This is a genomic window from Mobilicoccus massiliensis, assembly GCF_000826525.2.
Taxonomy (GTDB): Bacteria; Actinomycetota; Actinomycetes; order Actinomycetales; family Dermatophilaceae; genus Mobilicoccus; species Mobilicoccus massiliensis.
This window is the reverse complement of record NZ_LN651324.1, coordinates 1-57671: the sequence shown is the minus strand read 5'-3', so window position 1 is coordinate 57671 and position 57671 is coordinate 1. Positions and strand designations below refer to the sequence as shown.

Genomic DNA, 57671 nt, shown 5'->3' with positions numbered 1-57671 from the left:
GTTTTCGGCTCCGGTCAGGCCGCTGCCCACCCCGTGATTCTGATCGTTACCGGGATGTCGGTGCTCATACAGGCGGCCGTGATAGTAGTTGCCGTGGAGTCGGTCAAGAGACTCGGTGGCGGGGGCCATCTGTAACGTCATTGGGGAGCACACATGACGGTCCACCTGATCTACCGCTCGTACGGGGGCGAGAATCTCAAGTCCCGTCCGGCGTGGTTCAGCAAACTGCTGTGCGCGGCGTCGTTCGCGCGCGCGGCCGAGAACGCCGACCTGCGCGTCACGTGGCTGAACGACGGGCCGGTTCCTGAGGACCGGATGCGCCTGTTCGAGCAGTTCGGCGAGGTCATGACGATCGCCGGAGGCCCGGTGGGGATGCGTCGCAGCTACGTCACCGGCCTGCGGCTCGCCATCGAGAGCGACTGGCCGGACGACGACATCGTGTACTTCTGCGAGGACGACTACCTCCACACTCCCGACGCGGTCGAGGCCCTCGTCGCCGCCGAGAAGCAACCGGCGATCTCCTACGTCGCGCTGTACGGTGCCACCCCCGGCCTCGCCAATGAACGCGAGTACCCCGACGGTTACCAGTACCCGCAAGGCTGGCCGGAGCGTCCGCGCATCGAGGCCGACGGATTCACGTGGACGCCGGTCATCAGCACCGCGAGCACGTTCGGGGCCCGGCTCGGCGCCCTGCGCGCCGACTACCCGATCTTCCGGCAGGCGATGGTGCCGTTCCGCAACCGCTACCTCGACCACGAGACGTGCGTGCTCTATCAGGGGCAGCACCCGTACCACGGCAAGGAGTTCTTCTTCGGCCCTCGCGGCGACTTCGTGCCCAGCGCACGTGGAGTCGCTCGTGCCGTGTTCCTCGTGCCGTTCCGGGTCGCGTTGTCGATGCGCGCCGGCCGCAACGCCGACGACCCGCACCTGCTCTACGCCGCGACCCCCAACCTCGGCTGCCACGTCGAGCTGGGCGTGATGAACCCCGGCCAGGATTGGGACGCCCTCGCGGACGACGCCCGCACCTGGGCGGTCGAACGCGGGTTCATGCCGGTCGCGGCGGCCTGAGTCTCCGCTGTCGCAGACGTCGTCTCCGCTGCCACCGGCCCACGTCGAGCCCACCGACGCGGGTCCGGTCGTGCCCTCGCAGACCCGGCGATAGCGTGGGGCGATGGAGACCTACGAGCTGAACGACGGAACCACGCTGCCCAAGATCGGCTTCGGCACCTACCCCCTGCGCGGTGAGAACGGGATCGCCGCGATGACCAGCGCACTCGAGGTCGGGTACCGCCTGCTGGACTCGGCCGTGAACTACCGCAACGAGTACGAGGTCGGCGAGGCCCTGCGCCGCAGCGGACTCCCCCGTGACGAGGTGCAGATCGCGACCAAGGTGCCCGGTCGTGACCACGGCCGGGGCAAGGCGATCGCCTCGATCGAGGCCTCGCTCGAGGTCATGGGCCTCGACCGTCTCGACCTCGTTCTCATCCACTGGCCCAACCCGAGCCAGGGCAAGTACGTGCGCACGTGGGAGGGACTCGTCGAGGCGCGCGAGCAGGGGCTCGTCCGCTCGATCGGCGTGAGCAACTTCACCGAGCCCCTCCTGCAGGAGATCATCGACGCCACCGGCGTCATCCCCGCGGTCAACCAGATCGAGTTGCACCCCCGGTTCCCGCAGGTCGACATGCGCGCCGTGCACGCGCGGCTCGGCATCCAGACCTCGTCGTGGAGTCCGCTCGGCAAGCGCGACGCCGCCTACGACGAGGCCCCGGTCGCCGACGCCGCCAAGGCGCACGGAGTCACGCCGGCGCAGGTCATCCTCCGTTGGCAGCTCCAGATCGGGTCGCTGCCGCTGCCCAAGTCGGCCAACCCGGAGCGCCAGCGCACCAACCTCGACGTCTTCGGCTTCGAGCTCACCGACGCCGAGGTCGAGGCGATCACCGGCCTCGGCAAGCCCGACGGCCGCCTCTTCGGCGGCGACCCGAACACGCACGAGGAGATGTGACTCGACCACGCGATGCCGCACCGGCGTGAAGCCGACGTGCTGCCCGTGTGACACCGACATGCAGTCAGCGCTCGGACAGGCTCTTTCACCGCGCAAGATGGGGTGAAAGAGCCTGTCCGAGCGGGTGTTCGGGTGAAAGTGCCTGTTCGAGCGGGGTGCTCGGGGTGGCGTGCCGGGGCATACGGGGCGTCCTGGGACACTGACACGGGTGGCCGGTGTCGGGAGGGCGTTCGTGGAGTCAGGTGCGGTGGGGGTGCCGGGTCGTCGGCCGCACGCGCGGGGAGGCGCGTGGTTCTGGGCCGCTGCAGGCCTGGTCATCCTCGCTGCGGTACTCCACGTGACGCGTCTCGGTTGGGGGCTCGATCGCACCGACGAGGGCCAATACCTGCTGCTTCTCGCCCATCCGGAGGACAGCCGGTCGACGGTCTTCCTCTTCGGATACCTGCTCCATCCGCTGTTCGTGGCGCTCGGTGGGAGCATCGTCGGACTCCGGTTGGTGGGGGCCGCGATCTCCGTGCTTCTCGCGGGCGTGCTGGGGTTCACCGCCGCACGCACCGCAACGCGCCGTCACGGCGCCGAGCCGACACGCGCATCGGTGCTGCTCGTCACGATCGTCACCGCGGGATTCGGGCTCGGGCCGCTGCTCTACTTCCCTCTCACCCCGAGCTACAACACACTCGCGTTCTGGGGCGGATGCCTCTGGGCGACGGGGCTGCTGCTTGCCGCTGACTCCACCCGCCGCCTCGACGCGCCTCCAGACGCCCCCGCTCGGACGGGCAGTCCCACCATCACACTCCGTCAGACGTGGCTCGGCCCGGTGCTTCTCGGAGTCGGGGGCGTCGTGGCCTTCGCGGGCAAGGCGACGACCGGAGCAGCGATCGCAGCGCTGACGGTCCTCGCCGCCGTCGCGCTCATCGCGACGTCGACACACCGGGCGCGGTTCATCGCCCACGTCGTCGGCGGCATCTCGGTCGGAGGCGGCGCCGCGCTCGTCGCCCTCATGGCTCTCGTCGGTCACGGCCCACGGTGGTTCGTCGACTTCTACACCGCGGGTGCTCGCAGCGTGTCTCTGTTGCAGGGGCACGAGGACCTCGTCCGCCTCGACCCGTTCGTCATCGGCGGTCTCGTCGACCCTCCGATCATGACGGCAGTGTCCGCGATCTGTCTCATGCTGGCGGCAGCCGTCGACGGGCGGCGTTGGCTCGGCATCCTCGCGGGCGCGTCGGCGTTCCTCGCGATCGCGGCGGCAGCCCTCACCGTGATGGACGCGTCGGGTGAATCCACCTCCCCCGTCGCGATGTTGGCGTGGTGGTGGATCCCCGCACTCGCCGTCGTTGTCGGGCCCCTCACGCGCTCGAACACGCGTCTTCACCCGTCCGGACGACACGTCGACGAGGTCATCGTCGTCCTCGCGCTGGCGGTGCTTCCGCTGGCCTACGTCGTCGGCACGAACGGCAACTACTGGATCGCGCAGTCGCGAGCGGCGGTGTTCTGGGTGGCCGCGGGTGTCGTCGTCCTCTCCGCGCGTCCGGCGATCCAGCGCGCGTTCGCCACCGGGGTCGCACTGTTGCTGCTGGTCGTCACGATCACGAGCCTCGGTTACTCCTACCGCTATGCATCACCGATGCGCGGGTGGTCGGACGCAGAGGCGACCGGGCCGGCGGTCGTCTCCCCCGAGGGCGCCGAGCTGCGGCTCACGGCCGAGGACGCCGACACCTCTCGCCGCCTCGCGGGCCTCGCGCGCGAGCACGACCTCGACGGCGTCCCGATCCTCGACGTCACCGGCGCCTCGCCGGGCTACATCCGTCAGCTCGGCGGCCGCCCCGTCGGCAGTTCGTGGCTGCTCGGCGGGTATCCCGGGAGCACGGCGGCCGCGCTCGAGGCCGTCCGAACGCACGAGGCCGAGGATCCCGGCGTACTCGACCGGGCCTGGGTGCTCGACGCGCCGCAGTCACGCCGACGGATCCCCGAGCTTCTGCTGGCACTCGGACGAACCGAGGACGACTACGAGGTCGTCGCGACGTTCCGCCACCATCTTGGATACGACGTCAAGCTCCTTCGGCCGAGGGTCGCCGGCAACCGGGCGTCTTAGCGACGCACCCGAATCGGCCGCGCGGCACGGTCGCGTCGCCCGGTCGTGCCACCGACGCCGCGCAGGCACGCAGTAAGGCGGGCGTCTCGGCCGCCGATGGGGAGGGGTCCTCAGGACGAGGATCTGCCACCTGCCCTCTCATGGAAGAGAGCCTGCCCCATGACGCTTCGCGTCCTGCCTGCCCTCGCCACCTGCTCGATCGTCGCCGGCATCGCCCTCGCCACGCCGGTGTCGGCCTCCGCGTCGACCCCCCTCACCCCGTCTCCGACCGATGCGAAGGTCGTCGTCACCACGACCACCACGTCCGACATCAACACCCCGGTCGTCGCGGCCGGCCGCACCGCCCCGATCGTCGATCGCGCCACCGCCGGTCCCACCCGTCTCGCGGGGGCCGATCGGTACGCCACTGCCGTCCAGATCAGCCGCCGCGCCTATACGCCTGCCACCGCACAGACCGTGTATGTCGTCGGAGGGACGAGGCTCGACGAGGCGCTCGCGGGCGCATCGCTCACCGACGGTCCCGTGCTGCTCGTGCCCTCGACCGGCACGGTTCCGGCAGCAGTCCTCGCCGAGATCCGCCGTCTCGACCCCGCCCGCGTCGTGGCACTCGGTGGTTCCCGTTCGGTGGCCTCCGGCGTGCTGACCGCGGCCGCTCAAGGCAGGCCGACGACCCGCCTCGGCAGCGACGACGTCTATGCCACCGCGGCCGCCATCGCCCGCCGCGCGTTCCCCGACGGCGCGCGCCGGGTGTACCTCGCGCAGGTCGGCGGTACGGCGGATGCCGTCGTCGGGAGTTCGCTCAGTGACGGACCGGTCGTCCCCGTCCCCGCTCGTGGCCCGGTGCCGACGGCGATCAAGGCTCTCGTCGGCTCCCTCGGCGCTGAGACGGTCACGGCCCTCGGTGGAACGGGCGCGATCGCGGACGCCACGCTCGCCGACGCCGCCGCCGGACGACCGACGCAACGACTCGCCGGCGCCGACCGGTACGGCACCGCCGACCGCGTGGCGCGGGCGGCGTTTCCCAACGGCAGCCGGGTCGCCTACCTCGCCGGCAGCAGCGTGTTCGCCGACGCGGTCGCGGGCGGCATGCTCGGCGACGGCCCGATCCTGCTCACTCCCCCGGCCTCCGCGACCACGCTCGCCAAGGGCGTCGCCAACACGCTGACCAGTCTCGGAGTTCGCAACCTCGGCACCCTCGGCGGTCCGGGAGCCGTGCCGGAGGCCGCCATCGGGGCCGTCGCCGCGAAGGTGCCGAACGCGACGACGGGCGCCCTGCCTCGTTACGTCGTCCCGGCTCCCACTCCCGCACCGGCTCCCACGGAGCCGACCCCGGCTCCTGCCCCCGCACCCGCACCCGCACCCGCACCGACGGCGTACACGCCCCCGCCGGCCACGGTGCGTCCGCCGGAGACCTGCGAGTCGGTCATCGCCTCGTTCACGCCGGTGCCCATGGATTCGCGATACACGATCTCCTGTGTGGCGAGCCTCGGCAGTGTCGACACTCTCGGTGTCACCGAGACGTGGATCGCACTCGATGACGGGGAGTTCGTCAAGGGCAACGTCAAGATCCGCTCCGACCTCTCCGGCCCCACCTTGCGGGCGGTCATCGCGCATGAACTCAGTCACGCCTGGTCGTACGCGTACCTGACCTCGAAGCAGCGCCAGAGCTTCGCCGTCTACACGGGGCAGAGCGACTGGGGTGGTGGCGACTACAACTCGATGCCCGCCGAGGTGTGGGCACGCACGCAGGCCACGTGTGTCGGATATCCCGACGGCTTCGGCCGTAAGCAGATCACTTGCGACGAACTGGAAAAGTACGGTTGGCGCCGGTCATGACCTCAGGTCGCCGATCTGCCTGTCGATGAACGGAATGACGCGCCTACCCGATCGGGTTGGGCGCGTCTTCCATTCCCCGGAAGGTCGATGGGAGATCGGGAAGGACTCGTTGCTTCGGGCGCTTCTCCGCGCGCCGGGATCTTCAGCATGGACACGCCACTCACGTCTGGTGACGGCAACGATTGAGGGAGGGCGATCAGATCGAGGATGGTGGTCTGCGGACGCAACCTGTCGTCGCGTCTCACCTGGCCATTGCCGGTTAGTTGCCTTGCCGCTTGTTTGTTTAGTCGGCTAAACTTAGACTCATGACGAAGCCCATGAAGTACCGCGATCTCGCCCGGAGACTCCGCAGCCACGGCTGTACTCCAAAGCCAGGCAAGGGCGACCACGAGAAGTGGTACTGCCCATGCGGCAAACACATGGCCGTCATCACACGAACCAGGGACGTCTCGCCAGGGGTCGTGGACGACACCCGCAAGAAGCTGACCTTCCTACCCGAAGGATGGATGAAGTGACCGCTGCAGACATGTACGAAGTGATTGCCCGCAAGTGGGAGCACGGATGGGAGTTGCACATCGACGGTCTCGGCGTCACCCAGGTCGGGACACTCGACCAGGCCGACCGTCAGGTGCGGGACTACATCTGCACGATGCTCGACCTCGACCGCTACGACGGGCGGGTGGAGCTCACTCCCGAGATCGGCCCGGTCAAGACTGCCCTGCTCGAGCTGCGTCGCCTCACTCGCCTGCGAGAGACGGTCGAGGCGCAGTCGGCTGCGGCCCGGATCGATGTCATCGAGGCGATGAAGGACTCCGGGTACAGCTACGCCGACATTGCCGGGGCGATCGGCGTGAGTAAGGGGCGCGTATCCCAACTCGTCGGGAAGTGAGGGCACCGGCCGCGACGCCGTCGCGGCGGTAACTACAGATGGTGCGGGGGATGACCCTGAGGGTGCGGGCGCCGTCGGCAATCCGCTGGCGCTGATGCCCTGGGATGCATGAGTTGGGCACCCGTCCAACCGTGGGCTCGTTCGTGAGGCAAGATGACCCCGTCGAGTGCGTCGGGCCGCCCGTGCGGTGATGCCCACGCACGGCATCACGCGAGGTGGGGGTGGGGTCATGAGGTCGGTCGTGCTGGCCGTGGTCGGGTCGTTCGCCGCAGTGGCTGCGGGAGCTGCGCCGCTGTCTGCCGCGGATGCGGCTCCTACCGCGGCGTCGGACCCTGCCGTCGCCCCGGCGCCCGGCGTGAACTCACCCGCGGTCGAGCGGGGCGACGCGTTCCTCGGGCTCAGCGTCCCCGACATCAAGGCACGAGTGCGCAAGGCCGACGCCACGAAGATGTCGGCGCGCGATCGGCAATGCCGCGATTACGTCAAGGCCCGGATGCCGAAATGGTGGGCACCGTCCGGACACACCGTGGTCTGCCGGCCGGGCACGACCAAGGGATACGACTTCTATTTCGACGGCATCGCCGTGCTCACCGTCAACAGCACACTCGATCCGCAGGCGTGGGCGCAGTCGGTGAGCTGGGCGGCCTCCAAGGTCTCTGCCACCGAGCGACTCCCGCTCACCGACGCCCCGAAGTTGTGCCGCAAGGCGATCGCGGCCTACCCGAGGCTCGCCAAGAAGGCCGGCAACTACCGCATTCGCTGCGTTCCGCAGATCACGTGGAAGGTGCCCGACATCTCCGTCAAGGACGCCTCCGTTCTCGGCTATATCCAGTACTCGAAGCGCGATATCGCGATCCTCGAGACGCGCGACGTGAAGTCGATGTCGTTCGTCACGGCGCACGAACTCGGCCACGCCGTCTCGTATCTACCCAAGGGTGCCGGCCTGCGCACCGAGGTCACCAAGGGCGCCAAGCGCAGGACGTTCACGTCGAGTCCGTACGTCGGCATGCCCGCCGAGGTCTGGGCCGAATCGTTCGCGCGCTACTGGACCGGGCAGAACCCCGCATCGGTGCAGAAGACCCGCTACACCCCGGCCCAAGTCGATCGCATGCTGAAGAAGTACGGGCTGCCGCGGCGCTGACGGTCCGAGGTCCGTCTCCGCGTTCCACCACGTCCCACCGAATCCGCTCGAACAGGCCAAGACAGCCCGCTCGAACAGGCACTTTCGTCTTCCGAAGCCGGACGGAAAGGCCTGTCCGAGCCCCTGGGCCGGGTGGAAAGGCCTGTTCGAGCACCGGGCCGGGCCAAACCGCCTGTCCGAGCCATTCCTCTGACGCGCGCGAAGACGCCAGACCGAGACAGCCCGCTCGAACAGGCACTTTCGTCTCCCGAAGCCGGACGGAACGGCCTGTCCGAGCGGCTGAGGCGGACGGAAAAGTTGAGTCCCTGATAGTGGTGTAGCGCGGTCGTCGATCGTCACCGGCGTGGACGTCGGACGCAGGCGCGGCCACCGCGTGATCCTTCGAGTTCACCTCTCACAGATCTCTCGAATGGAGTCATCACGATGACCGCTCCCCACATTGTCGACCCTGCACGTCTGCTGGGCGAAGCACTCGCCGAAGCCTCACCCGATCTGATGCGCTCGCTGTTGCAGACGATGATCAACGCCCTGCTCTCGGCTGATGCTGATGCGGTGGTCGGTGCCGAGTACGGCCGCCCCAGCCCGGGCCGGACCGCGCAGCGCAACGGGTACCGTCACCGCCCCCTGGACACCCGGGTCGGGACCATCGACATCGCAGTCCCCAAGCTGCGCAAGGGCACCTACTTCCCCGAGTGGCTGCTTGAGCGCCGCAAGCGCGCCGAAACCGCCCTGATCACGGTCGTGGCGGACTGCTACCTCGCCGGCGTGTCCACGCGGCGGATGGACAAGCTGGTCAAGACCCTCGGGATCGACTCACTGTCCAAGTCGCAGGTCTCGAGGATGGCGGCCGAGCTCGACGAGCACGTCGAGGAGTTCCGCCACCGGCCGGTGGACGCAGCTGGGCCGTTCACGTTCGTCGCCGCGGACGCGTTGACCATGAAGCTCCGCGAAGGCGGGCGGGTCGTCAACGCCGTCGTGCTGCTGGCCACCGGCGTGAACGGCGACGGGCACCGCGAGGTCCTCGGTATGCGCGTGGCCACTGCTGAGACCGGCTCGGTGTGGAACGAGTTCTTCGCCGACCTGGTTGCCCGCGGTCTGACCGGTGTCCGGCTGGTCACCAGCGACGCGCACCAGGGTCTGGTCGAGGCGATCGCGGCGAACCTTCCCGGAGCGTCCTGGCAGCGGTGCCGCACCCACTACGCCGCGAACCTCATGTCGGTGACACCCAAGAGCATGTGGCCCGCGGTCAAGGCGATGCTGCACAGCGTGTACGACCAGCCCGACCGTCCCGCGGTCCACGCCCAGTTCGACCGACTCCTGGACTACGTCGAGGGAAAGCTGCCCGAGGTCCACGACCACCTCGACGGCGCCCGCGCCGACATCCTGGCCTTCACCGGCTTCCCCAAGGACGTGTGGACCCAGATCTGGTCCAACAATCCCGCCGAACGCCTCAACCGCGAGATCCGGCGCCGCACCGACGCCGTGGGCATCTTCCCCACCCGCGACGCCATCGTCCGGCTCGTCGGAGCCGTCCTGGCCGAGCAGACCGACGAATGGGCCGAAGGCCGCCGCTACCTCGGACTCGAGGTCCTCGCCCGCTGCCGGGTCAACATCGTCCCCAACACCGAACCCGAGATCGGAGCTGATGACCTGCCCGCCCTGACCGCCTGACCCATCAAGAAGGAGAACGCAGCGCTACACCACTACCAGGGACTTGACCGACGGAAAGGCCTGTCCGAGCACCGCGCCGGACCAAACCGTCTGTCCGAGGCTCCCCTGACACGCGCGAAGACGCCAGACCGAGACAGCCCGCTCGAACAGGCACTTTCGTCTTCCGAAGCCGGACGGAAAGGCCTGTCCGAGCGGCTGAGGCGGGTGGAAAGGCCTGTTCGAGCACCGGGCCGGGCCAAACCGCCTGTCCGGGCCATTCCTCTGACACGCGCGAAGACGCCAGACCGAGACAGCCCGCTCGAACAGGCACTTTCGTCTTCCGAAGCCGGACGGAAAGGCCTGTCCGAGCGGCTGAGGCGGGTGGAAAGGCCTGTCCGAGCGGCTGAGGCGGGTGGAAAGGCCTGTCCGAGCGGCTGAGGCGGGTGGAAAGGCCTGTTCGAGCGTGGTGATGCTCGGAGCGTCATGCGGGCCCCACGTACCCTGATCGCACGGGCCCCCACGTGCGGGGACGTCCGCCGGTCTCTCACCTTGGAGCTCGCTCGATGAACTCAGGACTCTCACGTCGCGGAGGCCTGCGCGCCCGGTTGCGCGGTGTTCGCAACCGCACGGTGCGGCGTGCCAAGGGACTCTCGGGTGGGGATCCGACCGCGTACGTGCATCCCACGGCTCACGCGGCTCGCGACCTGCGTGCCGAGGAGTACGTCTTCGTCGGGCCGGGGTCCGTGGTCTCGGCGGGCACGTCGATCGGGCGGTACACGATGCTCGCGGCCGACGTGGCGGTCGTCGGTGACGATCACGTCATCGACGCGGTGGGTGTGCCGATGCAGTTCGCGGGACGTCCGCCCGTGCGGCGCACCTCGATCGGGCGTGACGTCTGGTTGGGCCGCGGAGTCACCCTCATGGCCGGCGTGACGATCGGCGAGGGAGCGGTCGTCGCCGCTGGCGCCGTCGTCACGAAAGACGTTCCGCCGTACGAGATCTGGGGTGGGGTTCCCGCGACGCGCATCCGTGATCGCTTCGACGGCGCCGATCGTGAACGACACTCCGCCGTCGTCAACGGGCCCGTTCTCGCGCCGTCCTTCGCCCCGAAGCGACACCGCGCCGACGACGACCTGAGCCCCACGACGACGCGCAGCCCCGGCCACGAGCGCGCCGCAACTCCCGGTGCCACCGAGACCTCCCGCACCGATCTCCGCCCCCACCTGTGCGTGCTCACGACCGCGCATCCCCTCGACGACGTGCGGGTGACGACGAAGATCGTCGGCGCGTACCTCGACGCGGGATGGCGGGTGTCGTGGGTGGGCCCGGATCACAGCTTCTTCGCCGGTGAGGGGTACCGCGTTCCAGGCGTGGAGTACCACCTCACTCCCCCCGCTCGTGGCCGGTTGGACCGAGTGCGTTCGGCGCAGCGCGTCGATCACGCCGCGCGCGCGGTGCAGGACGTCGACTGGTGGTACTCCCCCGACCCCGACGCCGCCGCGACGGCTGTGCGGGTGGCGCGCCGTCAGGGCGGGCGGGTCGTCTTCGACGTCCACGAGGAGTTCCACGGCGCGATGCTCGACCGTTGGACGCTCGGCCGCCCCGTTGCCGCGGCGCGCGAGCTCATGCGCCGCCGGGTCGCCGCAACGGCGAAGCACTGCGAGGTCGTCGTCGGCGTCAACGACGCCGTTCTCGCCCCGTACACGCAGGGTCATCCGCACGCGTTCCCGGTGCGCAACTGTGCGCCCCGTTCGTTCGCCGCCACGGCGCCCGCGGCGGAGTCCGCCCCCACGCACCCGATGCGGATCATGCACGGCAAGGGGCAGCCCGGTAACGGCACACCGGTCGTACTCGATGCGCTGACCAGGCTCGACGACGTCGAGGTCGTCGTCTTCCCGGGCCGCGGACCGGCTGCGACGTGCGAGCGCTGGATGCCCGATCTCGATGCCCGCATCGACGAGCTCGGCGTGCGTGACAAGGTCGTCCTCCACGACGCGGTGACTCACGACGCGATGCCGCGGGTCCTGGCGCAGTGCCGCGTCGGTCTCGTCGCCTACGGCCGCGACATGGGGGTGGCGAGTCTGCCCAACCGCCTCTTCGAGTACATGTCGGCAGGCATGGCGGTCGTCGTGCCGTCGTACGCCGTGGAGATGTCGCGGCTCGTCGCCGAGGAGGGCATCGGATTGGCATGCGACATGGAGGATCCGGCCGCTCTGGCCGCGACCATCGCCCGCCTGCGCGACGACCCCGCCGAGACCGCGGCCATGGGCCGCCGCGCGCTCGAGGCGTTCGTCCGGCGGCACTGCTGGGAGGCCGAGGTCGATCGCCTGCTCGCCGCGACGACCACCGCATGAACGCCCCGCCGCCCGGTTCGGCGACGCTCGCCATCGGGCCGATCAACAACGCCGGACAGGCCCACGCGTGGGCGCAGGCCGTCGACACCTTCACCGATCACGCGGCGTGGTCGTTCGGCTTCGCGCCGCCGCCCGGTCGACGCCCTCCGCTGCAGTTCTCCGCGACCCGCCGCCTTCCACACCACCGGATCACGCCCGACGCGCTCAAGGCCGTGCTCGTGCGGCGGATGCTCCGAGGCGCGTCTCACGTCGCTGTCGACTCGTTCGCCTCGCTCTACCGCCGCCTCGACCGGTCACACCTCGGTGTCGAGCTCGATCGTCTGCAGCGTGATCTGCCCCGGGCGTCGTTCGCGCTCATCGCCCACGGCAGCGACTTGCGCGACCCGCAGCAACACGCCGAGCGGCTCGCCGAGTCCTACTACCGCATCGCGCCGGCCGAATGGAACGCCTCCCTCGGCGAGGCCGCCGCCCGCAACCGTGAGACCGCCCGGCGCAGCGCGTTGCCGCTGTTCGTCAGCACCCCCGATCTGCTCCTGGAGGACGTGCCGGCCACGTGGCTGCCGGTCGTCGTCGACCCGGTGCCCTTCGCGGGAGCTCCGCCACCGTTCTCCTCGGGGCGGCGTCCCCGCGTCCTGCACCTGCCGAGCCGCCGCACACCCCCGATCAAGGGCACCGACCTCGTCGACCCCCTCCTCACCCGCCTGCACGACGAGGGACGCGTCGAGTACGTGAGCCCGGCCTCGGTTCATCCGGCGGAGGTTCCGGCGCTGGTCAGGTCGTGTGACGTGCTCATCGAGCAGGTGCGCTCGGGTTACTACGGCGCGAACGCGATCGAGGGGATGGCCGCCGGACGCGTCGTCGTCGGCAGCCTCGCCGATGACGTCGCCGCGCTCATGCCGGAGCCTCCGCCGATGATCCGGGTTCGGCATGACGGCCTCGAAGAGGCGATCGAGCGCGTCCTCTCCGATGCCACCGAGGCCCGTGACCTCGCCTCTCGCGGACCGGGTTTCGTGCGCCGCTGGCACGACGGACGATCCTCCGCGCGCGTCCTCGCCACGTGGATGGAGACGAGGTCTCCCGTGGCCCCGGCGGCCGCCCCCACCCCCTGACCGGCCGAGACAGCCGTCGTTTCCGGCCTCTCACCCCGTCACACCCGCGCTTTTCCACCCGCACGCCCGCCGAGACAGCCGTCGTTTCCGGCCTCTCGCATCCCGCCCGGAGACGGAAAGACCACCGAGGCAGGAAAGGACGGCTGTCTCGGCGCGTAGCTCGATCACTCGCATACCCCCGACCCCTCACGACGACAAGCGTTCTGACGATGGGAACGCGGGCCGAGGGGAGCCGCAGAAGAACCGAGCGTGAGGTGAGCCTTCGCGCCGACCGGGGGTGACGACATGGAGATGGCGCGTCGCTGTCGGGACCTCGCGGCCGGCGCTCGTGGACGCGGACGCCCGATCGGACGATCGCTGTCGGGCCTGGTCACCTGCTTCCGTCTCCAGCGCGCCGCCGATGTCCTCCTCGTTGCGCTCGGCGTCTACAGCGTGTGGCTTCCGATCATGGGACGCCTCGTGCACCCGTACGTCACGACCGGATTTCGCGTGACGCTCCTCGCGCTCGGGATCCTCCTTCTCGCCCGATCGCCGCGCCGCGGGGCCCTCCCGGCGGTGCTCCTCGTCGCGATGCTCCTCACCTGGTGGGCCACGACGCCGCAGTGGAGTGAGTGGGCTCCGAGATCCTCGTTCGTGCACCTCAGGCAACGGATCGTCGTCGCGAACATCCTCACCACCGCCGCCTGCCTGCTGCTCGCCGGCGGGCGGTGGTCGGGCGCGAGAGCGATCCGGCGCATGTGGGTCGGGATCGTGGTCACGACGGTGCCGGTCGGCGTCTGGGAGGTGTTGACGCATCGTCACCTCGTGGCGTCGGAGTTCTGGCGTGCTCCCCCGCTGTCCCCGGCGGCGACGTTCGGCAACCCCAACAACTTCGCGATCGTGCTGTCGGTCGGATTCGGGTTGTCGCTCGTTGCGGCGACCGAGCGTCTCTCGCGCCTCCACCGTGTCGCGTGGCTGACGCTCGCCGCCACGTGCCTGGGCCTGACCTGGTTGACGTTCAGCCGCGCGGCGCTCCTCGCCTGTGTCGTCGGTGCCGTCGTCGCGGCCGGACTCTGGCTGCATCGCCGTCGCCTGCGTCCCCTGTCGGTCGCGCGTCGACGCCCGTGGTTCGCCGCGGGTCTCGGCCTGGGCGCTGCCGCGCTCGTGGTCGCCCACGCCACCATCCCTGCGGTCGCGGCCGCCAACCCCGTGTACCGGCTGATCGCCCCCGGCGACGAGGTCACCGCCCGCTCGGATTCACTCCGAATCGAACTCGTGCGCATCGGCCTTCGCTACTGGCGTGAGAGCCCGTGGTTCGGCATCGGCACCGGCCGCTACCAGATCCTGCTCGAGAAGCAGTCGCCGAAGACGCCGGTCCTGTCGATGCACAACGGCCTCGCCGAGATGCTCGTCGAGTACGGGCTGGTCGTGGCTGTGCCGTTGGCGGCGCTGCTGGCGTTGCTCACGTGGCGGGCGGTCGTGCCGCGGTCGAGTCGCCGACGCACCGATGGTCTCGAGTCGCCCCTGCGGTCGTCCCACTCCCGCCGGGGTGTTCGCGCAACCGACGCCACGACCTTCGGCCGCCCTGCCCGACTCGATCTCGTCGGAGCCCGGGCGAGCGCGACGATCTACCTCCTCGGGTTCGTCACCGCCGGCGGCGTCGTCAGTTCGTCCGTGCCGTGGACCGTGTGGTGGCTGCTGCTCGCCTCGGCCGCGGCCACGCTGTGGTGGGTCGGGTCGGAGAGCCGGCCTGTCACGGCACCCCCTGAGCATGTTCATGGGGAGCCCGTCGAAATCCCTCGCGACATCCTCGACGCCCTCGACCGTCAGGCCGTCGCAGCGGCGACCGCGCGCGACGCGGCGACTCGCGAAGCCGAACGCGCTTCCCTGCGATAGCCGCACCGACAGCTACCTGTCATCGTCCTACCCGCAGCCCGAGAAACCCGCGCGCGCCGAGCGTTGCGAGCACCACGCTGCAGATCCCCCCGACGGCCACCGGCGCGACGTCGATCACGCGCGCGCCCAGACCGACGGCGAGAATCGCCCCGGCGAGGAGGAGATACCCACGAATCTCCGCGGCCCAGCGCAGCATTCCGCTGCCCGCAAGACCGAGGGTCCAGTGGATGAAGTACAGGCAGATCGCGACACCGGCCGCGGAGTAGCAGGCCACACCCCACATCGGGCCGCCCCAGACGAGCCCGACCGCCAGTGCCGCGAGCCGCAGCCCGGCCTCGACGACAGAGACGACGAGCAACCGCCCCAGCCGGCGCCGCACGGTCGCGTACGTGCTCAGCGGGGAGGAGACGAAGCTCACGGCGAGCCACGGCGCGAGCAGGGCGGCGACGACGCCGGCCTCCCGCCAGCGCCCCATCGGAGGGAGCAGCACGAACAGCTCCGGGCCCACGAGCATCACGGCCCCGAAGAACACGGTCGAGACGTACGTGAGCGCCGTGGCGGTGCGATGCAGCGAGGGCGCGGATTCCAGTCCGGCGCGTTCCATCCCGGCCATCCGTGGCAGCAGCACGCCGGCGACGGCCTGGGCCAACAACGCCGAGGGCGCCGCGAGCACGTAGCTCGCGTAACCGAAGTGGCCGGCGAACGCCCGTCCGTAGAAGGCCGTGACCACCGGAGCGACCCCCGAGGCCGAGATCCCGTTGAGCAGCGCCGGCCACGTGTTGAGCAGGGGGAACTCCCGCCACGTGCGGGCCAGGCCGCGCAGCTCGCGCACGGTCGGCCGCGGCGCACGCGTCGCCGCGTCACCCCGGCTGCCCCGCATCATTCCGAACGCCGACCCGAGCCGCCCGAGCGCGTAACCGACGGTGAGCGTGCCCGGTCCACCGCCCAACAGTCCACCGGCGATCTGTGTGACGACCTGCAACAACGTGCCGCCGATCCCCGCTCGGGCGATGAGGCCGAATCGTTCGTAGCGGCCCTGGGTGAGGCGCTGAATCGTGTACACCGCCATACCGAACGTCACGAGCGGCACGAGCCACAGCGCCGGCCCGACGAGTTCGGTGGCGCGGGCTCCGAAGAGCCACGTGGCGATGCCCGCGAGCGCGAGCAGCACGGTGCTGCCGATCGAGGCGAGCGTGAGGCAGAGCACGGTGAGTCCGCGGGCCTCCTCGTCGGTGTCGGCGAGGGGGACGGCCATCTCGTAGCGGCCGGTGACGACGATCGCGAGCAACCCACCGAGTGCGGTTGCGGTGTAGAAGGCGCCGAATTGCGCTGGGGTGTAGAGCGCTCCGAGGACGACCTGCGCGACGAGGAGGATGACCTGCGAGCCGGCGGCGCCGACGCTGAGGTTGGTCACCTGGCGGGCGGCGGAGCCGAAGCCCAGCCGGTTCCACCATTCGTCGAGCCTGCTCACCCGTCGAATCGTACGGGCCGGGCGCTCCGGTTCACGTGAGCGATGCCTGGACACCCCTCTTGAACGCACGTTCGCCGCCGATAGGAGAGAGGAGCCGGGGCGTCCCGGCCTCGCCCGCGGGAACGGATTCCCGCGCCCGACATCTCACGGAAGAGCGCCATGAGCATCGCCAGCCTTCGACGCGTCGTCGCAGCGTCCTGCGTGGCCGCCGCGAGCGCGCTCGTTCTCGCCCCGCCGGCCCTCGGCGGGATTCCGCCCGTTCGCGCGGTGACCGCAGCAACGACCACGGCGGCGGCCGCCCCGGCCCGCGTCACCGTCGCGGCCACGTCGCAGGACTCGGCGCGTCTCGCGCCGGCCCGCGCGGTGCTGGCCTCGCGCAAAGCCCTGACGGTGGTCGTGCTCGGCGACTCCGTGGGCAACGACCCCGGCGAGTGGGTCTCGATGTGGGCCGGCAACCTCGCGAGCGACCGCTACGTGTTCGTGCGGCACTTCGACTGGCAGAAGCAGCGATACGTGGCCGACGCCGAGGTCTTTCCGCCCACGGGCGAGCCGAGCGCGGAGCCGATCACGATCTGGAACTTCGGCTGGCCGGGCGGCACGCCGCAGCGGGCACTCGATCACCTCACGCTCGGCGTGCCCAAGAAGCCCGACCTGGCGATCGTCTCGTTCGGGCACAACGTGTCCCCGGGAAACGTGCAACCGCAGTACGCCGCGCTGCACGCCGGCCTTCGTGCCAAGTTCGGGGCGGTCCCGACCGTGACGACGCTCGCGCACATGACCCCGACCGCGCGGGCCGGCCAGGCTCAGGGGCGCGTGCTGTTGCTGCAGTGGCTGCGGGCACGGGGGCTGGGATTCATCGACGAACGGGGGGTGTTCGACGACCTGGCCGATCCCGACGACGCGTTCTGGGATGCGGTGCACCCCAACGTCATCGGCTATCGCCGCATCGCCGAGCTCGTCACCGCCGGGCTCTCACCCGCACCGAAACGCGCGGTGACCTGCGCACGGCCGTCGGTCGCCCTCGCTCGCGTCGTCCCTGGGCGAATCGTGACGACGACGTCCACCCGGTCGGTGCGGCACTCGACGCCTCTGCGCGCGACCGACACGTGCGGCCGGCCACTCGCCCACGCGTGGGTGCGGCTCACGGTCATCCCGGCGACCAAGGGCGCCCGCGCGACGACGATCTCCACCCAGACCGACCGTCACGGCCGCGCCACCGTCGACACCGTGCTCCCCCGCCGCGTGAGCGGGAGCCTCACGGGCACCATCACCGACGGCACGACGACCATCCAAGTTCCGCCGTTGGCACTGCGCGGTCGCTGACGTCAGGCCGGAAACGGCGGCTGTCTCGGCGGCATTGGATGCGCGTGTCGGGGCGGTCGCGGGCGCGGGAACCGGGCGAGGTCGGGCACCCCATTTAGCCTGGGCTCGTGCCCTCTTCGCCCCTCTCGTCGTCTCCTCGGGCGGGCGTCGCACGGCTACTCCCCTGGGTGGCGTTGCTGGCCGCGAGCACGTTCCTTCTCGCGCTGGCGATGAGGCTCGGCGGGGGCGTCGCGGGCACCGATCAGTTCTGGTACGCCGGGGATCTGCTCATGACGGCCGAGACCGGTCGGGTGGTGAGCAACCACGTCTATCCGCTCTTCGCGGCGACCGCGCCACCGGGAACCCTGCCGCCGCGGATGCACGACACCCCTGTCACGCACCTCGCGTCGTGGGTGTTCGGTCTGTTCGGCGGCGGGGATCCCGGAGCCGCGTGGATCGCCGTCGACCTTGCGCTCGTGGTCGCGGCGGCGGTCATCGTGGTGCTGACCTCCCGCATCGTGGGCGGGAGCGGCGGCTGGGGCGCGGCGGCGTTCCTGCTCTTTCCGACGACGACGTGGGCCGTGCTGTCGCCGGTGGCCGAGGCGAGTCTCGCGTTCGGGGTCGCAGTGCTCGTGGGTGCGGTGGTCGCCGCGGAACGCTCCGGGCGGGCGGAGTGGTGGCTCGTCAGCGGGGTGACCGCGGGGATGCTCGTGTGGTCGCGGTCGAACTTCGTGCTCCTGCTGCTCGCGTGGTTCCTCTGGCTCGGATGGGCGTGGCGGGGGCGCCGCGTCTCCGCACGTGTCGCCGGGGCATCGGCGCTGGTCGCCGTGGGCATCGCCGTCGGGCACGCGGCGCTCACCGAGCCGTATCCCAACGCCGGTCTCGCGGCAACGCTCATGGTGGGGGCGAAGGGTGCGTCGTCGAACATGGACTTCTACTTCGTGCCGGTCGCCTTCGACGCCGGCGCGTTCGCCGAGAAACTCACCCGCGGCGTGTGGCGGGCGCTGACTCCGCGCACCCCCACGGAGCTCAGCGCCGTACTGCCCGTCGTCGTCGCGTGCGTCGCGGGATTCGTGGCGCTGGGGCGGCGAGCCGGGCGAGACCCCGCGCGATCGGCGTTGGTGTTCTTCGGCGCCGCGCTGCTCGTCACCTACGTCGCGACGTGCGGACTCTTCCAGCCCCAGACCCGCTACCTGTACGCGGCCGCTCCCGTCGCGGCGATGCTCCTCGATGTCGCGGTGAGCCGAGTGTGGCGGGTGCGTCGTGGGCGCCTGCTGCTCCGCACGCTCGTCGCCGCCGCATCGGCGCTGGTCGTCGTGGCCGGCGTGACGCGAGCGACCACCGTCGCCGACACCCTGCGCGTCGCGAACGCGCGCGCGGCAGCGGACACCCAGCAACTGCGCGCGGCCCTCGAGCCCACCCTCGCGACCGGCGGTCCCGTGATGGCCCTCGCTCCCGGCAATGCGTCGGACATCGCCGTCGCCTACTCCGCCCTCCCTCACCCGGTGATCTCCGTCGACCCCAAGCTCCTCGCTCCCGCGGAGGCCGCCCGCCTCGCGCGGGAGTGGCGGGTGACGTCCGTCGTCGGACGGCCCGCCGACGCGGCTTACGTTGGCTCCGCGTTCCCGTCCGCGACGCCCCTGCCCACAGCGCGCAGCCGTGTGATCTGGGCCGTCACCGCCTCCGCCGTTCGACGCTCGGGCTAGCGCCGACGACCGCAACATCGGTCATCACGGTCACCCGTTCCGGACGGATGATCGAATTGCATTGGCCCTCAACGTCTTTGATACTCGAGGTGCGTCCTCGAACACTCATCGAGGCGCCAGAAGGGCCCGGGGAGAGGGCTCTTCGACACTCGCGCTCGGGCCGCGCGGAATCGAGGCGGCCGGGCACCCTGGAGGGGAATCCATGACTGCTTCTCGTACCCGCCGATTCGCCGCTGCCGGTGGCACGGTCGTTCTCACCGCTGTGGGCCTCGTGGCTCCGAGCATGTCGGCGCAGGCCGCGCCGGGCCTGTCGGTCGAGCCGTCCGCACCGGTCGCGGGCAAGGCGTTCACCGTGTCTGCCACCGGTCTCGAGGCGAACGCGTCCTATCGCGTGGCGCTGACGAGCTCGGGTGTGCAGGACAAGGCCGATCAGTCCGAGGCGAACTCGTGCCGTACGGCGACCTCGGTCACGGGCACCACGCTCACCTGTGAGATCACCGAGAACACCGGCGGCGCCTACGAGCTCAAGCTCCTCACGGCCGACGGCACGACGGTCATCGCCCAGACGGCCAAGGTGAGTTCGGTCGTCTCGATCCCGACCTCGGCACGCCCGGAGGCGACCGACGGCGCGGGCACGGCCAACGACGCGATCACGCTGACCAAGGTCGGTCACGTGACGTGGTCGATCGACGGCACGGCCGTGACGTTCGACGCCAACCAGACCACGAAGGACGTCAAGGTCACCCCGAGCGACCCGTCCACCGACTACGTCGTCAGCGCGAAGGCCGACGACGGTTACGCCTTCGCCGACGGCTCCACGACGTGGACGCAGACCTACCGCCTCACCTCCGGGGCGTCGGTGCCTGCGTCGCTGCCGACGCCGACCGCGCCGGTCGTCATCGACGAGCCCGGCAAGGCCGATGACGCCATGCGGCTCACGAACGTCCCGAACATCACGTGGAAGGTCAACGGCACTCCCGTGACGTGGGCGGCGGGTGAGACGAGCAAGACGTTCAAGGTGACGCCCGATGCGGACGGCAATGTGACCGTCACCGCTGTCGCCGACGCGGGCCGCTCGTTCGCGGGTGCGCAGACGACGTACGAGTTCGTGTATCCGTACTCGGCCGAGCTCGCCGAGCCGGCTTCGACGCGCGTGGCCGGCGCCGACCGTGTCGCGACGTCGGTGGCCGTGTCGAAGAAGTTCTTCACCGACTCCACCGAGACCGTGTACGTGGCGAACGCGCTGAACTTCCCGGATGCCCTGTCGGCGGGTCCGGCTGCGGCGCGGGCCGGTTCGCCGCTGCTGCAGACGTGGCCGACTGAGGCGCCGCAGAACGTGGTCGACGAGATCAAGCGGCTCAAGCCGGCGACGATCCAGATCGTCGGTGGCGAGAGCGTCGTCTCGGCGAACGTCGCGAAGCAGCTCGGCGCGATCGCGCCGGTGACGCGCCTGCAGGGTGCGGACCGGTACTCGACGGCCGCGGCGGTCGCCGGTAAGTGGGCCGGTGCGTCGACGGTGTACCTTGCGCAGGCCAAGATGTTCCCCGATGCGCTGTCGGCGGGGTCGGCAGCGGCCAAGGAGGGTGCTCCGCTGCTGCTCAGCGACGGGCAGTCCCTCACGCCCGACACGGTGGCGGCGCTCAAGCGGTTGAACCCGGGCAAGGTCGTGTTCGTCGGCGGGACGAGCGTGATGGGCGCCTCGGTGGAGCGTCAGGTCAAGGACGTGCTGCCGAACGCGACCACGGCGCGTTACGCCGGTGCCGACCGCTATGCGACGTCGGCGGCGATCGTCGCGAACGTCACCGGCAAGGGCAACCCGAGTGCGGCGATCCTCGCGTCGGGCCTCAACTTCCCCGACGCGCTCTCAGGTGTCCCCGCCTCGGCCAAGGCCGGCGCGCCGCTCGCGCTGACGGCGCCGAAGTGCCTGCCGGGCAGCGTGAAGACGGAGTTCGACAAGTTGCCGCTCACCGACGTCACCCGCCTCGGTGGTGTCGACGTGCTCGGCGACTTCTCGGTGAAGAAGAGCTGCTGACACACCGCATGCGAGGCGCCGGTGACCGCGTGGTCACCGGCGCCTCGTCGTGGGTCACGCCTTGATGTAGATCCGCCGGGCGTGGAGGACGACGACGAGCAGCGTCCAGGCGAGCAGCGCGGCGACGCAGAGGGGCCAGGCGGCGGCGCCGGGGGCGCCGACGCGAGCCGCGAGCTCCTGCTGCCACAGCTGCGCCCACGACGGACCTCTGACGGGCACGCCCCCGGCGGGACCGGTGCGCAGGAGGATGCTCGTGAGCGCGTGGGAGCCGAAGTAGACGAGCAGGCTGTTGCGGCCGAGCGCGACGAGTGGGTACCGCAGCGCGCGTTCGGCGCGGCCGACGGGTCGTCCGTCGAGGGCGAGATGGAGCATCACGAGCACGGTGACGGTCGCGCCGGCGACGCCGAGGGCGAAGGGCGCGGTCCACAGCCGTTTGAACGCCGGCACGGCAAGTCCGGTGACGAGGGCGCCGACGAGGCAGGCGGCGACGGTGACCCCCGCTGCGACGAGCGTCCGTCGCGCCGGGACGCCGTCGCGGTGGTCGAGCATGATCCGGCCGGCGGCGGCCCCGCAGGCGGCGGAGGAGAGCGCGCCGACGAGCACGACGAGGCCGCTGGGGTCGTGGCCGCGGGCGCCTTCGACGTAGATGTGCGCGGCGCCGAAGACGGCGGCGTCGATGACGCGCGAGGGGTTGCACTCCGGGGTGAGCTCGTGGCCGGGGCACCCCGTGGCCCAGGTGAGGAGCAGCGTCGCCTGGGCGCCCGCGAGGAGCAGGCCCGCGACGAGCCACTGCCACCACATGCGGCAGCCGAGGCGTAGGAGGACGACGCCGCCGACGATGGCGGCGTAGAGCTGCAGCACCCCGGTCGCGTCGAACGTCGACCACTCGATGCGGCCCTGGGCGAGGTGGGCGAGCAGCGCGGTGAACGCGACCCCGGCGAGGAGGAGGACGAGGACGCGGCGGGTCTCACGCACCGGTCGCACGCGCCGGGCGTACGCGATGCCGAGGCCGGCGCCGCTGAGCGTCACGAACACGGGAAAGACGAGGTCGACGGGGTGCACGCCCGCCCATGGGGCGTGTTCGAACCATGCCGGCATGGTGATCCACGCGTTGACGAGCACGCTGACGACGAGCATGAGTCCGCGGGCCACGTCGAGCGCGTCGAGACGGGCGGGCGGAGGCGTCGCGGGCGGCGGGCGACGTTCCATCCCTCCAGGGTGCGGGAGTCCGCGGGCCACGTCGAGCGCGTCGAGACGGGCGGGCGGAGGCGTCGCGGGCGGCGGGCGACGTTCCATCCCTCCAGGGTGCGACGCCGTGGCGGGGTTCGGCGGGAGCCTCGCGGGTGTCGGGCGTTCCGAGGCGAATTCGCGCGCGGGGCGAAGGAATCGGGGCGGGGAGCCGATGGGAGGGCATGCGTGCCCTCACCGTTGCGGCCACGGCCCGTTGCTTCCGGTCTCTCTCCTCGTCGCCGCGCCCCAGGCCCGCGCGGACGACACCTGCTCCACGTTCTACGATCACTTCGAGGTCCGGTCGGTGAACGTCGATCGCCCGGCGGTCACGGTGCGTGGACTCGCATCGACGCCCGTGACCATCACGATGACCACCCGGGCGGTGGTCAACTCCCCCGGGCAGTCGGGGAGATCGCCGTGGGGGTCCATGGCGCTGATGCGAGAGGAGGACCGAGGGACCGGTCTTCAGGTGCCGATGCGCAAGGTCTCCGAGCAGGGGGATCTGGCGACGTGGCAGGGCGTGTTCCAGGCGACCGGTCCGAGCCGGTCGATCACGTTCGACACCGCGGCCGGCCAGGTGGGTGCGTGCACGCCGTACATCCCCACGCATCTGCGGCCGATCACCGTGAAGGCGGTCGGGACGCCGGTTCTGCGGCCGGGCCGGACTGCGCCGGTGGATCTCAGGGCCCGGTCGTACGTCGTCACGGGTCGGGTCGTCACCTCCACGGGTGGGTCGTTCGGGCGGCGGCTGACGGTGAAGATCGGTCGCGGCGCGGAGTGCGACACGGCCGACGCCGGTCGGTCGGTGCGCACCGACTCCTCGGGGCGGTTCTCGGCGACGTTGGCCAACACGCCTGCGGTCGCGCTGGGGGCGCCGGCGGCGCAGCCGCATTGTGTGCGGCTCGTCGGTTCGGGTCGTGACGTCCTGGGGCACCGCGTCGATCTCGCGAAGGCCGCGGTGACGGTGCCGTGGACGTACCGGATGCCCGTCTCGGCGCCGACGGTCGTCAAGCGTGGGTCGAAGGTCGTCGTTCGTTCCAAGGCCCCGCTGAAGGCGTGGAGGCCGGTCTACCTCGAGCGGCTCCACGGTCGCACCGCGTGGCGTCAGGTCGGGTGGGGTCCGGTGCGTGACAGCCTGCGCCTCGATGTGCAGACGACGCCCGACGTGCTCGGCCGGCAGACCTACCGCCTTCGCACCCACGACTCCCGCGCGATGTCGCCCCGGTTCGTCATGACGATGACGCGCTGAGTCCGCTCGCCGCCGCCGGTTTCGGGGCCTGCAGGCGCCGGCCTCCGTCCTCAGAAGGGCGGCGGCCCGGCCGAGCGGTGTTCCCACGGGGTCGGGCGGCGGGTGGGGCGGTGGCGCTGCCGAGGCCGCCCGGTGACGATGGCCGCTGGGTCGAGGAGGTCGGCGAGGTCGGCGTTCGCGTCGCCCGTGGTCGCGGCCCCGCCTGCCGTGACGGTGACGGCTTCGTTCTGCCGGGCGTGCGTGACGCCACACGAGCTGCTGCACCGGCTGTAGAGCGTCAGCGCCTCGTCGATGTCGATCATCGCCACGAGGTCGGCGAACGCCTCCTCGACCGAGAGCCCCGTGGCCGCGGCGACTCGCCGGATGCTGTCGGAATCGACCGGCACCTCCGACCACGCCCGAGCCGACGCGCCGGTCGGGGTTGCGGCGCCGGGCAGTGGGCAGACGTGCCCCGCAGACGTGCTGACGGTTCCGGGCCGGCGAGGGTCGTGGGTGGACGTCCGGGCGTCCGATGCGACGTCGTTCAACGCGACGTCACTCGACGCGGCGTCGTTCAACGCGACGTCGCCCAGCCCGACATCGTTCGACGCGACGTCAGGCCGACCGCCGTCACCCGGCGCGACGTCAGGCCGCGCAGCGTGGCCGGTCCACGCCGCACGCGGCCCGGCATCCCCGGGCGACGTGGGGACCGACGTGGCGCGTCGGGTGAGGTTGGCGCGCATCTGTTCGGGGGTGAGGGGGTCGGGGTCGCGGTAGTCCCACGGTGCGGTGACGTAGGTGCGACCGGTCGGGGTGGTCCAGGTGATGTCGCCGTTGACGCCGGGTTCTCGGTGGGTGTGCCAGGTGCGGCGGGTCTTGTGGTTGTGGCTGCGGCGGTCCTTGGCGGAGACGTTGGACTCGCTCGACGTGCCGCCGAGGGCGTAGTCGATGTCGTGGTCGGTGTCGCACAGCCGGGCGGGGCGGACACGGCCGGGGCCGCGGCTGATGCGGTCGCGGGCCACGATGCGCTCGCGCAGGTGACCGGTGACGGCGTACCCGGCGGTGGAGAGGTCGGCCAGGTGGCCGGTGAGGGGGTCGGTGACCAGCCGCTTCCACGTCGATCCGGCCGCCAGCGCCGCGTCGCGCACGACCTGCGCGCACAACCATTCCTGCCGGCCGGCGCAGTCGAGGGTGCCGGGCTCGTCGGTGGCACCCAGGAGCGCGGACAGCGACACGGTCACGTGTACCTGTGCGGGCGGCAGGTGTCCCGCGAAGGTGTCGTAGGCGGCGAATCGGCTCGGGTCGCTGTTGCGGTCTGCGCCGTCGGAGTCATGGCGGTCGGCGCCCGCGCCGTCGAATCCGGGCAGCGGGAGGGCGGGGCCGGTGGGCAGGTAGCCGTGGAGGATGAGGTCGAGTGTCACGTCGGAGCGCAGCTGCGCGAGGGTGCGCGCGTCGCCTTCGCGCCTCAGCCGGCGGGCGATCTCGTCGACCCGCTCGTGGGCTCCGGCGACCCGGGCGGCGTGGCCGGTGACGCTGAGGGTGCCCATGCCGTTCTCGGCGTCGATCAGGGTGAACGTGGTGCGGCCGGTGATCGCCTGTTCGTGCCGCTCGGCCTGGGTGCTCGACGCCGCGACCTGCCGCGCCAGTCGAGCGGTGAAGACCTGCTGCGGGACGAGCAGTCCACCGACGCCGTCGGCGCTGCGCGCGAGGTAGGGCGCGACGAGCTTGTCGACGAGCCGCGGCACGTCCTCGGCGGGGACGAACGACGCACGACCGAACGTCTGCACGGCCCGCGCCCATGACAGCTCTCCCCGCGCGAGCGCGTCGCGGATCGGCGCGGCCCGTTCGGGATCCTCGACGATCATCGAGATGCGTGACCGTGCCGCCCGGCCGGAGACGCCCGTGGCCAGCGCGATCTCGTCGTCGAGGCAGGCCCGCGCCTCTGCGACCCAGAGGTTGCGCTCACGCGTGGTCCAGTTCGGCTGCCGCTGTTCGAGGGAGGCCAGCGTGCGCTCCTCACGGGCCGTCACGAGATGCTCGGTGAGCGACAGCGCCCGCGCGTCGATCCACGCACTCAGCCGCTCGAGGCGCGCGAGCTCGGAGAGGGTCTCGTCCTCGGACAGCTGCGCGAACGTCGCCGGATCGATCTGCTCACCCACACCCCACTCGGCCGGAGGCTCCAGCACCGCGACCCGCTCGGCGGCACCCACCGCTTGCGTCACAGGGCTCACCTCCGAACCGATCGCTGTGCTCGACGACGTAGGACGATCGTACCACTTGCGCTACCTTCATGGCTGTTCATTCCACAGACAATCGCTCGCCTGTTCGAGGCTTGAGAAACCGATCGGAAGGCGTGACGATCTCGAACAACCCCGGCTCCCGCAACACCCAGGACGGCGCCGACAGGAACACCGGGACGTCCTCGTCCTTGTCGCGCAGCGAGCGCTCGGGAGCATCGCCGTGATTGGCCGCCTCCGCAGCCGCAGGACGAGGCCCGACCCACACCCCGCGCACCCGCACGGCAGCCGATGACGCAGCGCTCTCCGGGCCGCAGCCGGTGGCGAGCCCTGAGATGCCGCCGCACGAACGCCCGACCGGGCCCACCGCCGGTCCGGGCTCACACCACCCGACGCACCCCGGGAATCCGACCTCCGATGAGCGCCGCCGCATACGCCCCCACGAACACAACGACACACCGGGCGACGAGCTGTTCGGGCGTCGACGCCACCGCTCCCCCACCCAGCCACGGCATCCGTTCGACGACGTACAGCACGAGCTGGTGTACCGCGAACACTCCGAGCGTCGCGGCGCCGAACGCCCGGCCGAGGCGCGCCATCCGTGGACGGGCGAACAGCGCCCCCGCGGCCCCGGGGCGGATGATCCACCGGGACAGGTACATCGCCGAGCACGCCGCCACGGCGACAGCGGGGTGGAAGTAGGACTCCGCCGGCTGGTAGTGCTCGAGCACCGCCCCCACCCCGGCCGGCTGCCGCCACTGCCACACGACCCACGCGGACCCGCCGGCGAATCCGACGATCGACGCCACGCCTACCCACGCCCGCAGTCGCGCCCGCCGAACCGCGTACCCGAGCAGGTAATACCCGAGGTAGGGCACCCACCAGGTGACGGCGGTCCGCACCCACGCCTCGCTCTCGGGCGCGACGGGAACGATCGCCATCGCCGCCGCCGGCATCGCGGCGAGCACGACCCCCGCGGCGCCGACCTCCCGCGTCCCCACCGACGCCACCCACGGCACGAGCAGCGGCGTCAACAGGGCGAGTCCGAGGACGATCCAGAAGAAGTACAAGGCCGTGTAGAGCTTGCCCACGAGCGCCGCCTGCAGGAGTTCCGACGGCGCGAACCGGCCGGTGAGCCGCACGACGACCCCGGCGTACACCACATGCCACACCACCAGCGCCGGCACGAGCCGCAGCGCCCGCCTGCGCAGGAACGCCCCCGTCCCCGAGAACCGGCCCGGGTCGAGCAGCATCGCCCCACTCGCCATGACGAACGCCGGCACCGACCACCGCGACACGAAATCGAGCAGCAGAGCGAGCCGCCCCACATCCGACCCGTCGCCGTGATGCGCCACCGCGGTGAGCCCGTTGACGTGGATGAGCACGACCCCCGCGATCGAGACGACCCGGAACCACCCGAGCCAGGCGAGGGACTCCCGCGGCGCAGAGGCGTCAGCCTTCAGTTGAGCCCTCTCGCCACATCTCTCCATTTGGCGCAAGCATAACCCCCTCCGCGACGATCGAGCCACGCCTGACGGGCACGTCTGAGCACCTCAGCGGGCACGCGGGCCAGACGGAAGAAGGCAGTGGTGAGAAATTCAGCAGGCCCGCATGAAGTCATGAGCGCGACGATTAGAGATCCTTCTACACCCCGCGCAGGGAGGAGAAAAGCGGACCATTAGGATCGAACCAATTCGCGGACATCACCCCTGAAAACCAGGAAACAGGTTGGCATTTCCCGGCTCTTCCCAATCAACGGTGTAGTTGCTGCTTGAAGCCGCCGGTCTCGAGGAGGCTGCGGGCGATGTAGTGGGTGAGGTTGCGAAAGCCCAACGCGATGCCGCGTAGGTGCTCGAGTCGTCCGTTGATGGCCTCGGTTGGGCCGTTGGACGTGCCGGGACGGTCGAAGTAGGCCAGCACGTCCGCGGCGCGCTTGTTCAGTGTCCGGCCCAGTCGAGCGACCTCGGCAAGACCGGCCGGAACACCACGGGCCACGGAGGCGATCAGCGCGCTCATGGTGGCCTTCCCGGCAGTGCGGTCGGGGTCGCGGTAGGCGGCGATCATGCGCTGGTAGACGCTCCAGGTGACCTCGACCGCGACATGACGCTCATCGGCGAACAAGTCAGCCAGCCGGACCTTCTGGCGGTCGGTGAGCAGGTCGGCGCCGGTGTGCAGAGTGCGTCGGGCCCTGTACAGCGGGTCACCGGCGCGGCCCCGTCGGCCGAAGATGTCCTGCTGAGCGCGTTGTCGGCATTCGTCCAAGGCGTCGGCGGCCAGGTGGATCACGTGGAAGGGATCCATCACGGCCGTGACGTGCGGGATCTCCTCGACCACGGCCGTCTTGAACCCGGTGAACCCATCCATCGCGACGACCTCGACCTGTTCCCGCCACGCCTCGTCGCGGCTGGCGAGCCACGTCTTGAAGGCGGCCTTGGAACGCCCTTCAATCATGTCCAACAGCCGCGCAGAACCGGTCCCATCCCGCACACCGGTGAGGTCGATGATGACGGTCACGTACTTGTCCCCGCGGCGAGTGTGACGCCAGACGTGTTCGTCCACGCCGAGCACCTTGACGCCATCGAAACGGGTGTTATCGCTGATCAGGCGCCTGCGTCCTTCGTCCAGGACGGCGGTGTTGGCGGTGTCCCACGCCACCCCGAGCGCTTGCGCTATGCGACTCATCGACAGGTGTGCCACCACGAGTCCTTCGAGCGCCCAGGCCAGAGCTGTCTTGGTGAGCTTGCACCGTGGCGCTGCCGCGGCGTTGATGTCTTGGCGCCACACGTGCCCGCAGCCAGTGCAGCGGTAGCGACGCAGCCGGACCTGCAGAATCGTCGGGCGCCATCCCAGCGGAGCATGGGCCAGTTCCCGCACCGCGCAGTCGCGCACGCGCCCTTCGCAACCGCACCGTCGGCACCAGCGGTCATCGGCGACGACGCGGCAGGCCAGCACTGCCTTGTGCGGAAACAAGCACTGACCGACTGCTTGTAGGCCCAGGTCATCCAGGCCGGTGAAGGTGGTCAGGTCGGGGTCGCTGAAGGTAGCGTCGAACACGTCGAGGTCTTTCGGATGGCTGTGTGAGAACTTCCATCCTCGGAAGACCTCGACGCCTATCCCGGCAGCGACGCGCCCACCCCGGCCCGCTCAGGTGAACACGGCACCTACACCCTCGTCTGGGAAGAGCCCATTTCCCAGCCGAAAGAAGCCCATTGTCAGCTCCCCCAGTTGCTCCGGGGACAAACACACTTTAATGTCGTGGCTCGCAGTCTTCCAGGGCTTGTCATAGAATATGAACTGGTCTGGCGTGACCACGACGGAGCTATGGGCGAGTGAGTTCCTGATGCGCACAAGGACGTTTGGCCAGCTCTTCTCGTAACGCCGATCCTCGGGATCACGAGGAAGAGGGGGGAGCTTCGCAAACTCAACCTTGCTGATGTCAAGACCTGGCTCCCATTGGGCCACCATTTCAGTGAAGACGCCCTCCCTTGGGTACACCAGCGTCATGTACGCCATCTGAAGAAAAACCGTTGCGTTCGGATATGAAATCGCAGATGAATAGCCGTCACTTACCTCGACCCTAGTCATCAGGTCATCTATTTCCTTCGAGTCCTTGCGAGCATTATCCAGCGCTACCAGCAGCCTTGCGATGTGCAGAGCCCCGCGGCAGTCCTGGAACATGTCATGCTGCAACTTCGTCGAATAATTCACTGACGTTCACCGATCCAATCAGTACGGGCGTCCATGAAGCACCGCTCAGCGCGGCACAGCTTCGCTTACCGCAGTTGTATGAGCAGCGGGCCGGGACCTCTCGATCCCGACCCGCTGCGTGTTGTTCGTACCTAGGCGCTCAGACCGCCGTCACGAGGTGTGTCACTTGGCGATTGCTGCATTCGCTGCCGCGATCGTCTCCGTGGAGATCACGCCACCGAGTCCGACTGCGATGACCGGGACGTCGAAGGCAGCCTTGTTCTGCGACAGCAGATCCTTGGTCGTGCCCGGGAGCGACGTCGAGTCGGTCAGCGCGATGATGCGGGACTCCTTGGCCGCCAGCGGGCCGGCAGCCAGGGCGTCCGCCCAAGCGCCGCGAGCGAGCGTGGAAGCCATGTTCCCGTTGATCGAACCACCATTCGCAAGAATCGGGTTCGTCTTGACGGCCTGGAAGTTCAGACCCGGGAACTTGTTCGTCGACGAGGCGACGTCGCTCGCCAGCGCGAACTCCGCCACAGCCTTGGCCGTGCCCCAGCGGTCGGCACCGGCGAGACGGTTGGTGTATGCGCCAAGGTTGTCGGCCTCACCCATCAACGAGTCGGGCAGAACGCCCGCACCGCCGATGAAGATTGCACGCTGAACGTCCAGAGTCTGGAGCTGCGTCTTGGCGTTCACGTTGAGGGAGTCACCCGCCGTCAGAATCACGGGGAGCGGGAACTTCGTGACCGTCGAACCTGTCTTGCTGACAAGCGGTCCCGCAGCGAGAGCGTCCCAGGGCGCCATTCCGTTGACGACCATCGCCGTCTTGGCGTACGGCTTGCCGAACTCCGGGATCGTCTGACCGATAGGGTTGACGCTCGTCGCACCGGCGTACTCGTTGACCTTGCGGTTGGTCTGGAAGCGGTCGCTCCCGGCCAGACGCGTGACGGTCAGCTTGGCGTCGAGCGGGACGACCTTGCGGCTGTCACCCTGGGCCGTCTGGTCCGTCGGGCCACCGGGCACGGGCTCGGTGGTCGTGACGTTCGAGGTCGTGTCGGCCGGGGTGAAGGTGTACGTGTCATCGGCGCTCACCGTGCTCGAGCCACCCGCGACCGTCACCGTGCTGGTCTGCGTGGAGCCGTCAGGTCGCGTGAACGTCACTGTCGCGGTGTTGCCGCTGTAGCCGGTGACGGCGTAGCCGGCAGACGAGGTGGTGATGTTCGTGGCGTTGCCGTTGACATCCCGAGCCACAGTAAGCACGAGAGCGCCCGGCGCCGAGGCCTGGTTGGTGTAGGCGAGCTGGGGGCTCAGGGTGGCACTCACACCACCAGCGGTAGCGGTAGTCGGCAGCGAGCCGTTGTGCACGGTGCGCGTGACCTGCTGCGTCTGCTCCTTGGCCTGAACGTCGTAGGACTGCAGCGACTTGAGCTGGTCCTCCACCGTCTTGCTGACAGAACCGTTGCCACCGACGATGAAGATGTTCTTCGCGCCGTAGGTCTTGAGGAACTCGATATCCGTCTGCGGGAGCGAACCCGCACGCGTCAGGATGAGCTGAGCGTCCTTCGTCGCGGCGAGGTAGCCGGACGACAGTGCGTCAGCGAAACCCTCACCGGAGGCGATGACGACGTTGTCGCTCTCGCCACGCGGACCGTTCGAGTCGGTACCCAGCGCCTGCTCGGCGATCTTCACGGCCGTCTGGTAGCGGTCCTGCCCACCGAGGCGGGTCGGCAGCGAAGAGGCCGTACCACTGGTGATCGTCTGGTTGACGGCACCCTCGATGTCGAGCTGGTGGCGGTCGGCGCTGGAGCCGCCGAGCGGCGTTGTAGGAGCGTCGAGCCCCCCGGCAGCGGCGAGCGTGTACGTGAGCGATGCCGCCGCCTCAGGAGCCTTCACCTGAACGCCACTGAACACGACCTTGCGGGCGCCTGCCAGCGCGTCCACGGTGAGAGTGGGGCTGGTGGCGTTGATCGTGCTGGTGCCCAGCACCTTGCCGGCGCTGTCCATCTGCGTGACCGTCACGGTGCCGGCGAACGGCACGGCCACCGGCTGACCGTTCGTGTTCTGACCCGCGAGGGTGACGGTGACCGCCTGACCAGTGGTGAAGTCCTTGGTGCCGGTAACCGAGATCGGTCCCACGTTCTGCTGCGAGCCGTCGGCAACAACGCTGGCGTTCTCGACAGCCATGGCGGCCTGGCTCACCATGGCCGGGTAGGTCACATTGCGGGCCGAACTAGCGTCCCCATAGAACGTGGGGGCCGTTGTCCCGTTGCCGGACCCATTGGTGAAGCTCGCGGTCAGAGGGACAGCCCCACTCACATTGGTGCCGACATCAACCTTGGCGCCGGTCAGCGTGCCGATGAACTTCGCGGTGTTCGACGCGGGGTCAGAGTCGTTGGTGAACGTGATGCGGATCGTGTCGCTGAACGACGCCGTCCCGGTGCCCTTCTTGACCATGGAAACACCGAACTGAGGCGTCCGCGCCGTGGTCGTGGTCGTGCCGTCGGGAGCGTACTTCGTGAGGGTCCCGCCCTCGGTCGAGCCGGCAGCCGTCGCAGACGACTGCTCGGCGCCCGCGGTGTACGTGGGGCTGTAGTCGGCGACGTGGGTCTTGAAGTTGTAGGCCTGCTGATCGAACGTGACCGCGCCCGGACTGGTGAACGAGACCCGGTCCGCGACCACGCCGGGGGTCAAGCTGCCAATCTGAAGATCGAGCGTGTCGCCCGCCTGCCAGGTGGCAGGGAGCACGAACTTGACGTCACCGATCTCGCCGTTGCCTCCGGGCGTCAACGCGGTGGCTCCCTGGGTGCCGGGCTTGGTCGTGTCCTTGTCGACGAGACCGATGCTGGCGGCGCCAGCATCGTCCGAGGAGTCGACCGTCTGGGCGCCGGGGGTGACCGGGTCACCATCCGTAGGGAGCGCGTTCCACGCGAAGGCCGCAGGGCCGAACGACGTCATGACGAGCGCGGTCGCGCCGGCGAGGGCGATTCCGCGGTAGCGCAGCTTGGCTGCAGAGCTCACTGTTGCCTCCTGAAGGCTGGTTCGTACGAACTCGGGTGGTGGCCAGATCGGATCCCCGGGGCCTACTTCCCCCAGGCCCACCGGATTCCGATGGTGACCCGCCGTATTAATGGTTACACCAACTTGTTCATCGCTCAAGCCTCATGGGGGTTACAGGTCATTCTCGAACCGTTCCCAGACACTCCGCTTGACCACGCCTTCCGGGGTGCGCATGGTCGGCAGCATGCGGCCCGACCTGAGGATCATCAAAGTGACACAACTCATACGAATGCGCTCCGATTCTTGTCCGCAACGACGCCTGCAAGCACTCTGACCTGGCCGTCCTGGACACCCCACCAAGACATCGGTCCAGGACCGATGACCCGCGCCATCCGTTCCGGATCACCAGGTAAGCCCTTAGATGTGAACCTCTGTCGCGACCGATAACACTCAAGAGCGAGCTCCGGATCGCGCTTCACGGATGAGTCGAACACCCCACTTGGACTATCGTCCATTTACAACATTCGGGTGTTTTCACACTTGGCGCCGCAGATCGGAGCAAACCCTCGTCCTTCGTCGGGCACGAACTTCTGCGTGGCTCAAAACTCGTCCGGCCCGCGTCGACGACGGACCCCTCGATCCACATCGCCACGGTGTGCGCCCGTCCTTCCTCGCGGGCCTCCGGCCGGAGCGTCACCGGTGTCATCGAGAGCGGCTCGACGACCGGACAGTCGTCCGCACCAGTCTTCAGCGATGCCCGCCGGCGCCGATGAGCGCAACACCGACACCGGATTCAGGCCCCCTCCGAGGATCCGGCGTCGAGCCGAGGGCCGAACGACGACCCACGCACTCCCCTGCCTGCCCAGCAGGCCCGTCCTACGGAGAGGACACGACATGAGAAGGCATTCCTTCGCGCCGGTGACCTGCGCGGTGGCGTCCGTGCTGAGCCTGGGCCTCGTGAGCACGGGCGCTCCCGACGCCGAAGCGCGAACTCCGACGTGTCCGGGCCGGACCGTCGGCCGGGCCGATGTCGACGGTGACGCCAGGCGCGACACCATCGCCGTCACCCAGCTGGGTCGGGGCGAGACTCCCACGTTCCGCCTGTGTGTGAAGACGGCATCCGGCAGGATCGCCTCTCGCCTGACGGTGCCGGCCGCACCCATCGCGGGCCACGCTCCCCTGTTCGGAGTGGCGGGGATGGACGGCGTCCCGGGCAACGAGATCGTGCTCCGCGGAGGATTCGGAGCCCATGCCAGCCTGTTCCACGTCTTCACGTGGCGCGCCGGTCGACTCGTCTCGATGAACGCCCCCGACACCCGTCAGCGCGAATGGGTGATCGACTGGGCCGCGTCCGTCATCCGCGGGTATCGCTTCTCGACCCGCCGAGGCGTCCGGTACGTGACGGCCACCGTCGCAGACAAGACGGCCGGCAGCCGCACGCCCTACGTCGGCACCGCCACCACCTACCGCTGGCACCGCGGCGGCTGGGTGCGTCACAGCACGAAGCGCGTCGCCGTCACCGACTCCGCCGGACCGGCCGTGTACGGCTGGCACGGACTCAGCCTGAAACCCGACTGATCGGGCCATCCTCGACGTCGTCCCGCCGTCCCGCCTCCCACTCAGCCGAGCCCCGTTCGCGCACCTTGCACGGTGAGCCAGTGGGGTTCGGGTGAGCGGGGTCGGGACTGACCGCGTGACCGCACCCGTCGTCCACAGCCCTCCCCTCACCGAGGCTCCATCCACAGCTCCCGACCCCTGGAGTTCCTCGACCGCCCGGAGGCGGCATCGTCGTCGCATGGCCGCTCGCATCTCGCTCGAGATCACCGCAGCGCTGGCGCACCTCATGAGCGCAGCGGGCGACGACGGCGTCTTCTCCACCTCCGAAGCGGCCGCCGTCGGCATCGCCACGTCGACGCTCGACCGGCTCGCGCGCACTCACGTCGTGGCGAGGCTGACCCGAGGCTGGTACACCGTGCCCTCGGCCACGCTCACACCCAAGGAACGGCACCGGCGCACCGCCCTCGCGCTCATCCGCCACCACGAGCACCGGGTGGCGGCGAGCCACTACACCGCGCTGATCCTGCACGGCGCGCCGCTGCTCGGCGAGGACCTCGGCCGCGTCCACCTCACCCACCGGCGCAAGCCGTCCCAGAGCTCGACCGACGGGCACATCCTCCACGGCACGGACTCCTCCGTCGACGGACTCGGCCCCGACGCCAACGCCGTGCCGCTGCCCCACGCCGTCGTGCAGGCCGGACGCACGTGCGGACCCCTCGCCGCGCTCATCGCCGCCGACTTCGGCCTCCACGCCGGGCTCCACACGGTCGGCGACCTCGAGGCCGCTGTCGCCGAGTACCGGCGTCGTCCGGGAGTCGGCCCGATCCGCAGCATCCTCGCCCACGCCCAGCCCGGTGCCGAGTCTCCGGCCGAGTCCGCCGCCCGCTACGCCATGCGCCTCGCCGGCTACGCGCCCGAGGCACAGCACGAGGTCCGTGTCGAGGGCAGGACCTACCGACTCGACCTCGCGCTCCCCGACGTCGGCATCGCCGTCGAGGTCGACGGGAGGACGAAGTACCGCATCGGAGCGCACACCGACCTCACCGCCCCCGAACTCCGCGAGCGTGTCATGCGCGAGAAGGCCCGCGCCGCCGCCCTCAACCGCGCCGGCTGGAGCATCGCCGCCTCACCTGGTCGGAGTGCGTCACGCCCGGGCACACGGTGCGCGTCGACAACGTCGACCGCATCCTCCGCGGCCTACGCAACTGCCCCACGCGCACCTTCTCCCCACCCACCGTGCGTCACGCCCGGGCACACGGTGCGCGTCGACAACGTCGACCGCATCCTCCGCGGCCTACGCAACTGCCCCACGCGCACCTTCTCCCCACCCACCCAGCGTGCAAGCTGAGCGAATGAGGACTCTCCGTGCCGAGAGCGACGGCCGCCGAGCTCGACGCCCGCCACTCACGGCCTGGTGGCCCCTCCGGCGCCGGGCACGATCTCGATCTGAGTCCCGGACTTGCTCGCGGGAGCGGCCGGGGCCTGCGTCTCTCCGCCGCTGAACAGCGCCGCGGCGGCGACCCCTCCACCGAGGAGGGCGGCAGCGACGGCCGCCGCACCCGCGACGACGACGCGCCGACGCCAGCGCTCTCGCGGGGACGACTCCGCCGCACTCGAGCCTGCTTCTCGGGGCGGCAATGCGGTCGCCGCCTGCACGCCCTGCAGTGACGTCGCGAGTCCGCTGAGGCGCGTCCGGACCTCGTCGGCGTCGCCGCCGCCGGTGAGCAGCTCGACGATGACCGCCCACAGTTCGTCGGGCAGACCGGCGGGACGCTCGGGCACCGCGAGGAGCCGTGCCCGCCCGCCACCGAGCACGAACGGCGCACGGCCACAGCTCACCTCGTACAGCACGGCACCCAGGTGGTAGAGGTCGACCTCGGGGTTCGCGTCGCCGCCGAGAAGTCCCGCCACGCCCGCGTCGCTCGCCTTCACCGACCCAGTCGCCGCGTCGAGCAGCACGTTCTCCAGACGCAGATCACCGTGCGCGACCCCCACGGCGTGCAGCGCCACGAGGGCACCGGCGAGCTCGGCGCCCCACCGCGCGACGGTGGCCGGCTCGATCGTGCCGAGCACCGTGACCTGCGAACGCAGGTCGGCACCCTCGACGAGGTCGCTGACGACGATCCACCGTCCGTCCTCTTCGACGACCTCCCGCAGCGTCACGACGTGCGGGTGACGCACCGACGCCAACGCCCGCCACGCCGGCGGCGACTCACGAACACCCGACAGGTCGGCGGCCAGCACGCGCACCGCGCACCATTCGCCTGCGTCGTCCTGCGCGGCCCACACCTCACCACACGACCCGGCGCCCAACAGGGCAGCGGCGTGATAGCGCCCCCCGAAGAGCTGAGCGTTCATGAGGTCCTCCGAGACGGACTCCTGCAGTCGGCGACGTGATCGTCCTCGACCACCTCAACCAGTGGTGAGGTGCCGGTCAAGCCCTCCGACGCGACGAACCGGTCGCGCCATCGGTTCGTCGACTGCGGTACACCGGGATGTCGACGCGTGGCCACGCGCCTTCAGGGCCGGACGAGACGATCGAGGCTCGGATTCCGTCACCCCCACACGCCGCGAACTCCGGCGGTCCCGGGGAGAGTTCGGCTCCCCTCTTAGGCTGAGCCCCATGAAGATCGCCGTCGCCGGACTGGGTTATGTCGGACTCGCGAACGCCGTCATCCTCGCGCAGGAGCACGAGGTGGTGGCCGTGGACCTCGACCCGGATCGCGTCGCGGCGATCACGGCCCGCCGCTCCCCCATCGTCGACCCCGACATCGAGGATTACCTCGCCTCCCGCGAGCTCCACCTCACGGCGACCACCGACGCCCGCTCCGCTTACGCCGGAGCGGACTTCGTCGTCATCGCCACCCCCACGAACTACGACCCCGAGCTCAACTTCTTCGACACCTCGAGCGTCGACTCCGTGCTCGCCCTCGTGGCCGAGGTCGCCCCGGACGCGACCGCCGTCATCAAGTCGACGATCCCGGTCGGGTACACCACGGGCGCCCGCGAACGCCACCCCGGCCTGCACATCCTCTTCTCCCCCGAGTTCCTCCGCGAGGGCCGCGCGCTCTACGACAACCTCCACCCCTCGCGGATCATCGTCGGCAACGGCGCCGCAGCCACCGACGACCGGGCCCGTGAGTTCGCCGGCCTGCTCGCCGCCGGCAGTCTCGACCCCGACACTCCGGTGCTGCTCACCGGCTCCACCGAGGCCGAGGCGATCAAGCTCTTCGCCAACACCTACCTCGCCATGCGCGTCGCCTACTTCAACGAGCTCGACACGTACGCCGCCCGCCACGGCCTCGACACGCGAGAGATCATCGACGGCGTCGGCCTCGACCCGCGCATCGGCAGTCACTACAACAACCCGAGCTTCGGCTACGGCGGCTACTGCCTGCCCAAGGACACCAAGCAGCTCCTCGCCAACTACGACCAGGTGCCGCAGACGCTCATCCGCGCGATCGTCGACTCGAACACGACCCGCAAGGACTTCATCGCCTTCGACATCATCGACAAGAACCCGCAGGTCGTGGGCGTGTACCGATTGACGATGAAGACGGGCTCCGACAACTTCCGGTCCTCCTCGATCCAGGGGATCATGAAGCGCATCAAGGCCAAGGGCATCCCCGTCATCGTCTACGAGCCCACCCTCGACGCCGACGAGTTCTACCGCTCCGAGGTCGTACGCGACCTCGAGGAGTTCAAGCGTCGCAGCGACGTCATCATCGCCAACCGCCGTTCCCCCGAGCTCGACGACGTCGCGGGCAAGGTCTACACCCGCGACCTCTTCGGCTCCGACTGACGTCGCACCAAGAACGTCGCACCAAGATCACGGAATCCCAACACTCCGAGCACGGTTCGGGTGAGCGGGACGTGGCGTGCCCTCACGAACGCCCCGAGGGCGCACTCTGGTGACCAGAGGACGCACAAGGCGCCCTCCTCGGGGGTAAGTCACTGGGGTCCAGGGGGATTCATCATGCGTGGCATCGCTGTCACCGCCATCACCGCAGCTCTCGTCGGCACGACCATGTCAGCAGGCGCGACGACACCGGCATACGCTGCGACGACGCCGGCCGCCCAAGCACCGCCGGTCACCCAGCGCGTCGACGTCGACGGAGACCTGCGCCGCGACACCGTCCGGGTCGTCCGCCGCGCGGTGACCGACGACGAGTACACGTTCCGGATCACGGTCACCACCTCGGCGGGCCGGCGAGCGATCCGCGACGTGCTCGTCGCCAACTACGGCGAGGGCACGCTCACCCCGGCCGACGTCTGGGGTGGCACCGCCCACCTCGACGGTGTTCGCGGCGCCGAGATCCAGGTCGACCGAGGCGGCGGCGTCGGCGACTTCCCCTGGCCACACGTCTACACGTGGCGCGACAACCGCCTCGTGCCGGAGGTGGCGCCGGGCGCGACGCCCGGCGACCCGGCCTGGACGGTCGCCGACCACTTCACTCTCGTCGCCGGCTACACCTTCGCGACCGTCAAGGGGCGACGTCAGGTCACCGCGACCCGCCTCCAGGGCACCTTCGACCGCACTCGCGAGCGCCTCACCTACCGCGGCACCCGCACCACGTACCGCTGGCACGGCGGCACCTGGAAGCGCGTCGGAGCCACGGCGACCGGGACGCTCAGCGAGTCACGCGCCCAGGACTTCGCGGGGTGGAGCGGCGTGACATGGCAGCCGTGAACGTGACGTGCATCGCATTAGCTCAGGTCCGTAACGCGCTGACCAGCCCGTTCGCAGCCTGATTGATGCGTCTACGACACTCGTCCAGTTTCGCCGTAACGACCGGCTCGAACCCCGCGATGTAGAGGTCAGAGCGGCACGACCGGGCGCGGGGAACAGTCCCGGCCGCGCCGCGGGGGGCACGACGACGAGCAGGGCGAGGGGGAACCTGCTCGCGGGTGACCGGCGGGGAAACGGTCGCCACAGGGCGGAGACCCGGATCGACGGATCCGGGCCTCCGCCCTTGATTTTTGCCATCGTCCGAGAGACGCCCACGCGCCCAGGCCTGCCGGGGGCCATACGGACCCTGCGGCCCCTGCGGCCCCTGCGGCCCCTGCGGCCCCTGCGGACCCTGCGGCCACGGCCGCACCAAGCCGCTCGAACAGGCACTTCCACCCAGAATTCACGGACGGCCACGTGCCAGCCCGCGCTCGAACAGGCACTTCCACCCCGACTCCACCGACCCCTCCTACCCATACCCGCTCGGACAGGCGTCTTCGTCATGGAACCCAGACGAAAGCGCCTGTCCGATCAGATTCAGGTGAGGCTCGGCTGCGGGCTCGTCCCCGCCCCAGCCACCGCCTCCTTCGAACAGGCACTTCCACCCCGGACCCGCCCGAACCTCCCGACCTGGATCCGCTCGGACAGGCGCTTTCACCCCGACCCGCCCGACCCCTCCCGTCNATACCCGCTCGGACAGGCGTCTTCGTCATGGAACCCAGACGAAAGCGCCTGTCCGATCAGATTCAGGTGAGGCTCGGCTGCGGGCTCGTCCCCGCCCCAGCCACCGCCTCCTTCGAACAGGCACTTCCACCCCGGACCCGCCCGAACCTCCCGACCTGGATCCGCTCGGACAGGCGCTTTCACCCCGACCCGCCCGACCCCTCCCGTCCGGATGCGCTCGAACAGGCACTTTCACCCTGACCCGCCCGAGCCTTCTCACCGGAATGCGCTCAAACAGGCGTCTTCGTCAAGGAACCCGGACGAAAGAGTCTGTCCGAGCGGATTCGGGTGAGGCCCGGCCGCGGGACTCGCCCCCGCCCCAGACTCCGCCTCCCTCGCACAGGCACTTTCACCCCGGACTCGCCCGAGCCCTCCCGACCTGGATCCGCTCGAACAGGCGCTTTCGCCCTGGGATCCGGATGAAAACGCCTGTCCGAGCGGTCGACTCCGCGGGGTCTCCGCGTGCGGGCGGGTGAAAACGCCTGTGTGAGCGCGATTTGCATCGGCCGGCCCGGACGACCCGGCGACCCGGCGAACCGGCGGCCGGGAGTCGGACCCGTCGCCGTCACCCGTCGTTGGGACGCCGTCACCCGTCCTCGGCACCCGTCGCCCGCACCCGTCGCCCGCACAGTCGAGCCTTCGGGTCACGGCCCGCTCTCGATGCGCGCACGGCTCGATCACGAAGGCATGTCGGCCGTGGTGGACGCGCGTCTGCGGTGAAACGATTCTCGTGCGTCGCCGTCGGGGAGACGCATCGGGGATCTCATCTCAGGGGAAGTCATGTCTGGTTCCAGCCGTCGCCTCACGTTCGCCACCACCGGCCTCGTCGCTGCCGCGCTCACGCTTCCGATCGGTCTCGCGACGGCCTCGTCGGCGGCTGCCGCGCCGGCTCGCACGCCCAAACCGTGTGTCTCGTCGGGATGTTCGATCGTCTCCCGGGCGGACGTCGACGGCGACGGGCGCGCCGACACCACGAGCCTCACCCGTCGCGACAAGGGGAAGGCGTACACGCTGCGGGTCGTCACCGCCTCGGGGCGCGTCGCCTCGACCTCCGTGGCCACGCCCTGGCTGCAGGGCACCGGCGTGGCACCGTTCCGGGGCGCGGTGGCGCTCGACGGCGCCCGAGGCTCCGAGCTCGTCGTGCTCACCGGCATGGGCGCCCACACCTCCATCCACAACGTCTACACGTGGCGTTCCGGCCGGCTCGTCGCGGAGAAGGACCCGTCGGGCTCGACCGAGTGGGTCACCGACGGGGCACTCTCGTTCTCCAAGGGCTACACCCTGCGCACGGTCAAGGGCGCACGCCAGCTCACGAGCATCTCGCTCGTGCGCGACTCGTGGGGCACGAAGGCGACGTTCACCGGAACCCGCATCGTCGCCCGCTGGCAGAAGGGACGCTGGACGCCCATCACCGAGCGCGCCGTGCGCATGCCCGAAGGCCCCGCCGTCTGGAGCGGCGCGGGGTGGAACGTCAAGGGACTCGCGCGGTTCTGACCCACGCCCGCCCGACCGAACCCATCTCACGAGGCGCCGAGCAGCACGCTCGGCGCCTCGTCGCATCCCCGGGACGACGCACGACGTTATGCGACCGTGATGTTCAGACGCTCGACCAGAAGCCCCCGCCGACGATGAGAGGTGCGAGTCGGTCGCCGGCGGCCAAGCCCGCGGTGACCTGCACGGAAGCACGACTCCGCCTCGAGGGTGAGCCGATCATGGATGATCCGACATCGACCCCACATTCGCGGCGAGCAGATCGCCGTGGCGACGTGAGACACCGCCACGGTTGCACCGGCCTGCGAACGTGGCTCGCATCCGGTAGCAGGCGCGGCGCACCCGTCCTCGAATACCGGTGCGCCGCGCCCCAGGCAGCGACTCCTGACATGCGCTGCCCCCCAAGAGTTCACGGGCCTCCCCCAGCGCCGTGAACCGCGAAGAATGCAGGGACGAGCCCGGCGGGCGTCGGAGCGCCAAACACCCCTGCCAAGGTGGACGTCCCCCCAAAGGACATCGACTCCGATGAAGGCGATCGGCCCCTGCCACAGAAACGATCGCGTCGCGCACCGCCGGGCTCCACCTGACGTCGACGACGTTGACGAACGAGTCACGCCGGAGACGGCTGAGGTGCCCTGCACCCCCTACATCGGTCGCGCGGCTCGGCGCCTGATGCCTGGGCGCTCAAGTTTGGGTAAACAATTCGTCAAGATCGCCGATCGCGCAAAGCCTGTCCTTTTGCACGCGCGGATTCCTCGAGCGACTGCTGGAACGCGACCATTCGGTTGCGAATTTCGATGTCCTCGGAATTCGTCCCGGCTCCGAGGATGCGCGCGGCGAGCAACCCCGCATTGCGGGCATTGCCGATGGAGACCGTGGCAACCGGCACGCCGGCAGGCATCTGCACGATCGACAGCAGCGAATCCATGCCATCGAGGTACTTCAACGGCACCGGCACCCCGATGACCGGCAGAGGCGTCACGGCGGCCAGCATCCCCGGCAGGTGCGCCGCGCCCCCGGCTCCCGCGATGATCACGCGCAGACCCCGCTCGGAGGCCTGCTGCCCGTAGGCGATCATCTCGGTCGGCATGCGGTGGGCAGAGACGACATCGGCCTCGTACGGGATGACCAGCTCGTCGAGCGCCGCCGCCGCGGCCTCCATGACGGGCCAATCGCTGTCGCTGCCCATGACGATGCCGACGACCGGCTGTTCACTCATCCCACCGACTCCTCACACCCGCGGAAAAGGCCTGCCGCGACATTATCCGAGACCGGCCGCAGTGCCGCCCTCCCCCAGACGCCGAAACAGCCGGCGTTTCCGGCTCGAGCGTCTTTTCAGCGCGTCGACGCGGCCCACACATTCGGAAACGCGGGCTGTCTCGGCGCGGTGGGCTCTCACGCTCACACGCTCATTCAGTGACCGTGCCCTCGAGGTAGCCGGAGGCGTGGGCGGCGCGCTCTCGCAGGTCGGTGAGGTCGTCGCCGTAGACGGTGACGTGACCGATCTTGCGGCCCGGCCGAACCTCCTTGCCGTAGAGGTGCATTCGTAGGCCGGGGTCGCGTGCGAGGAGGTGGCGGTAGGTGGAGTACAGCTCGGCGTGCTCGGGCTCGGAGCCTCCGAGCACGTTGCCCATGACGGTCCACGTCGCCCGAGCGCGGGGATCTCCGAGCGGCAGATCGAGCACGGCCCGCAGATGCTGCTCGAACTGGCTCGTCACCGAGCCGTCGATGGTCCAGTGCCCGCTGTTGTGCGGTCGCATCGCGAGCTCGTTGACGACGTAGCCCGGTCCGTCGTCACCGGCCACCTCGAACAGCTCGACGGCCATGACGCCGGTGACGTCGAGCTCGCCGGCGATGCGCAGTGCGGCCTCGGTGACGACGGTCGCGAGCTGGTCGTCGAGATCGGGTGCGGGAGCGATGACCTCGGTGCAGATTCCGTCGGTCTGCACGGTCTCGACCACCGGCCACGCCGCCGCCTGACCCGAGGGGCTACGAGCGACGAGCACCGCGAGCTCGCGGGTGAAGTCGACGGCCTCCTCGGCGAGCAGGCCCGCGCCCGCGGCGCGGTCGAACCAGTCGGACGTCGCCTCCACGCCGTCCTCGGCGACGAGGCGGACTCCCTTGCCGTCGTAGCCCCCTCGCGGCGTCTTGAGGACGACGGGAAAGCCGACCTCGCGGCCGAACTCCGCGAGCTCCGCGGCGGTGTCGACGCGCCGCCACCGGGGGCAGCTCACGCCGATCTCGCTCAGCCGTTCGCGCATGGCGAGCTTGTCCTGGGCGTAGCGCAGCGCCGCGGGTCGCGGGTGCAGCGCGACCCCGTCGGCCTCGAGGGCGGCGAGAACGCCGGCCGGCACGTGCTCGTGGTCGAAGGTCACGACGTCGCACTGCCGCGCGAACTCCCGCACGGTCTCGACGTCGTCGTACGCACCGACCGGCGCCTCGGGCACGACGAGAGCCGCGGCCGCATCCTCCGATTCGGCCAGCACCGCGAGCGTCAACGACAACCCGACGGCCGGCGGCTGGCACATGCGCGCGAGCTGACCGCCGCCGATGATCCCGACGACGGGGAATCCGCCCGGATGCCTGTTGACCTGCTGTTCCACGCCGTCCCACCTTCATACGTTCGGATACCCGCCGGATGCCCGCACCGACACCGCTTCCGACGTCGCCAGGGTGTGCGTCCGGCCCGAGATTAGCGATGCCGCACCGAGCGGGCGCAGGTGCACGATAGTCGCGCCGACGGTGACGGCTCTTCGCAGGTCACCGGGGGGAACTCGTGGCCGCCCTGCGAGGCTCGACGTTGGTGTCCGCGGCCGACATGAACAGCGCGAACACCACGGGGTCGTGCGCGCGGACGAGGTCGAGACGCCCGCCGTACTTCTCGGCGAGGTCGCGAGCGAGCCCGAGCCCGAGCCCGGTGCTCGACGTGCTGACCGATCGCTCGAACACCCGCCGCGCCATGTCGCGGGGCACGACGCCGGCGTTGCGCACCTCCATGACGACCGACGGGCCCGCACGCCGCACATCGACCTCGACGACGCCGGCCCCGTGGACGAGCGCGTTCTCCAGCAACGTGCCGATGACCTGCGACAACGCGATCGGCGTCGCGACGACCAGAAGCCCACGATCCCCGTCGACCTGCACACTGCGGTGTTCGCGTTCGAACTGCGGCGCCCACTCCCGCTGCAGCGCCGCGAGCACCGCGTCGACCGAGGTCGGCCGCGGCGCTCCCGTGGACCCCTGCCGGGCTCGGGCGAGGAGCTCGTCGACGGTGACGTTGAGCCGCTCGACCTGCTCGATCGCCGCGTTGGCCTCCTCGCGGGCGATGGCGAGGTCACCGGTGTCGGCGATCTCCTCGAGACGCATGAGGACCGCGGTGAGCGGAGTACGCAACTGATGACTCGCGTCCGAGGCGAACTCGCGCTCGGTCGACAACGTGCGCTGCCACTGCGTCGCGCTACCCGCGAGCGCGGCTGCGACACGGTCGATTTCGGGAAGCCCGGAGGCCACGGGCTCGTACCGTGCGGCACCGGCGCCGAGGCGCTCTGCCTGGTCGGCCAGCGCGGCGAGCGGCTCAGAGAAGCGGCGGGCCTGACGACGGGCGATGAGCACCGCGCCGACGACCGCGAGGAGAGCGAAGAACATGACGTACGCGACGACGAACTCCGTCCCACCCCCGTCACGCGGCACGAAGTCGGGCAGCCGGCCGTCCTTCTGCGCGTATCCGATCACCGCGAACCCCATGACCAACATGGGGATTCCGAGGACTGCGACGGCGAACGCCACGGTCAGCAACGTCGACCGTAGTAGCGCCCCCTCCACGATCGCCCCGCCGTCAGGCCGCGTCGCCGGGGCGCTCGAAGCGGAAGCCCACGCCCCGCACCGTCGTGATGAACCGGGGCCGCGACGCGTCGTCGCCGAGCTTGCGGCGCAGCACCGACACGTGCATGTCGAGGGTCTTGGTGGAGCCGAACCACTGCGTCTCCCACACCTCGCGCATGAGCTGCTCGCGGCCGACGACCTTGCCCTGCTCACGCACGAGCACCCGTAGGAGGTCGAATTCCTTGGCGGTGAGCTGCAGTTCGCTGCCGTCGACGAACACCCGGCGTGCCTGGGTGTCGATGCGCAAGCCCCCGTTGTCCGACGGCGTGGGGGCAGGAGCGCTGCGCCTCAACAGGGCCCGAACGCGCGCGAGGAGCTCGGCCAACCGGAACGGCTTGGTCACGTAGTCGTCGGCGCCCGCGTCGAGCCCGACCACCGTGTCGACCTCGTCGGCCCGGGCCGTGAGCATGAGCACGGGCGCGGTCCGCCCGTCTGCCCGCAATCGCCGACACACCTCGAGACCGTCCAGGCTCGGAAGGCCGATGTCGAGCACGACGAGATCCGGCGTGCTCTTCGCCTCTTCGAGCGCCGCGAGACCGTCGTCGCACACGGTGACGTCATAACCCTCGCGGCGGAGCGCACGCGCCAGCGGGTCGCTGATGGCGGTGTCGTCCTCGGCCAACAAAACACGAACCATGAGGCGCATGCTAGCTGTCAGACGACCGACCGAGGCTCTCCCGCAACGGAATTCGACCCGTGTCGCCGAGCGGTCAACCGAATCACGTCTTTTCGCAACGTTCCCGAGCGTGCGGATTCACTTTCCGGTCGCTCGGCCAGTCGTCTCAAACCCGCTCGAACAGGCCCTTTCACCCCAAGCACTCCGCCGTCGCCAGGTGAAACCGCCTGCTCGAGCGAATGGTGTCCGCGGAATCCCACGGCACCCGGACGAAACCGCCTGTCCGAGCGCGCGTCAGGCTCCCGGCCACCTCGGTGCTCGCTTCTCGTTGAACGCCGCCACACCTTCGGCGCGGTCACCGGAGAAGGCCGTCGCGCGCCAGCATGCGTCCTCGACCTCGAGACCGGTGCGCAGGTCGACGTCGAACCCGAGGCGCATGGCCTTCTTGGCGTTGCGCAGGCCGACGGGCGAGTTCTTGGCGATGGTGGCGGCGAGTTCGAGCCCGGCCTCACGGGCGCTACCGGCCGGGACGACGTCGTCGACGAGTCCGTACTCCTTCGCCTCGGCGGCGGTGAACCGCATGCAGGCGAAGATCATCCGGGCGGCCTTGGACCAGCCGATGCGGCGCGTCACGAGCTGTGTGCCGCCGCCGCCAGGGATGACGCCGACCGAGACCTCGGGCAGCCCCAACGTCGCCTTCTCACTGGCGACGATGATGTCGCACGAGAGCGCGATCTCGCAGCCGCCTCCGAGCGCGAACCCGTCGATGGCCGCGATCGTCGGCACCGGCAGGTCGAGCACGGCCGAATAGGCGGCGCGGGCGATGGGGCGCTGCCTGACGAGCTGGGCGTCGGTGAGGGAGTTGCGCTCCTTGAGGTCGGCGCCCACGCAGAACGCCTTCTCGTGCGAGCTCGTGAGGACGATCGCCTGCACCCCGGTGTCGGCGGCCAGCTCCTCGCACGCGGCCGTGAGGGCCTTGGCCATGTCGGTGGAGATGGCGTTCATCGCAGAGGGGCGGTCGAGCACGAGCTCGGCCACCGCCCCCTCGTGCCGGTCGATGCGGATCAGGGCGTCGCTCATCGGTCGTCGTTCTCCTTCGTGGCGGGGGTGGGTGGGGTCACGTCGTCGACCGCACGGCTGCCCTCGCACGTTCCGGGTGCCGGCAGCGCGACCCGAGCCGGGCCGGCATCGTCGCCGGTGTCGTCGGCGTCGCGTGAGCCGACGCCGTCTCCGTGGGAGGCGTCACGGTGCAGGTCGGAGGCGTCACCGTCCATGTCCGGCAACGACTCCCGACCGAGATCGGAGGTCCACGGCCCGCGGTGGACGGTGCGCACGGGGCGGATGGGAAAGGTGACCGACGGGCTGCGGGAGAGCGCCCACATGCCGGTGACGCCCAGCCCGCGCAGGGGCCGGGGCTCGAGGCGCTCGATGGTGTACTCCGTGCGGTTGGTGAGCCGCGCGGCGATGGTGTCGTCGACGACGATCGTGTCGGGCCCGGCGACCTCGGTGATGCGGCTCGCGCGGTTGACGGTGGTGCCGAACACGTCACCGAGGTGGGAGAGCACCTCGCCGTTGGCGAGCCCGACGCGCATCCGCGGCATCGAGGGGTCCTCCCGCAGCGCCTCGAGCAGGTCGATCGCGATGTCGACGCCGCTGTCGGCGTGTTCGACCGTGTAGAACACCTCGTCGCCGATCGTCTTGACGATGCGCCCGCCGTGCGAGGTGACGACGTCGGCGGCGAGCGCCTCGAAACGTTCGACGAGCCGGCCGAGCTGCTGGTCGGATAGGCGCGTGACGAGCGTGGTGAACCCCACCATGTCGGCGAACCCCACGGTGCAGTGGGATCCACCGGTCTCGCTCTGCCCCTCGGAGAAGAGCCGGTTGAGGGCCGCGGACAGGTGCCGGCGCCACGCGTAGACGATGAGCGGCTCGAGCTCGTCGACGAGATCCATGAGCCATTCACCGGCGAGGTGGGCGGCGGCAGTGTCGTCGGAGCTGCGGCCGGCCAGGCCCGAGCCCATCGGCGCGTCCATGACCGCCTCGAGGTCGTCGACCGGCACGTCGGGAGCACCCTGACCGCTCAGCACGGCATCGAGCAGGAGGCTCGACTGCCAAGCGGCGAGTCGGTCGGTCGTGCGGGCGATCGCGCGGGTCATCGAGAGGGCGAGCGTCTCGTCGAGACGGCCTCCGCGTACGAGGTCGACGATGCGGCGCAGCGCCTCGACGTCGGCGTCGGTGAACGACGTCTCGTCGTCGCCCACACCGGGAAACCCGAGCGCGTGCCAGAACCTCCGCGCCTCGAGGAGGTGCACCCCGGCCGCGGCGCTCACCTGCCGTCGGTGCAGCGTGCGGGGTTGCCCGAGCAGGTGATCCGTCGCGTCCCGCACGCGCGGGCTGCTCGGCTCGACCGGTTCGTGGCTCATACCTCGATCATGCCTGCTGCACGCGCCGAACGTGAACCACGTCACCTGCCGCGAACGCTCGGCGGTCGATCCCGCCGTCGAGCGAACCGCCCGACGCCACGTCGACGACGAGACGGCCCGATTCGTCGACGTCGGCCGCGCGCCCCGTGACGTCGGCGGCCCCTCCCGGGACGTGGATGCGCACGTCGGCGCCGATCGTCGAGCACGCCTCGTGGTAGTTACGACGCAGCCCCGCGAGGTAGGGACCGCCGTTGCTCAGTGCGGCGAACCGGGCCGCGAACGCCTCGGCGACGGCGATGACGATCTGCTCGCGGGCGTCGTCGGCGTGCAGCCCCTCGAGGTGGAGCGAGGTGGCCGTCGGCACCGGAAGCTCCTCCTCGGGCACGCTGACGTTGATACCCACCCCCGCGACGACGGACTGCCCCGCGCTCTCGCAGAGGATTCCGCACACCTTGCGCAGCTCACGATCCGAGCCCGCACGACGCACGAGCACGTCGTTGGGCCACTTGAGCGCCACCTCGAGCTCCTCGCCCCCTACCCGCGCGAGCGCGTCCTTCACCGCCAGACCGGTGACCAGGGGAATCCACCCCCACTCGTCGGGACGCGGCGGCAGCGGCACGGTCATCGACATCGCGACCGATGTACCGGCCGGCGACACCCACGCGCGGGAGTGACGGCCGCGGCCCGCATCCTGCTGCTCGGCGACGAGCACCCGCCACGGCACCGGCTCGGCGAGCGAGACCGCGTTCGTCGAGCCGACGCGCTCACACACGTCGACCTGCGTCCACGGCCCGGCAGGAGCAGCGAGAGTGTCGACGAGCACATCCGCGTGAAGACTTGATGGCATGGCGACAAGGCTAGGCTGCCGCCATGAGCGACGCCGAGAACTCCGAAGGCATGCCCGCAGGCACCGAGGCCGACGCAGCCGACATGCACACCACCGCCGGCCGTCTCGCCGACTTCCGCCGGCGAAACGGCGAGGCCGTCCACGCCGGCTCGGCACGTGCCGTGGAGAAGCAGCACGCCAAGGGCAAGAAGACCGCGCGGGAGCGCATCGAGCAGTTGCTCGACGAGGGCAGCTTCGTCGAGCTCGACGGCCTCGCCCGCCACCGCTCGACCAACTTCGGGCAGGAGAAGAACCGCCCCTACGGGGACGGCGTCGTCACCGGGTACGGCACGGTCGAGGGCCGTCCGATCTGCGTCTTCGCGCAGGACTTCACGGTGTTCGGCGGCTCGCTCGGCGAGGTGTTCGGCGAGAAGATCGTCAAGGTCATGGACCTGGCGATGAAGATCGGCTGCCCCGTCGTCGGCATCAACGACTCCGGTGGCGCCCGCATCCAGGAGGGCGTGGCCTCCCTGGGTCTCTACGGCGAGATCTTCAAGCGCAACGTGCTCGCCTCGGGCGTCATCCCGCAGATCTCGCTCATCATGGGCCCGTGCGCAGGCGGCGCCGTGTACTCCCCCGCGATCACCGACTTCATCGTCATGGTCGACCAGACCTCGCACATGTTCATCACCGGCCCCGACGTCATCAAGACGGTCACCGGTGAGGACGTCGCGTTCGAGGACCTCGGTGGCGCCCGCTCGCACAACACCAAGTCCGGCGTCGCGCACTACATGGGCAGCGACGAGGACGACGCGATCGAGTACGTCCGCGAACTGCTCTCGTTCCTCCCGCAGAACAACCTCGAGGAGGCGGCGGTCTTCGAGTTCGAGGAGCTGCCCGAGATGACGGAGGAGGACGAGGCGCTCGACTCGTTCATCCCCGACAGCCCCAACATGCCCTACGACATGCTGCAGATCATCGAGACGGTCGTCGACGACGGCGCGTTCACCGAGGTCCACTCCATGTTCGCGCCCAACATCGTGTGCGGGTTCGGGCGCATCGAGGGCCGCAGCGTCGGCATCGTCGCCAACCAGCCGATGCAGTTCGCCGGCACGCTCGACATCGACGCCTCCGAGAAGGCCGCCCGGTTCGTGCGCACCTGCGACGCGTTCCACATCCCAGTGCTCACGTTCGTCGACGTCCCGGGCTTCCTGCCCGGCACCGACCAGGAGTGGAACGGCATCATCCGCCGCGGCGCCAAGCTCATCTACGCCTACGCCGAGGCCACGGTGCCGCTCGTCACCGTCATCACCCGCAAGGCGTACGGCGGGGCGTACGACGTCATGGGCTCCAAGCACCTCGGTGCCGACATCAACCTCGCCTGGCCCACCGCGCAGATCGCCGTCATGGGCGCGCAGGGCGCGGTGAACATCCTCTACCGCAAGCAGATTCAGAAGGTCATCGACGAGGGCGGCGACGTCGACGCGGCCCGCGCGCGTTTCATCGAGGAGTACGAGACGACCCTCGCCAACCCGTACATCGCCGCCGAACGCGGTTACGTCGACGCGGTCATCCCGCCCTCGGAGACCCGCATGCAGGTCATCCGGGCCCTGCGCACACTGCGCACCAAGCACGCCAAGCTGCCCGAGAAGAAGCACGGCAACATCCCGCTGTGACCGGCGCACCGGGTCAGAGGCCAGACCGGCGAGGACGAGGAGACACACGATGAGCGACGAGACCACCGAGACGACGCCCCCGACCATCCGCGTCACCCGCGGCAACCCCTCGCCCGAGGAGGTCGCGGTCGTCACCGTGCTGCTCTCGGCGATGAGCGGCGGGGAGTCCGGCGGCGGTGGAGCCGCGCGTCGAGGCTGGTCCAGCCCGGCTCGGCGTCTCAACACGGGCCTCTCCCCGATGGGCTGGGGCCGCTTCTGACGCGCTGAGCGCCGGGATCGACCCGCCGCCCGTGCACAGGAATCGGCATCGTGAACGGCGGCCGTCATCGCGGACCCGCTCGTTCGGGTCGTCGTGGAAGATGGGATGGCAGCGAACCTGGGGTGATCACCCCCGGATGGCTGCCATCCCATCTTCCATCTCGCGCGGGAGCGGCCGGAGCACCGCCGGGTGGCGAGGGGTTGTCGCCAACGTCCTGCACACCGGGCCGTCGGCCCGTACCGTCGAAGGGTGACCCGCGACTTCACCGACATCGATCGACTCGCCGAGGCCTACACCGACGACTACCTGCGGCTGAGCCCGCTCACCGCCATCGCTCTCGGTGCGCCCGTGACCGATCGCCCGATCGACGATCTATCTCCCGACGGGCTCGCGGAGAAGTCGGAGCTACGCCGCTCGACCCTCATCGCTCTCGAGAACATGACGCCGGTGGACGAGGTCGACGTCGTCACCGCCGACGCGCTGCGTGAGCGCCTCGGCTCGAGCGAAGCCCTGCACGAGGCCGGTCTCGATGCCATGTCGCTCAACGTCATCGAGTCACCGCTGCAGGAGATCCGCGACACGATCGACCTCATGCCGACCGCCGACGACGACGATTGGGTCGCGCTCGGGCGCTACCTGGCCGCCATCCCGGAGGCCCTGGGTGAGTGGCACATCTCGCTGGTCGAGGCGGCAGATCACGGACTCGTCGCGCCGCGTCGGCAGATCCACGGAGCCGCCGGTCAGATCGACGACCTCGTCGCTCCCACCGGCGTGTTCGCGCGCCTGGCCCGGCAGTCGACCGACGAGGCCGGGGCCCGCGCCGCCGACGTCGTCTCGCACGGCGTGACAGACGCCATCCGCGGCTACTCCGAGGCTCGGCAGCGTCTGCTCGACGACATCCTCCCCCTCGCGGGCGAGGAGGACGCGTGCGGACGCGATCGTTACCCCCTCTACTCCCGGAGCTTCCTCGGCACCGACATCGACATCGACGAGACCTACGCGTGGGGGCTCGAGGAGGTCGCTCGGATCGGCGAGCAGATGCGCAGTGTCGCCGAGCGCATCCGCCCCGGCGCGAGCATGCCGGAGGTCTACGCGGCCCTCGACGCGGATCCGCGTCATCTCATCGAGGGCACCGACGCCCTCCGCGAGTGGATGCAGGGCAGGGCCGACGACGCCGTCGCCGCCCTCGCCGGAACGCACTTCGACATCCCCGAGCAGGTACGACGCATCGAATGCCGGATCGCGCCCGCGACCACCGGCGGCATCTACTACACCGGCCCCAGCGAGGACTTCTCCCGCCCCGGACGCATGTGGTGGGCGGTTCCCAAGGGCGTCACCCGATTCGCCGGCTGGCGTGAACTCACGACCGTCTACCACGAGGGCGTGCCCGGTCATCACCTGCAGATCGGCCAGACCTCCGCGCGCGCCGAACTGCTCAACCGCTGGCGACGCCACCTGTGCTGGGTCTCCGGCCACGGGGAGGGCTGGGCCCTCTACGCCGAGCGCCTCATGGCCGACCTCGGCTTCCTCGCCGACGACGCCGACTACCTCGGGATGCTCGACGCCCAGATGCTCCGCGCCGCGCGCGTCGTCGTCGACCTCGGCGTCCATTGCGGTCTCACCGCCCCCGACGAACTCGGCGGAGGCACGTGGGATCACGACAAGGCGTGGCGCTACCTGCGCTCCCACGTCAGCCTGGAGGACAGCATGCTGCGCTTCGAGCTCGACCGCTATCTCGGCTGGCCCGGGCAGGCGCCCTCGTACAAGATCGGCGAACGCCTCTGGCTGCAGATCCGCGACGACGTCGCCCGTGCCGAGGGTGACGCCTTCTCGCTCAAGGACTTCCATCGCCGCGCCCTCGACCTCGGCTCGGTCGGCCTCGACACCCTGCGTCGCGCCCTCGTGCCGGCTGCCCGTGACGAGGTGCCGCGCTGACGGCGAGCGTGGACTAGGCCGCGCCTGCACGAGGCCTCGTCACGAGAGGATGCCGGGGACGCCGACGCAGAACAGGGAGCCGTGACGGGCGCGGGTAGGGTGAGCGCGTGCCGATCCCGTTCTGTCTTGCCTCCGCCTCGCCTGCCCGTCTGAAGACGCTGCGCAGTGCGGGCGTCGACCCGCGCGTCCAGGTGTCGTCCGTCGACGAGGACGCCGTCGTCGCGCAGGCCCGGGAGCGATTCGGCGATCTCCTCGCCGAGGACGTCGCGCTCCTCCTCGCGCGGGCCAAGTGCGAGGACATCGCCCCGCTGCTCGAGAACGAGGGCTGGGAGGGCGTGGTGCTGGGCTGCGACTCCGTGCTCGAGCTCGACGGCCACATTCTCGGCAAACCGAACGACGCCGACGACGCCCGGGAACGGTGGCAACAGATGTCCGGACGCACCGGCGTGCTCCACACCGGGCACTGGCTCATCGACACCCGCGCGGACGGCGGCGGCGCGACCCTCGGTGCGGTCGCCTCGACCACGGTTCACTTCGCGACGCTCACCCAGGACGAGATCGACGCGTACGTCGGGACCGGCGAACCCCTCAACGCCGCCGGCGCCTTCACGATCGACGGCATCGGTGGCCCGTACGTCACCTCGATCGAGGGCGATCACCACAACGTCGTCGGCGTCAGCCTCCCGCTCTTGCGGGAGCTGCTGCAGGAACTCGACATCGCCTGGCACACCGTGCGCGCGACGAGCTGACGCCCTGCTCCACGCTCCAACATCCGGAAGGCCGCCGAGACAGCCGCCGTTTCCGGCCTGTCGGGTGTGATGTCCTCTCCGGCAGGCCGGAAACGTCGGCTGTCTCGGCGGGTCGGTCAGGAGCCGGTGAAGCGTGGGGTGCGCCGCTCCCGGAACGCCGTGACTCCCTCGGTGAAGTCCTTGGTCTCCATGAGACTCGTCTGCCCGTACCGCTCGCGCTGGAACGCACTGTCGAGCTCGTCGAGGGTCGCGTCGTTCACCGCCGCCTTGGCCATGCCGTACGCGACGGACGGGCCCGACGCCAACTTCGCGATGACCGCTCCGGCCTCGGTCTCCAGGTCGTCGGCCGCGGCGACGTGTGAGATGAGCCCCCACTCGAACGCCTGCTGCGCGGGAACCCGGTCGGCGAGCAACGCCATCCGCATCGCCCGTGCACGGCCGACGGACGCCGCGACGAGTGCCGTCGCTCCCCCGTCGGGCATGAGACCGATGTTGGCGAACGCGAGCATGAAGAACGCCTTCTCCGAGGCGACGACGAGGTCGGCGGCAAGGGCCACGGAGACACCGATGCCGGCACACGCACCGTGGACGACGCTGACGATGGGTCGGGGCGAGCGACGCGTGGCCGCGATGAGGGCGTTGCCGGCGTCCAGGGTCGCTGCCGTCGGCGGACCGCTCGGGTCGAGATCCGCCCCCGAGGAGAACCCCTTGCCGGCTCCGCGGACGACGATGACGCGCACACCGGAATCCGCCGACGCTGCACGCACGACGGACTCCATGGTCGCGAGCATCGACGCCGGCATCGCGTTGAGCGACTGCGGCCGGTTCATCGTCATCGTCAGCACACCACCCTCGAGAGCGGTGAGCACCTCGCCCTCGGTCATCGCGAGCGGATCCTGGGCCTCGGTCATGTCGCCTCTTTCGTGAGTGTCGGTGTCTCCCCCACCTTATGGACACCACCCGCCGGCGGGCGCTCGATCGGCGTCTCACCTGCGACCGCGCGGTCGTCATGCGACTCGCCCGGCGCATCAAGCCCGCGATATTTCCGTGATTCGGGCGTTTGCCCGTCCGTGGACCGGGGTACTGACCCGCCGACCGCGGACGCCCCGAGACAAGGGGCGCCGCATCCATTCATCGGGCAACACCATCAATGACAGGGGCTGCCATGTCGAACCAGCAGTTCGATGCGACGACCGGGAGCATCAATCCCACCGAGGGTCAGATCGGCTACGAGAAGTCGAACAAGGACGTCGCCGCCGACGAGGCGAAGAAGCTCGGACAGAACGCACAGGAGAGCGGCAAGCAGGTCGCCGGTACGGCGAAGGACGAGGCGCAGCAGCTCGCAAGCGAGGCCAAGGGCCAGGCCCAGGATCTGTTCCGTCAGGTCCGCTCCGAGGCGAGCGACCAGGTCTCATCGCAGCAGACGCGTCTCGCCGAGGGACTGCGTGTCATCTCCGGTGATCTCGACAAGATGTCCCAGGCCGCTGACGGCAGCACGGCCACCGGCCTCGTGTCCCAGGCCGCCGGCCAGGTCGGGCAGATCGCGAATTGGCTCGAGCGTCGTGAGCCGGCCGACCTCCTCGACGAGGCGCGCCGTTACGCCCGTCGCAACCCCGGAACGTTCCTCATCGGCGCGGCCCTCGTGGGCTTCCTCGGTGGGCGCCTCACCCGCGGCCTGCAGGCCGACGCGCGCCATGACCAGGCCCGCTTCGGCGGTCAGCGCCGCGGCTACGACGACGGCCGACGGGGCTACGCCGAGTACGAGAGCAGCGGCTACGGCTACGCCGACCGTGGCGCCGCCTCCGGCTACGGCACGACCTACCCCGCCTACGAGGAGGGTGGCGCCTACGACCGACCCCAGGGGCTCGCGCACGGCGGCGGCTACACCCAGCAGCCCGCCGGCGGCGTGTCCTACGAGGAGCAGCCGCGTCCCGCGAGCGACTCCCCGTACACCGCCGAGCAGCGTGGCGACCGGCCGGGTGATCTGAACCGATGAGTTCTCCGTTCGACGACACCCACGGCGCGACCGCGGCGGGTTCGGACCGGGTTCCTTCGACGAACCACGATGTGCGTCCGGCCGAGCCCATCGACGGCGCTCACCAGACGTACGAGAAGGGCGAGATCTCCTCGGTCGGTGCTCTGATCTCCGACATCACCCAGGACATCTCCACGCTCATGCGTCAGGAGGTGGCTCTCGCCAAGCTCGAGGTGCAGGACTCCGCCAAGAAGGCGGGCAAGGGCACCGGCATGTTGGCCGGGGCGGGAGTGGCCGGACACTTCGTCCTGCTGTTCCTCTCCATCGCCCTCTGGTGGGGTCTCGGCTCCGCCATCGGCGGCGTCTGGTCCGCGATCGTCGTGGCCCTCATCTGGGCCGTCATCGCAGGCGTCCTGGCAGCCATGGGGCGCGCCAACCTCAAGAACGTTCACGGAGTACCGCAGACGGTCGAGACCGCCAAGCAGGTCCCCGATGCACTCAAGGGAAATGAGCACCGGTCATGAGCAACGAGAACAACCCGATCAACACCAACGACCCCGAGGAGCTGCGCCGGGACATCGCCCGCACGCGCGGCAACCTCAGCCAGAACGTCAACGCCCTTGGTGAGGCCGTGGACCCGAGCAATGTCGCGCGCCGCCAGGCCGAGAAGGTCGAGGACCGCGTCAAGGGCGTCGGCCGCGGCATCAAGGAGCGCATCATGGGGTCCGACGACGACTACTACGGCGAGGACCCTCGGTACGGCAACGCCCGGTACGCCGGAGACCGTGGCTACGGCTACGGAAACGACGAGCGCGGCATGGGTGACCGCGTGTCCGACATGGGCGACCGCGTGTCGGACGCCGCCTCCGACGCGGGGGACCGTCTCCGCGGCGCGGCCGACCAGGCCCGCTACTCGATGGAACGTGCGCCGGAGCGCGTGCGCCGCCAGGCTCAGGGCAACCCGCTCGCCGCGGGCCTCATCGCCCTCGGCGCGGGCTGGCTGCTCGGCTCCCTGCTGCCGGCCACGGACCGCGAGCGTGAGCTCGCCGTTCGCGCCAAGGAGACGGCCCAGGAGAAGGGACAGCCCCTCGTCGAGGAGGCCAAGTCCGTCGCGCAGGAGTCCGCCGAGAACCTCAAGGCCCCGCTGGCCGACGCCGGCGAGTCGCTCAAGAGCAGCGCGCAGGACAGCGTCGAGAAGGTCAAGGGTGAGGCCCAGGACCAGGCCGGCGACGTCAAGGCGCAGGCCCAGGACAGCAAGAACACCGTCCAGGACCAGGCCAGGAACAACTGAGTCTCGTCCCGGACGAGGGGCGGAGTCGGCGAGTGCCGGCTCCGCCCCTCGCTGCATGTCAGGAGGTACTCATGTCGACGCGTCCCGTGCAGTGGCTTCTGCCGATCGACCCGGCCGCCCACGCCGCGCATCAGCCGGCCGACTGGCGGACCCGTCCTGACGCGACAGCCGTGTGGGAGGCCATCGCGCGCTCTCAGGACATCTCGCGATGGTGTTTGCGCAGCGGCTACCGCACGATGCGTCCCGGAGATCGGATCTGGGCCTACCTGTCGAGGCGTCAGGAGGTCTGCGCGGTGGGTGATGTACGCGCGGTGTCGGAGGAGGGTGGCACCTGGTCGGTGCTCGTCGACTGGGAGGCCGATCGCAGCCGCTCCCTCGCCCGGCGCCCCATTCCGCGGGAAGAGTTCGGGCAGGTCCCCATGTCGACGTGCCGCGCCGGCGAGTACGCCGCCAGGGTCCTCGACGACCACTACCGGCGTCTCCCGGGATGACGCGTCTCAATCCGTCAGCGAGCTCGCGAATTGTCCCGGAAAGCAGGGAGAGCCCCCACGCGTGGTGCGTGGGGGCTCTCCCTCCTGACTCGTGCCACTCTTGCGGATTTTGGTGACGGGTTTGATGTTGTTGCTGGTCAGGGCGTTGCTGTGGAGTGAGGTGACGTACCCCGCTGCTGGGTAGGGTGGCGGGCGTGGTCTTCATCCGTC

The 57671-nt window shown here is 70.1% G+C and carries 46 protein-coding genes and 1 pseudogene (1 of these 47 running past the window's edge); 30 read left to right on the top strand and 17 right to left on the bottom strand.

Annotated features, from left to right (window positions below):
- The 13 genes and pseudogenes from BN1197_RS01280 to BN1197_RS01225 form a co-directional block, all read left to right on the top strand.
- Positions 1–135: the end of a hypothetical protein gene (locus BN1197_RS01280; protein ID WP_040155475.1), read on the top strand. Its footprint begins 282 nt before the window's first position; the window shows 135 of its 417 coding nt (coding positions 283–417); its start codon lies beyond the left edge, outside the window; it ends in the stop codon at positions 133–135.
- 18 nt (positions 136–153) lie between these two features.
- Positions 154–1068: a hypothetical protein gene (locus BN1197_RS01275; protein ID WP_040155474.1), complete on the top strand. Its 915-nt coding sequence runs from the start codon at positions 154–156 to the stop codon at positions 1066–1068.
- A gap of 103 nt (positions 1069–1171) precedes the next feature.
- The gene (locus BN1197_RS01270; protein WP_040155473.1) at positions 1172–2002 is read left to right on the top strand and encodes an aldo/keto reductase; all 831 of its coding nucleotides are present in this window, start codon (positions 1172–1174) and stop codon (positions 2000–2002) included.
- Between the two features lie 337 nt (positions 2003–2339).
- A complete protein-coding gene (locus BN1197_RS01265; protein WP_141397168.1) occupies positions 2340–4094 on the top strand; it encodes a hypothetical protein in 1755 nt (584 codons plus the stop codon).
- A gap of 159 nt (positions 4095–4253) precedes the next feature.
- Positions 4254–5930, top strand: coding sequence for a cell wall-binding repeat-containing protein (locus BN1197_RS01260; protein WP_052465830.1), 1677 nt, complete (start codon positions 4254–4256; stop codon positions 5928–5930).
- Between the two features lie 305 nt (positions 5931–6235).
- Positions 6236–6445, top strand: a complete 210-nt coding sequence (locus BN1197_RS01255; protein WP_082043515.1) for a type II toxin-antitoxin system HicA family toxin — start codon at positions 6236–6238, stop codon at positions 6443–6445.
- On the top strand, positions 6442–6819 hold the full coding sequence (locus BN1197_RS01250; protein WP_141397167.1) for an antitoxin HicB: 378 nt from the start codon (positions 6442–6444) through the stop codon (positions 6817–6819). Before BN1197_RS01255 ends, BN1197_RS01250 begins: the two co-directional genes overlap by 4 nt.
- A gap of 229 nt (positions 6820–7048) precedes the next feature.
- Positions 7049–7960, top strand: a complete 912-nt coding sequence (locus BN1197_RS01245; protein WP_141397166.1) for a hypothetical protein — start codon at positions 7049–7051, stop codon at positions 7958–7960.
- Positions 7961–8383: 423 nt separating this feature from the next.
- Positions 8384–9631: an IS256 family transposase gene (locus BN1197_RS01240; RefSeq protein ID WP_040155334.1), complete on the top strand. Its 1248-nt coding sequence runs from the start codon at positions 8384–8386 to the stop codon at positions 9629–9631.
- Positions 9632–10491: 860 nt separating this feature from the next.
- Positions 10492–10668, top strand: a pseudogene (locus BN1197_RS18060) (DapH/DapD/GlmU-related protein); the annotation flags it as partial.
- A gap of 741 nt (positions 10669–11409) precedes the next feature.
- Entirely contained in the window at positions 11410–11964 is a 555-nt protein-coding gene (locus tag BN1197_RS18055) for a glycosyltransferase family protein (RefSeq protein ID WP_390622694.1), read from the top strand.
- Positions 11961–13073 (top strand): glycosyltransferase, encoded by a 1113-nt coding sequence (locus tag BN1197_RS01230; protein ID WP_052465829.1) that lies wholly within the window; start codon positions 11961–11963, stop codon positions 13071–13073. Before BN1197_RS18055 ends, BN1197_RS01230 begins: the two co-directional genes overlap by 4 nt.
- 285 nt (positions 13074–13358) lie before the next feature.
- Positions 13359–14948: an O-antigen ligase family protein gene (locus BN1197_RS01225; protein ID WP_040155467.1), complete on the top strand. Its 1590-nt coding sequence runs from the start codon at positions 13359–13361 to the stop codon at positions 14946–14948.
- Between the two features lie 19 nt (positions 14949–14967).
- Here BN1197_RS01225 and BN1197_RS01220 read toward each other — a convergent pair whose 3' ends face one another.
- Positions 14968–16419, bottom strand: a complete 1452-nt coding sequence (locus BN1197_RS01220) for a lipopolysaccharide biosynthesis protein (protein ID WP_040155465.1) — start codon at positions 16417–16419, stop codon at positions 14968–14970.
- 159 nt (positions 16420–16578) lie between these two features.
- On the opposite strand from BN1197_RS01220, the gene BN1197_RS01215 reads away from it, so the two are divergent.
- The 3 genes from BN1197_RS01215 to BN1197_RS01205 all read left to right on the top strand — a co-directional run bounded on the left by BN1197_RS01215 (position 16579) and on the right by BN1197_RS01205 (position 21459).
- Complete coding sequence (locus BN1197_RS01215) at positions 16579–17742, top strand: SGNH/GDSL hydrolase family protein (RefSeq protein ID WP_052465828.1); 1164 nt, start codon at positions 16579–16581, stop codon at positions 17740–17742.
- A 107-nt stretch (positions 17743–17849) separates the two neighbouring features.
- Positions 17850–19427 carry a hypothetical protein gene (locus tag BN1197_RS01210; RefSeq protein ID WP_141397164.1) on the top strand — a complete coding sequence of 526 codons (1578 nt, stop codon included), beginning with the start codon at positions 17850–17852 and terminating at the stop codon, positions 19425–19427.
- Between the two features lie 202 nt (positions 19428–19629).
- Complete coding sequence (locus BN1197_RS01205; protein WP_082043513.1) at positions 19630–21459, top strand: cell wall-binding repeat-containing protein; 1830 nt, start codon at positions 19630–19632, stop codon at positions 21457–21459.
- Between the two features lie 54 nt (positions 21460–21513).
- Here the strand turns inward: BN1197_RS01205 and BN1197_RS17210 are convergent, their stop codons facing one another.
- Both BN1197_RS17210 and BN1197_RS17205 read right to left on the bottom strand, forming a co-directional pair.
- Positions 21514–22755, bottom strand: coding sequence for a heparan-alpha-glucosaminide N-acetyltransferase domain-containing protein (locus BN1197_RS17210; protein WP_187122582.1), 1242 nt, complete (start codon positions 22753–22755; stop codon positions 21514–21516).
- A gap of 219 nt (positions 22756–22974) precedes the next feature.
- Positions 22975–23118: a hypothetical protein gene (locus tag BN1197_RS17205; RefSeq protein WP_176489687.1), complete on the bottom strand. Its 144-nt coding sequence runs from the start codon at positions 23116–23118 to the stop codon at positions 22975–22977.
- Positions 23119–23164: 46 nt separating this feature from the next.
- Between BN1197_RS17205 and BN1197_RS01195 the strand changes: the two genes are divergently transcribed.
- Positions 23165–23938 (top strand): hypothetical protein, encoded by a 774-nt coding sequence (locus BN1197_RS01195; RefSeq protein ID WP_141397163.1) that lies wholly within the window; start codon positions 23165–23167, stop codon positions 23936–23938.
- Positions 23939–23988: 50 nt separating this feature from the next.
- Here BN1197_RS01195 and BN1197_RS01190 read toward each other — a convergent pair whose 3' ends face one another.
- The 5 genes from BN1197_RS01190 to BN1197_RS01170 form a co-directional block, all read right to left on the bottom strand.
- Positions 23989–26139, bottom strand: coding sequence for a coiled-coil domain-containing protein (locus tag BN1197_RS01190; protein ID WP_141397162.1), 2151 nt, complete (start codon positions 26137–26139; stop codon positions 23989–23991).
- Positions 26140–26534: 395 nt separating this feature from the next.
- Positions 26535–27644, bottom strand: a complete 1110-nt coding sequence (locus BN1197_RS01185) for an acyltransferase (RefSeq protein ID WP_040155456.1) — start codon at positions 27642–27644, stop codon at positions 26535–26537.
- A gap of 262 nt (positions 27645–27906) precedes the next feature.
- Positions 27907–29208 (bottom strand): ISL3 family transposase, encoded by a 1302-nt coding sequence (locus BN1197_RS01180; RefSeq protein WP_040155307.1) that lies wholly within the window; start codon positions 29206–29208, stop codon positions 27907–27909.
- A gap of 90 nt (positions 29209–29298) precedes the next feature.
- Positions 29299–29832 carry a hypothetical protein gene (locus BN1197_RS01175; RefSeq protein ID WP_040155455.1) on the bottom strand — a complete coding sequence of 178 codons (534 nt, stop codon included), beginning with the start codon at positions 29830–29832 and terminating at the stop codon, positions 29299–29301.
- Positions 29833–30024: 192 nt separating this feature from the next.
- Positions 30025–32997, bottom strand: a complete 2973-nt coding sequence (locus BN1197_RS01170) for a cell wall-binding repeat-containing protein (RefSeq protein ID WP_176489686.1) — start codon at positions 32995–32997, stop codon at positions 30025–30027.
- 735 nt (positions 32998–33732) lie between these two features.
- On the opposite strand from BN1197_RS01170, the gene BN1197_RS01165 reads away from it, so the two are divergent.
- Both BN1197_RS01165 and BN1197_RS01160 read left to right on the top strand, forming a co-directional pair.
- Positions 33733–34416 carry a hypothetical protein gene (locus BN1197_RS01165; protein WP_141397160.1) on the top strand — a complete coding sequence of 228 codons (684 nt, stop codon included), beginning with the start codon at positions 33733–33735 and terminating at the stop codon, positions 34414–34416.
- Positions 34417–34633: 217 nt separating this feature from the next.
- Complete coding sequence (locus BN1197_RS01160) at positions 34634–35743, top strand: type IV toxin-antitoxin system AbiEi family antitoxin domain-containing protein (protein WP_040155447.1); 1110 nt, start codon at positions 34634–34636, stop codon at positions 35741–35743.
- A gap of 56 nt (positions 35744–35799) precedes the next feature.
- Here the strand turns inward: BN1197_RS01160 and BN1197_RS01155 are convergent, their stop codons facing one another.
- Positions 35800–36753, bottom strand: a complete 954-nt coding sequence (locus BN1197_RS01155) for a protein kinase domain-containing protein (RefSeq protein WP_040155446.1) — start codon at positions 36751–36753, stop codon at positions 35800–35802.
- Positions 36754–37018: 265 nt separating this feature from the next.
- Between BN1197_RS01155 and BN1197_RS01150 the strand changes: the two genes are divergently transcribed.
- From BN1197_RS01150 to BN1197_RS01140, 3 genes are all read left to right on the top strand, one after another.
- Positions 37019–38197 (top strand): nucleotide sugar dehydrogenase, encoded by a 1179-nt coding sequence (locus tag BN1197_RS01150; RefSeq protein WP_040155445.1) that lies wholly within the window; start codon positions 37019–37021, stop codon positions 38195–38197.
- 174 nt (positions 38198–38371) lie between these two features.
- The gene (locus BN1197_RS01145) at positions 38372–39085 is read left to right on the top strand and encodes a hypothetical protein (RefSeq protein ID WP_040155443.1); all 714 of its coding nucleotides are present in this window, start codon (positions 38372–38374) and stop codon (positions 39083–39085) included.
- Between the two features lie 1542 nt (positions 39086–40627).
- Positions 40628–41341, top strand: coding sequence for a hypothetical protein (locus tag BN1197_RS01140; protein WP_040155441.1), 714 nt, complete (start codon positions 40628–40630; stop codon positions 41339–41341).
- 703 nt (positions 41342–42044) lie between these two features.
- Here BN1197_RS01140 and purE read toward each other — a convergent pair.
- The 7 genes from purE to BN1197_RS01105 all read right to left on the bottom strand — a co-directional run bounded on the left by purE (position 42045) and on the right by BN1197_RS01105 (position 49106).
- Entirely contained in the window at positions 42045–42557 is a 513-nt protein-coding gene (purE, locus tag BN1197_RS01135; RefSeq protein WP_040155440.1) for a 5-(carboxyamino)imidazole ribonucleotide mutase, read from the bottom strand.
- Positions 42558–42747: 190 nt separating this feature from the next.
- Positions 42748–43941 carry a 5-(carboxyamino)imidazole ribonucleotide synthase gene (locus BN1197_RS01130; protein WP_040155438.1) on the bottom strand — a complete coding sequence of 398 codons (1194 nt, stop codon included), beginning with the start codon at positions 43939–43941 and terminating at the stop codon, positions 42748–42750.
- Positions 43942–44098: 157 nt separating this feature from the next.
- Positions 44099–45124, bottom strand: a complete 1026-nt coding sequence (locus BN1197_RS01125) for a sensor histidine kinase (RefSeq protein ID WP_245851779.1) — start codon at positions 45122–45124, stop codon at positions 44099–44101.
- Positions 45125–45173: 49 nt separating this feature from the next.
- Positions 45174–45857, bottom strand: coding sequence for a response regulator transcription factor (locus BN1197_RS01120; protein ID WP_040155582.1), 684 nt, complete (start codon positions 45855–45857; stop codon positions 45174–45176).
- A 273-nt stretch (positions 45858–46130) separates the two neighbouring features.
- Positions 46131–46916, bottom strand: a complete 786-nt coding sequence (locus BN1197_RS01115) for an enoyl-CoA hydratase/isomerase family protein (RefSeq protein ID WP_040155434.1) — start codon at positions 46914–46916, stop codon at positions 46131–46133.
- On the bottom strand, positions 46913–48259 hold the full coding sequence (locus BN1197_RS01110; RefSeq protein WP_052465825.1) for an adenylate/guanylate cyclase domain-containing protein: 1347 nt from the start codon (positions 48257–48259) through the stop codon (positions 46913–46915). The genes BN1197_RS01115 and BN1197_RS01110 overlap by 4 nt, the downstream gene beginning before the upstream one ends.
- Before the next feature lie 7 nt (positions 48260–48266).
- Positions 48267–49106 (bottom strand): biotin--[acetyl-CoA-carboxylase] ligase, encoded by an 840-nt coding sequence (locus BN1197_RS01105; protein WP_082043511.1) that lies wholly within the window; start codon positions 49104–49106, stop codon positions 48267–48269.
- A 23-nt stretch (positions 49107–49129) separates the two neighbouring features.
- On the opposite strand from BN1197_RS01105, the gene BN1197_RS01100 reads away from it, so the two are divergent.
- The 4 genes from BN1197_RS01100 to BN1197_RS01085 all read left to right on the top strand — a co-directional run bounded on the left by BN1197_RS01100 (position 49130) and on the right by BN1197_RS01085 (position 53704).
- The gene (locus tag BN1197_RS01100; protein ID WP_040155430.1) at positions 49130–50761 is read left to right on the top strand and encodes an acyl-CoA carboxylase subunit beta; all 1632 of its coding nucleotides are present in this window, start codon (positions 49130–49132) and stop codon (positions 50759–50761) included.
- 49 nt (positions 50762–50810) lie between these two features.
- Positions 50811–51020, top strand: a complete 210-nt coding sequence (locus tag BN1197_RS01095) for an acyl-CoA carboxylase subunit epsilon (RefSeq protein WP_040155428.1) — start codon at positions 50811–50813, stop codon at positions 51018–51020.
- 249 nt (positions 51021–51269) lie between these two features.
- Positions 51270–52955: a DUF885 domain-containing protein gene (locus BN1197_RS01090; RefSeq protein WP_040155426.1), complete on the top strand. Its 1686-nt coding sequence runs from the start codon at positions 51270–51272 to the stop codon at positions 52953–52955.
- A 107-nt stretch (positions 52956–53062) separates the two neighbouring features.
- Complete coding sequence (locus BN1197_RS01085) at positions 53063–53704, top strand: Maf family protein (protein WP_040155424.1); 642 nt, start codon at positions 53063–53065, stop codon at positions 53702–53704.
- 116 nt (positions 53705–53820) lie between these two features.
- On the opposite strand, the gene BN1197_RS01080 is transcribed toward BN1197_RS01085, so the two are convergent.
- The gene (locus BN1197_RS01080; protein ID WP_095999823.1) at positions 53821–54615 is read right to left on the bottom strand and encodes an enoyl-CoA hydratase; all 795 of its coding nucleotides are present in this window, start codon (positions 54613–54615) and stop codon (positions 53821–53823) included.
- 254 nt (positions 54616–54869) lie between these two features.
- Here BN1197_RS01080 and BN1197_RS01075 point away from each other — a divergent pair, with 254 nt between their 5' ends.
- The 4 genes from BN1197_RS01075 to BN1197_RS01060 all read left to right on the top strand — a co-directional run bounded on the left by BN1197_RS01075 (position 54870) and on the right by BN1197_RS01060 (position 57461).
- Complete coding sequence (locus tag BN1197_RS01075) at positions 54870–55700, top strand: hypothetical protein (protein WP_052465824.1); 831 nt, start codon at positions 54870–54872, stop codon at positions 55698–55700.
- Complete coding sequence (locus tag BN1197_RS01070; protein ID WP_082043510.1) at positions 55697–56203, top strand: phage holin family protein; 507 nt, start codon at positions 55697–55699, stop codon at positions 56201–56203. The genes BN1197_RS01075 and BN1197_RS01070 overlap by 4 nt, the downstream gene beginning before the upstream one ends.
- Entirely contained in the window at positions 56200–56970 is a 771-nt protein-coding gene (locus BN1197_RS01065; RefSeq protein WP_052465823.1) for a DUF3618 domain-containing protein, read from the top strand. Before BN1197_RS01070 ends, BN1197_RS01065 begins: the two co-directional genes overlap by 4 nt.
- A gap of 71 nt (positions 56971–57041) precedes the next feature.
- Positions 57042–57461: a hypothetical protein gene (locus BN1197_RS01060; RefSeq protein ID WP_040155422.1), complete on the top strand. Its 420-nt coding sequence runs from the start codon at positions 57042–57044 to the stop codon at positions 57459–57461.
- The last annotated feature ends 210 nt before the right edge of the window (positions 57462–57671 follow it).

Bases quoted from the DNA above. Each gene is read 5' to 3' on its own strand.
- BN1197_RS01230 (WP_052465829.1), top strand. From the start codon at position 11,961: ATGAACGCCCCGCCGCCCGGTTCGGCGACGCTCGCCATCGGGCCGATC.
- BN1197_RS01275 (WP_040155474.1), top strand. From the start codon at position 154: ATGACGGTCCACCTGATCTACCGCTCGTACGGGGGCGAGAATCTCAAG.
- BN1197_RS01115 (WP_040155434.1), bottom strand. From the start codon at position 46,916: ATGAGCGACGCCCTGATCCGCATCGACCGGCACGAGGGGGCGGTGGCC.
- BN1197_RS01140 (WP_040155441.1), top strand. From the start codon at position 40,628: ATGTCTGGTTCCAGCCGTCGCCTCACGTTCGCCACCACCGGCCTCGTC.
- BN1197_RS01195 (WP_141397163.1), top strand. From the start codon at position 23,165: ATGCGCAAGGTCTCCGAGCAGGGGGATCTGGCGACGTGGCAGGGCGTG.
- BN1197_RS01060 (WP_040155422.1), top strand. From the start codon at position 57,042: ATGTCGACGCGTCCCGTGCAGTGGCTTCTGCCGATCGACCCGGCCGCC.
- BN1197_RS01260 (WP_052465830.1), top strand. From the start codon at position 4,254: ATGACGCTTCGCGTCCTGCCTGCCCTCGCCACCTGCTCGATCGTCGCC.
- BN1197_RS01165 (WP_141397160.1), top strand. From the start codon at position 33,733: ATGAGAAGGCATTCCTTCGCGCCGGTGACCTGCGCGGTGGCGTCCGTG.
- BN1197_RS01155 (WP_040155446.1), bottom strand. From the start codon at position 36,753: ATGAACGCTCAGCTCTTCGGGGGGCGCTATCACGCCGCTGCCCTGTTG.
- BN1197_RS01075 (WP_052465824.1), top strand. From the start codon at position 54,870: ATGTCGAACCAGCAGTTCGATGCGACGACCGGGAGCATCAATCCCACC.
- BN1197_RS01270 (WP_040155473.1), top strand. From the start codon at position 1,172: ATGGAGACCTACGAGCTGAACGACGGAACCACGCTGCCCAAGATCGGC.
- BN1197_RS18055 (WP_390622694.1), top strand. From the start codon at position 11,410: ATGCGGATCATGCACGGCAAGGGGCAGCCCGGTAACGGCACACCGGTC.
- BN1197_RS01175 (WP_040155455.1), bottom strand. From the start codon at position 29,832: ATGTTCCAGGACTGCCGCGGGGCTCTGCACATCGCAAGGCTGCTGGTA.
- BN1197_RS01100 (WP_040155430.1), top strand. From the start codon at position 49,130: ATGAGCGACGCCGAGAACTCCGAAGGCATGCCCGCAGGCACCGAGGCC.
- BN1197_RS01185 (WP_040155456.1), bottom strand. From the start codon at position 27,644: ATGGAGAGATGTGGCGAGAGGGCTCAACTGAAGGCTGACGCCTCTGCG.
- BN1197_RS01255 (WP_082043515.1), top strand. From the start codon at position 6,236: ATGACGAAGCCCATGAAGTACCGCGATCTCGCCCGGAGACTCCGCAGC.
- BN1197_RS01215 (WP_052465828.1), top strand. From the start codon at position 16,579: ATGAGCATCGCCAGCCTTCGACGCGTCGTCGCAGCGTCCTGCGTGGCC.
- BN1197_RS01110 (WP_052465825.1), bottom strand. From the start codon at position 48,259: ATGAGCCACGAACCGGTCGAGCCGAGCAGCCCGCGCGTGCGGGACGCG.
- BN1197_RS01225 (WP_040155467.1), top strand. From the start codon at position 13,359: ATGGAGATGGCGCGTCGCTGTCGGGACCTCGCGGCCGGCGCTCGTGGA.
- BN1197_RS01120 (WP_040155582.1), bottom strand. From the start codon at position 45,857: ATGGTTCGTGTTTTGTTGGCCGAGGACGACACCGCCATCAGCGACCCG.
- BN1197_RS01205 (WP_082043513.1), top strand. From the start codon at position 19,630: ATGACTGCTTCTCGTACCCGCCGATTCGCCGCTGCCGGTGGCACGGTC.
- BN1197_RS01080 (WP_095999823.1), bottom strand. From the start codon at position 54,615: ATGACCGAGGCCCAGGATCCGCTCGCGATGACCGAGGGCGAGGTGCTC.
- BN1197_RS01150 (WP_040155445.1), top strand. From the start codon at position 37,019: ATGAAGATCGCCGTCGCCGGACTGGGTTATGTCGGACTCGCGAACGCC.
- BN1197_RS01160 (WP_040155447.1), top strand. From the start codon at position 34,634: ATGGCCGCTCGCATCTCGCTCGAGATCACCGCAGCGCTGGCGCACCTC.
- BN1197_RS01070 (WP_082043510.1), top strand. From the start codon at position 55,697: ATGAGTTCTCCGTTCGACGACACCCACGGCGCGACCGCGGCGGGTTCG.
- BN1197_RS01245 (WP_141397166.1), top strand. From the start codon at position 7,049: ATGAGGTCGGTCGTGCTGGCCGTGGTCGGGTCGTTCGCCGCAGTGGCT.
- BN1197_RS01105 (WP_082043511.1), bottom strand. From the start codon at position 49,106: ATGCCATCAAGTCTTCACGCGGATGTGCTCGTCGACACTCTCGCTGCT.
- BN1197_RS17210 (WP_187122582.1), bottom strand. From the start codon at position 22,755: ATGGAACGTCGCCCGCCGCCCGCGACGCCTCCGCCCGCCCGTCTCGAC.
- BN1197_RS01240 (WP_040155334.1), top strand. From the start codon at position 8,384: ATGACCGCTCCCCACATTGTCGACCCTGCACGTCTGCTGGGCGAAGCA.
- BN1197_RS01095 (WP_040155428.1), top strand. From the start codon at position 50,811: ATGAGCGACGAGACCACCGAGACGACGCCCCCGACCATCCGCGTCACC.
- BN1197_RS17205 (WP_176489687.1), bottom strand. From the start codon at position 23,118: ATGGACCCCCACGGCGATCTCCCCGACTGCCCGGGGGAGTTGACCACC.
- BN1197_RS01065 (WP_052465823.1), top strand. From the start codon at position 56,200: ATGAGCAACGAGAACAACCCGATCAACACCAACGACCCCGAGGAGCTG.
- BN1197_RS01145 (WP_040155443.1), top strand. From the start codon at position 38,372: ATGCGTGGCATCGCTGTCACCGCCATCACCGCAGCTCTCGTCGGCACG.
- purE (WP_040155440.1), bottom strand. From the start codon at position 42,557: ATGAGTGAACAGCCGGTCGTCGGCATCGTCATGGGCAGCGACAGCGAT.